This window comes from Flavobacterium melibiosi (assembly GCF_048158545.1).
Lineage (GTDB): Bacteria > Bacteroidota > Bacteroidia > Flavobacteriales > Flavobacteriaceae > Flavobacterium > Flavobacterium melibiosi.
On the sequence record NZ_JBLNKU010000008.1, the window covers coordinates 115,343 to 173,013 of the forward strand.

Below are 57,671 nucleotides of genomic sequence, written 5' to 3' on the forward strand. Positions count from 1 at the left end.
TTATCATTTGATTTTTATCACAAACAATAGATATTTGCGTTACTTTTATTAAAAACTGATACTCATTTGAAATCTTCTTTTCTTTTACTGTTCTTTCTGAATTTTTGCCTTAATTGTTCTGCGCAAAATTTTCGATTATTAATAACCGGAAGTAATTCATTAGAAACAAAAACTATAGATTCCCTAAAATACAACACTGAACACAAAAACACAAAATCAATAAGTGACGAAATAATAATAATCTCCAAAAAACTATCTAAAGCAGGATTTATTGAAAACAAGTTACTTAATAACATTAAAACAAAAGACTCCAGCTATACAGCTAAATTAAGCCTAGGAAACAGAATTAAATATATATATATATATATAGGTAGAACTATTTCGCTTTCTAATTTACTCCCCTCAAAAAAAACGAAAGACACAATCATCATCCGATATGAAGAAACAGAAGCTTTTTTAAACAACACTTTACAAAAATTAGAACAACAAGGGTATGCTTTAGCAAAATTAAAACTGACAAATATCCAAAATAGAAATCAAATGCTTTACGCTGATTTAGAATTCACCTCTGACGAAAAAAGAAAATTAAATACAATCGAAATCAGATTTTCCGAAAAAAACAGCAAAACAAACTTTCCGAAAGGACACATCTCCCAAATTAACCGTAAATACCGCAATAAAACTTTTAACCAGGGCATCATCGAACAGGTTCATAACGAATTCGAAAAATTCAGATTCATAAGCCAAGTAAAATATCCTGAAATTTTATTTACAACAGACAGCACAAAAATATATGTCTATCTAGAAAAGAAAAAATCAAATACTTTTGACGGCTTTATAGGCTTTTCCAACAATGAAAACAAAAAAATATCACTGAATGGTTATTTAGACGTAAACCTGGAAAACACTTTAGGAGTCGGAGAACAATTTTCGCTCTATTGGAAGAGCGATGGAAATAAACAAAAAACATTTAAAACCAGCATCGAATTACCTTATCTATTCAAAAGTCCAATTGGAATTAAAGCAAACCTAACAATTTTCAAACAGGACAGCACCTTTCAAAACACTAAAACAGGAATTGATTTAGGCTACTTCATTACTTACAACACACGCATTTACTTAGGCTATCAATCAACCGAATCAAGCGACATACAAAACACAAATAACTACCAATTAGTCGATTACAGAAATACATTTCTAACTTCGAATTTTGAATACACAAAAAATGATAATGGTAATTTCACATTCCCAAAAAAGTCAGCACTATCTCTTACAACAGGATTTGGGAAAAGAGATATAAATAATCCGTCCGAAACAGCAGAAGCAAGCAAACAATTTTACATCAATCTCGAAGCTGCCCATAATTTCTATCTAAATAAAAAAAACAGCGTCAATATAAAAAGCCAAAATTATTTTTTACGAAGCGACACCTACATAATAAATGAACTATTTCGTTTTGGAGGAATCAATTCGATAAGAGGATTTGAAGAAAACAGCTTACAAGCAAACTTTTTAACATCAATTTTAACAGAATATCGGTACGCACTTTCTCCAAGTTTATACCTTCATTCCATAATGGATTACGGCATATACAAAGACCAAACAATTGCCAAAGAAAACAATCAAAAAACAAGCCTAATAGGGCTAGGACTGGGACTGGGCGTACAAACAAAAAACGGATTATTAAAATTAGCACTCGCAAATGGAAGTACAAAAAAACAAAATTTAAATTTTTATAACACTATTATTCACATATGTTATAATGTTAAATTTTGAATGCGTGCATAAAAAATCATTTCAAATGTTAGGAAAGTTAACAAATTATTAAGATTTTTGTCTCACTAATTCAAAATATTTAAAAATGAAACTAAAGTTCAATGGATTCTTAGTACTATTAGTAGTACTTGTGGCGCAACTATCTTTTGCGCAAGAAAGAGCTGTTTCGGGAACTGTTTCTGATAATGCAGGATTGCCTTTACCAGGCGTGAGTGTATTAGTGAAAGGAACTAAATCTGGAACACAAACTGATTTTGATGGAAAATATTCTATCAGAGCAACGTCAAGCCAAGTCTTGATTTTTAGCTACATTGGGATGAAAACCCAAGAAATTACAGCTAGCTCAGCTAATGTTAATGTGAGACTACAAGATGCTTCACTACAACTACAAGAAGTTGTAATCACTGGAGCAGTAGGTATCAAGAAAAAGAAAGCTGCTATTACCTCTTCTTATTCGACCGTTTCCAATCAAGAATTGAAAGCAGCATCTAATCCTGATGTTGTAAGATCTTTAGTTGGTAAGGTTTCTGGGTTAACTATCAACGGTACCAGTAATGGTGTTAGCGGTACCAACTCTATCAGAATTCGTTCAATGTTATCATTCACTGGTAATACTGAAGCGCTTGTCGTGATTGACAATGTAATCTCTACTGCAGACGTACTTGCAACTTTGCCATCTGACATAATCGAAAGCGTTACTGTATTGAAAGGTGCCCAAGGTGCTGCTCTATATGGTTCACAAGGAAAACAAGGTGTGGTTTTAGTACAAACTAAAAAAGGCACTAGAGAAGAAAAAATGAGCGTTACTTTTAGCTCTGGAATTGATGTAGAAGACATTCTTTTCGTTCCTGAAAGACAACAAAAATATGGTCAAGGATGGTATGCATTCCGTGATCCACAAGAAAATGGTGGATGGGGTCCGTTATTAGATGGTACTGTTGGACCAGTTGGTATTCCTGGAAACCCAGATGGAGATATTACAGCCCCTTACTCTTCAAGAGGAAATGATAACATTAAAGAATTTTACCAAACAGGTACAATTTATCAAAACAATTTAAACATTAATGTTGGAGGAGCAGATTCTTATTTGAACTTCAATATGGGTAATGTAAGTCGTGATTTCATTCTTGAAGGAGATCATCTAAACAGAAACAATTTCGTTTTAAGTGCCGGAAAAAAATTAAATAAACTTACTATAGGTGGAACAGTTACCTTCACTAACCAAAGAACTAAACAAGCAAACGTAAATGCAGCTACATCTCGTGCTGATTACACGCTTTTAACAAACTTACTACAAGCAGCTTCTAATATTCCAATTGGTGAATTTAAAAACAGAGGTTTGTACGGGTGGAATGGTTACTACCAAAATCCTTACTGGGCAAAAGACAACAATAGATTAGAAGAAACTAGAAATTATATTAATTTCGGAGCTAATGCTGACTATGAAATTAACAAAAACATTGGAATCACTTACAATGGTGCTGTTCAGTTAAGAAATAACAATCAAATTTCTTATTCTAATGCAGGAACTGCTCCATCGACTTCTGATGCAGATTTTTCAACTGGATCTGAATTTTTTCAATCTAACTTTGGATCTACATTTTATTATGGAGATTTATTGCTGAATTTCAACTATGATTTATCAGAAAACATAGGAATGAAATTCAACATTGGTCAGAATATGCAATATAACTATACTAAAAGACTTTCTCAAGGGGGTACTAATTTAGAAATTGCGGGTTTATACAATATTGCTAATATTTTAAATCCTGCCAACGCTTCTACACTGAATAATGGGACTTTTGAAACTAGATCAACGGCTACATTTGCCAATGTTGATTTTAATTATGAAGATTATTTATTCTTAAATGCAACTGGAAGATACGAAGGTAATAGTGTTGCTAAGAAAGGTAATCAGTTTTATTTTTACCCATCTGTTGGAGCATCATTTGTCGCTACTAAAGCATTTGAAGGGTTAAAAGGCCAATCTACATTAAGTAATTTAAAACTATACGCTAACTATTCAAAAATTGGATCTTTAGACCCCGTAGGAGCTTATGAAATTTTAGATTTAGCAAACCCTGCTACTGGTTTCCCATTCCCAGGTACTGGAAACTCCTTTAACAACACAGCTACCTTTACTGATCCTAATATTAAACCAGAAAACTATACTACCTTAGAAGGTGGTGTCAATTTTGGTTTCTTTAATGACAGATTAACATTAGATGTTGCAGGTTATATGACTACTACAACTGATTTAATTACTGACGCATCACTTAGTACTGCAACTGGATTGTTAACTAAAAAAACAAACTCAGGTGAGTTAAAAGGTAAGGGTATTGAAATTGATTTAGGTTTTATGCCAGTAAGCACACCAAACTTCAAGTGGAATGGTAGACTATCCTACACGGCTAATGAAACAAAAGTTATTGACGCAGGCGAGTCTACAAAAGTTGTTATAACAGACAGTGGAAATTCACAAGTAAATGCTGATATATCTGCAGTACAAAATCTACCTTTCCCTTTCATTACAGGTACTGACTGGACTAGAGATGCAGAGGGTCATGTAATAGTAGATGCTCAAGGAAGACCTACTGCGGATGCAAATTTTAAAAATTTAGGTCAAGTTACTCCAAAATACACTGTAGGTCTTACAAATAGTTTTGATTATAAAGGTATTGGCTTATCATTTACTATGGACTACAGAACAGGTCATCATTTTATCTCTCAGACAAAATATAACCTTACATGGAATGGACATTTAGTAGAATCTGCTGATTTCGACAGAAATGTTGGATTCCTTTATCCAGGTTCAGTAATTGACAATCCAGCAACAGCTACTGTAGGAGATTATATCCCTAACACAAGTGTTTTGACAGGTGGTTTTTTCGATTTGACTGGTGCAGCTAACAGAACTCAAGCTTTTTACGGAACAGCTTCTAATTTAGGTGCTCACAATTTAATTGACGCTACAGCGTTTAAAATTAGAGAAATCGCTTTAAGCTATTCACTTCCAAAAAGTATGTTAGAAAAAGCTGGAATAGAATCATTTAAATTAAGCATCAATGCAAGAAATCCATTTATAATTCTTGCTGATGGCAACAGAGGATATGCTGATCCTGAAGCTTCTAACCAAGTGAATGGCTCTACCTCTTCAGCAGCAAAAACCCCTGCTGGTACTCTTACTAACACTTCAAGAAACGGTCTTGGTTTTATTGGCGATGCGCAATACCCATCAACACGTACTTTTGGTTTTAGCATAAACACTACTTTTTAATAATTAAATAAATATATTATGAAAAAAATACTTTATAGTAGCATGATGATGTTACTCTTATTTACATCTTGTGAATCTTATCTCGATGTAAATGAAGACCAAACAAACAAACCATTTTTTACTGATCTTTCGCCAAAACAAATGCTTGCGGGAGCAGTAAATAACTATACCAATCATCAGATTATTACATTAGGAAACTATGGTAATAGAGTAGCTTATGTATGGGGATTAAATAGTGGTTTTACATCTACAGATCCAGCTTGGACTTACATCTTTGATAGTAGTAGTTACGAGACAAATTTTGAAAACTCTTATCTTTTCGCAGATAATTTTCAAGACATTTTAGATAAAGAAGCTCAGTTTCCTGAATATTCTTATCATTATGGAATTGCAAAAGTAATGAAAGTGATGTCTATGGATTATGTTACAGCCCTATATGGAGATGCTCCATATTCCGAAGCATTTAGTCCTACTATTACAGCACCAAAGTACGATGATGACAAAACAATTATTCCAGCTTTGTTCCTTGAATTAGACAAAGCAAGAGCCTATTTTGAAAGTCCAAGTGCAGATGTTATAGATTTAGGATCTGAGGATATTGTTTTTGGTGGAAACACTGCTGAATGGTTGAAATTTATCAACACAGTTGAATTAAGATTATTGTTGAGATTATCTAAAACTACTGACGCAGCTCTTGTTACATTAAGAACTTCTCGTTTTGCAGTATTAAATGCAAATCAAAATTTCGTAACTTCAGACGTCACTGTAAACCCAGGATACAATACTAGTACTCTTAATTCAAGAACTCCAGTATTTAGAGCCTATGGTCAAAACGAATCTTTCAGTGCTGCTACATCAGCTAATGCAGCTAATGCAGCTGGAGATTTTGCAGCAAGACTAGTAAATGGTACATTGAATGATGCTAACATAACAACTGGAATTGTAGACCCTAGAAGATCTAGAATATTTACTCTTGTTGGAGGTACTGTTGTTGGTAATGTTCAGGGTATTTTCCCTCTTACGGCAATATCAAAAATTGCATCTTTCTACCATGGCCGTACAGGTGCAAATGCTGCAATTGCTAATAAAAATGGAGCTGAAAGAGATGCTTATTTAATGCAGGCAGCTGAAAGTCATTTTCTTCAAGCTGAAGCGAGACAAAGAGGTTTCTTAACTGGAAGTGCTAAAGCTGAATTTGATGCAGGTGTAACTGCTTCTTTCAATTTTTACAGCACTGGATTTGGTACTATTGCATTAGCCGCACTTGACCCAGTAGCTTATTTAGCTTCTATTGATGCTAAAAATGGTTTAGGTTGGACAGGATCTACAAATAAGATCAGTGCAATTATGACTCAAAAATATATTGCGTTAGCAGAATGGAATGGTATCGAACTATACATCGATCATATGAGAACTGGTTTCCCAGTTTTACCACTACCTTTCGGTGTTAATGCTACAACCAGACCAAATAGATTAATATACCCTACTTCAGAGTATTCTTCAAATAGTGCGAATGTTCCAACTGTTACTAACGCTGAACTATTCACTGTAAATGCAAAAACTCCTTATTATCTTCAATAATAGAGAATTTTATTTATAGTTCGCTATTCTAATAAATTCAGGTATATAAATTTATACCAACAATCAAAACCACCAGCTAAAACTGGTGGTTTTTTTTATATATTTGCACCATGGAAAAAGAACACCAAATATTCGGGATTAGAGCAATAATCGAAGCCATACAAGCGGGCGCAACTGTAGATAAAGTATATATTCAAAAGGAAGCTAGCAGCGAACTGATGAAAGACTTGATGAAAGTGATGAAGCGAGGTAATATTAACTTCTCGTATGTTCCTGTTGAAAAACTAAACAGACTTACGCCAAATAACCATCAAGGTGCAGTGGCGACAATTTCTCCTATCTCTTTTTTTGATTTGGAATCTCTTATAGAATCTGTAATTGAGAATGGAAAAAAACCATTATTTTTAATATTAGATCAAATATCGGATGCACGTAATTTTGGTGCTATCATAAGAACTGCCGAATGTACTGGAGTAAATGGAATAATCGTTCAAAAAGCAGGCTCTGCTCCTGTAAATGGCGACACAGTAAAAACTTCTGCCGGAGCGGTTTTTAACATTCCTATTTGTAAAGTAGAACACATTAAAGATGCTATTTTTCTTTTACAGGCCAGTGGTATTAAAACAGTAGCTGCTACAGAAAAAACAGATCAAAACATCTATGATATTTCTTTAAACGAACCTGTAGCTATCATTATGGGATCAGAAGATCGTGGTGTAAACCCTTCCGTTCTAAAAATTGTCGATGAAAAAGCAAAGCTACCTATGTTTGGAACAATTGGTTCATTAAATGTTTCTGTTGCTTGTGGGGCTTTTTTATATGAAGCGGTAAGACAAAGAAGTTAATCCCATCCCAACCCTTCACAAAAGGAAGGAAGCCTAGATAAACAAATAAAAATGAATTAAGACTCTGGTTTTGGTTCATTTTTTTCATTTAAGACGATTTTATAATCTACCGGAAAATCTGAAGAATAATAAGTTGCTACTTCCTCCGTTATTTCAGGTAGTGGAAGGTTAACAAAATTTCCATTCGCATCAAAACGTTTCATGAATTTATCTTCATCAGCATTATAATCTGGTTTTTCCCAATCGTATTTGATTAGCTTTTTATATTCCGGTGTCTTATAAATTAAAGATAGAGTAAAACCTGTTATCAATCCTGCCAAGTGACCTTCCCAAGAAATTTTTTTGTCTCCCGAGGTCTCGGGACTAGGAAAAGCATACCAAACCAAACCACCATAGATAACAATAACAGCAAGTGATAAAGCTACCAAGCGATAATATTTTATTTGTATCCCTTTGAAAAAAATAAAGCTCACCAAGACATATACCAAACCACTGGCACCAATATGGTAATTACCCCTCCCAATTACCCAAGTAATGATTCCCGAAATTAAAATTCCAAATCCAATGACTTTGACAGATTGTTTCGCATAAAAAAATTGCAAAGCTGCCAATAAAATAACTAATGGAATTGAATTATTATACAGATGCTCAATATCCCCATGAATAAAAGGGCTAAATAAAATTCCTTGTAAACCAGAAAATTCTCTTGGATAAATTCCATTTTCAACAAAATCAAAATCAAATCGTATTTCAAGCCAAAATACAAACCATAAGAATAGTACAAAAAAAAGCGGAAGTCCAATAACTGTATTAGTAAACTTGAAATGATTGTCCATTATTAGCTTTAGGTTTAATATTCTTGCTTAAAATTAAAATCAAAAATTTATCCAAAAGCAATTTAATGCTATTTTGTCATACTAAAACTAAAAGTACATCATAAATGTAGTCCCCTAGCCTAGATGATCCCGAAGTTTCGGGAGGCATCCTTTTTATCTCTTTTTTTAACGAGATAAAAAGATATAGTGAACAGCTGGAAATGGTTCCAAAAAAAATTACAAACTGAAACAAGTTAAGTTTGAAAAATAGTAATTTTACAAAATGGAAGCACCACTTGCAGAACGCATTCGACCACAAAAACTAGAAGACTATATCAGTCAATCCCATTTGGTAGGACCAACTGGCTCCTTGACACAACAAATCACAAAAGGAATAATTCCTTCTTTAATTTTCTGGGGGCCACCAGGAACAGGAAAAACGACTTTGGCTCAAATTATTGCACAAGAATCTAAACGACCGTTTTATATTTTGAGTGCCATAAATTCAGGCGTGAAGGATATTCGTGATGTTATTGAAAAGGCAAAACAAAGTGGCGGATTATTTACAGCAAAAAATCCTATCCTATTTATTGATGAGATTCACCGGTTTAGCAAATCACAACAAGATTCTCTGTTAGCAGCGGTAGAAAAAGGCTGGATTACATTAATAGGTGCCACTACAGAAAACCCAAGTTTTGAAGTTATTCCTGCTTTACTTTCCCGTTGCCAAGTTTATGTTTTAAATGCTTTTACCAAAGCTGATTTGGAAGCTCTGTTGGAACGTGCCATGAAAACGGATGAATCTTTAACAACGAAAAACATTGTTTTAAAAGAAACAGAGGCCCTTTTACGTCTTTCTGGAGGTGATGGACGGAAACTATTAAATATTTTTGAACTTGTCGTAAACGCCTCGAATGAAGCTGATATTATAATCACAAATGATCGCGTTTTTGAATTGGTGCAACAAAATACCGTTTTGTATGACAAAAGTGGGGAACAGCATTATGACATTGTTTCGGCTTTTATAAAATCAATTCGTGGAAGTGATCCTAACGGAGCTGTATATTGGCTTGCAAGAATGATTGAAGGTGGTGAAGATGTAAAGTTCATAGCCAGACGTATGCTCATTCTTTCCAGTGAAGATATAGGAAATGCAAATCCGACAGCTTTTATTATGGCCAATAATGCATTTCAGGCAGTTTCAACGATTGGCTATCCTGAAAGCAGAATTATATTAAGCCAATGTGCCATTTACTTAGCCACATCCCCAAAAAGTAATGCATCCTATCTTGCCATAGGAACAGCCCAACAACTGGTGAAACAAACAGGCGATTTGCCCGTTCCGATTCATTTGCGCAATGCCCCTACCAAATTAATGAAAGAACTGGGTTATGGTGAGGAATATAAATACTCGCATGATTTTGCCAATAACTTTGCAGAACAAGAATTTTTACCCAATGAGATAAGCAATAAGGCTATATATGTCCCAGGAACTAATTCCAGAGAAAACACGATACGTGAATTCTTAAAAAACCGTTGGAAAGATAAATATGGGTATTAGATTTCAGATTCTTGATTAGCAATTTTTGATTGCAGATTTCAACCACATAATATATTCAACAATCTTAATCAAAATCTAAAATTTAACGTCTACTTTTTCAGAAATTAATTTGTCGTTTAGGTAATACTCAAAAAACCACTGATTCTGTATTGCAATTAAAACACCCTGAGTATTTCCCTTTGTTGCAATGAAACACTCTTTTCTAGAAGTAGTATATAACCTCATAATAACTTTTGGTGCACTATCAATTAGTTGAAAACCTGTAGCTGTAGGCTGCGCGTACAGCATTTTCGAATTATCAGCTTCGCCTATAGGTATAGCCACAGGAGCCACTTGAGAAACTGGTAATGCATTTTGATTAGAAATTAAAGCTGAATTGCTATTACCAGCGTCATTATATTTATATTTCAAAGCATAAACAGATGTAAAAGCCTTATTTAATGCTTCGGTATACGCCAATTGAAAGTCTTTCTCTTTGCTTATACCAATATCAGATTTGAAAATGATTTTCCCATTACAATCCTTGAAAGTGACATACAGTTTAGTTGTTAAAAATGATTTTTCTTTCACAACATCAAAATACAACAAACTACACCTATCATTATTTTCTTTTGGCAATGGCTCATTATCATAAAACCCTTGAAAACCAGCTTTGCTTAAATTAAACTTAGACAAAGTGGCAAGTCGATATTGATTATCACTTTTTACAAAATCAAATTTTAAAGGTATAAGTACGGCTTTATAATCATTCACGGATTGCGAGAAACAGTAACTTGAAATTAATACTACTAGAAATAGGAATCTTGTTTTCATATGTATATAATATTTGTTTTTTAATGGAATATGGTATCGCCATTCTTCATTTATGATTGTGTGTTTTTGAATCATGGCGATTTCATAATTTATAAATATTTTTTTAATTCTAACAAATGATTGACTTGCTTAATATTCTGTTCTACAGGAACATTACTTTCGTTAAAAAAAATTGCATCTAATCCTGCATCAAGAGCTCCTTGAACATCCGCCTCAATACAATCTCCAATCATAACACTATTTTCCTTATTGGCTTTGGCCAAATCAAGAGCATATTCAAAAATAATAGGATTTGGTTTTTTCACTCCTGCCATTTCAGAATTGGTTATCGTTTGAAAATAACTTCCAATATTAGAATTATTCAATTTTTTAAATTGCACTTCAGCAAAACCATTCGTAATAATATGGAGTTTATATTTTTGATTTAAATAATCCAACACCTCAAAAGTCCCGTCAAAAAGATGGTTATTTTCAGGTAACAACTGAATGTATTCTTGAGCAATACTTTCAATCTCTTCATCGGAAATAGTGTAGTTTAAGGCATCGAAAGAATGTTTCAATCTCTTGTAACGCAATTCCTCATGTGAAATTTTGTCATATTGATATAATTTCCAACACGCTTGATTTATGGGAACATATTTTTCAATGAATTCTTTGGTTTCAATTGCGGGGTGATTTCTATTAAAAATAGTCTCAAATGTCAACTCTGAATTTTTATCAAAATCCCAAAGTGTATGATCTAAATCAAAGAAAACGTCTTTTATAATGCTATGTTTCATTTTTAATTTCTAAAATATGCCTTCGTCAACAAAGCTAAAATAATTAGCTTCAGTCACAATAAGATGATCCAACACTTTAATTTCTAAACTATCACCAGCTAATTTTAGTTTCCGTGTAATTTGTTTGTCTGCATCACTAGGTATCAATGTTCCTGATGGATGATTGTGGCACAATATTAATCCCGTTGCCCCTATTTCAAGTGCGGTTTTAAAAACTAATCGCACATCAACCAAGGTTCCTGTTATTCCACCTTTACTCAATTGTGATTTTGAAATAACCTTATTTGAATTATTTAAATACACAATCCAAAATTCTTCGTGTGGCAATTCACCAATAATAGGCTGCATGATTTCGAAAATTGTTTTACTGGAAGTAATTTTTGTTAATTCAACTGCATCCTCCGCCCTTCTTCGTCTTCCTAGTTCTAAAGCAGCAATAATCGAAATTGCTTTGGCCTCCCCGATTCCTTTAAAATTTATTAATTGCGAAATGGATAATTTCCCCAACGCATTCAAATTATTATTGACACTCCCTAATATCCTTTTGCTCAAATCCACAGCTGATTCGTTTCGACTTCCTGAACCAATCAAAATAGCAATCAATTCTGTATCACTCAAAACGCTTTTGCCTTTGAGCATTAGTTTTTCACGTGGCTTATCGTCTTCGGACCAATTGGTTATTGGAAAAAAAGAATTTTCAGGCATAGACTTACTCTCTTAAATTTGTTTTTTCATACAAATACTATTTTCTAAACCTACATAAGGTTCATAATTATCAACAATAGTATAGCCAACTTTTTGATACAAACCGATAGCTTCCTTTTGTTTATATAACGTTTCTAAAATCGAGAAAGAAAACCCTACCTCATGCGCCCAAAGCTCCAGTTCTCTCAATATTTTTTGGGCGAGCCCCATTCCTCGTGCTTCAGGAGAAACAAACATACGCTTTAATTCAATTGTATTTTTATCGTATTTCTTGAAACAACCACAGGCTACAGCTTTATTATCGAGATAAATAACAATAACATTAGAATTTAATTCTATGACATTATTCCCCCAATAATTTGTTTTTAATTCTGGATAGCGCTCCCATAAACTGGCATCTAATGCTGTAATGAGAGTCCCAAAATCTGGATTCTCACTGGTCGTTTTAATAATTTCTATTTTTTTATTATTCATCCCATTTTCTATTTTATCAACTCTTTAACTTCATCAAAATTCAATCCACCATAATTACCGGAACTCATCAATAACAAAGCAGAATCATCAAGATCTAAATTAAATAGATACTCTTTAAAATCTTTTGGATTTGTATAAATGATTAAATCTTTTCTGTTGAATGCATTTGCTATTTGCTCATAAGTCACTTCTTCCAATTGCTTAATTTTTACTGCATCTGGCGAATAAAAAACAACCGCTTTATCCGCATATTCTAATGCGCCTTCGTATTCTTTTAAAAATTCAGCATTCAAGCTGCTATAAGTATGCAATTCTAAACAAGCCACCAGAGTTCTATTAGGATATTGTTCTTTCACCGCTTTTGTTGTTGCCGCCACCTTACTTGGGGAATGTGCAAAATCTTTGTACGCCACTTTAGTTTTACTTTCGGCAATTTTTTCCAATCGTTTTGAAGCACCTTTAAAACTGGCAATAGCTTCGTAAAAATCGGCTTCATCCACTCCCATATTCTGGCAAATCCATTTGGCTCCAGCCAAATTATTGAGATTATGCGCTCCAAAAACTTCAATTGGCATATCGCCTTCTGGAGTTTCGAGAAGCGTAACACCATCACTTACCGTATATTTTGGTGTATGATACGCTAATTTTCGGATTGGATTTGTAGCGGCTTCTGCAACACGCTGCACTTCAGAGTCTTCTTCATTGTAAACTAAAATTCCACCGTTGGTTATTTTGCCAATAAAGATTTCAAACTGTTCCACATAATTTTCATACGTTGGAAAAACATTAATATGATCCCAAGCTATTCCGGAAATTAAAGCAATATTGGGTTGATACAAATGAAATTTAGGTCTTCTGTCTATTGGCGAAGATAAATACTCATCCCCTTCTAAAACGATAAAATCATTTTCTTCCGTTAGATGCACCATCGTATCAAATCCTTCCAATTGAGCACCAACCATGTAATCTACCGCTATATCATGGTAATGCATCACATGCAAAATCATAGAAGTAATGGTTGTTTTTCCATGAGAACCACCTATAACTACACGTGTTTTATTTTTGGATTGCTCGTAAAGAAATTCAGGATAGGAATATATTTTCAAACCTAATTCCTGTGCTTTCAACAATTCTGGATTGTCTGCTTTGGCGTGCATTCCTAAAATTACTGCTTCAATATCAGAGGTTATTTTTTCAGGAAACCAACCTAATTCAGCAGGCAAAATTCCTTTTTTATCTAATCTTGATTTTGACGGTTCAAAAATGGCATCATCACTTCCAGTAACTTGATATCCTTTGTTGTGTAATGCTAAAGCGAGGTTGTGCATGGCACTACCACCGATAGCTATAAAATGTGTACGCATTTTAGTGTATGGTTTATAGTTGTTGTATTCGAAATAAGTCAAAAATCCATTGACTCCTTTATCCTTTTTTATTTTTATATTCTTCTAAAACTGATTTGGCTTTTTCAGGTTCGTTCATTTTATTTCTGTACAAACTCGCTAACTTTAGATAACTTATTTTTGATCCACCTACAGTTATTGCCCTCTTATAGTTTTGTTCAGCAACTTTATATCTTTTAAAATATTCGTCAATATGCCCTCTTGACAAATAGCCGTCAACGGGTGACAATCGCAATAATTCATTTGAATATTTTATAGCTCTAGACTCACTGCCCCCCACGATTCCTGGCAACTGAATATACAATTCTATTAATGCCCAGCGCGCTTCAATGTGCTTAGGGTTGAAAACTATTGCCTTTTCAAAAGACCCTCTAACTTCGTCAATCATCCCAAGAGCTTTGAATTTATTGACCTGAGTAGCCTTCATCCCTAGAGCACCTCCGTATTTATAATGATAATTAGCTTCTGAAGGTTTCGATTGTTTTAGCTTTTTATAATAACCAATCGCTTTATCCCATGATTTACTTCGTCCGGCTATGTCCCCCAAATATTCAATGGTTTTCAAATCTGAAGGATTAAACTTTAAAATTGATTCGAAAATAGGTTGTGCCTGGTCATACTTTTCTTCTTTGAAAAATTTCTCTGCTTTATCGAAATTGGATTGGGACCAAACCATCAAAGGAAGTAATAAAAAGAAGTACACCATTTTTTTCATCTTTCAAAAATAAGGAAATTTTAAAGTAATAAACAGATTTTTAATCTTAAAAAAAGTTAACAAACCAAATCATCCGGAGAGAAATAATAATAAATAAGAAACATTACCATAACATAGAGTCCCTAATTTCGTCAAAACAAATTATGAAAAGAAAGCGAAAAATCCCTTTAGTGGTATTAAGTGATGTACACTTAGGAACATATGGCTGCCAAGCCAAAGAATTACTCCAATATTTAAAATCAATTCAACCAAAAATGTTGGTTTTAAACGGGGACATTATAGATATGTGGAGCTTTAGCAAAAGCTATTTCCCAGCGGCACACATGAACGTATTGAGACAAATTATAAAAATGTCAAATCAAGGAACTCGTGTTATTTATATTACCGGAAATCATGATGAAGCTTTGAGAAAATACTCCGATTTTATTTTAGGGAATTTTGAATTGGCAGATAAATTAATTCTGGAATTAGACGGAAAAAAAACTTGGATTTTTCACGGGGATGTATTTGATTCCTCTACAAAAGGATATGCAAAAATAGTAGCCAAACTTGGCGGAAAAGGATATGATTTATTGATTTTAATCAATAGTTTTATCAATTGGGTTTTAGTGCTTTTAGGGAAAGAGAAAAGAAGCTATTCGAAAATAATTAAAGATAGCGTCAAGAAAGCGGTCTCTTTTGTATCCAATTTTGAAACCACTGCAGCAGAAATTGCCATTCAAAAAAAATACAGTTATGTAGTTTGCGGGCACATACACAAACCCCAAATGAAGGAAGTCGAAAATGAACATGGGAAAGTAATGTATTTAAACAGTGGCGACTGGGTTGAAAACCTTACCGCATTGGAATACAAAAAAGAAAAATGGAGTATTTACAAATACAACAAAGCCGACTATTTACACCATGACAACAATGAAGACAAAATTGTCAATGATATTATCACCAAAATTTTATCATAGCTATTCCATACAATTACTTTAAAAATCAAACTAGTATAAAATGACTTATCCTATCGGATTTTTTGAAATAGAAAATGGTATTGCTATAATCTAAATAAACGCACATGAAAATATTTTATGCTATTCAAGCAACTGGTAATGGGCATATCAGCAGAGCTATACAATTATATCCGTATCTGCAAAAATTTGGTGAAGTTGATTTTTTCATGAGTGGCAACAATGCCAGCTTGGATGTCAATTTACCTGTAAAATTTAAAAGCGAAGGTTGTAGCTTGCATTACAGTAAATGCGGAGGCTTGAATTATTGGGATATTGCCAAAAACATAAAACCAAGACAAATATATAAAGACGCAAATTCTTTACCCTTAAAAAACTACGATGTGGTCATCAATGATTTTGATTCTATTACTTCTTTGGCTTGTAAATTGCAAAAAGTACATTCGATACAATTTGGACATCAAGCCAGTTTTATTTCCCCTTTGGCTCCAAGACCCGAAAAAAAGAGTATTATAGGAGAAATGATTCTGAAACATTATGCGCCTTCTCCTCAATATATTGGCTTGCATTTTGACAAATACGACTCCTTTATACGTCCTCCCATTATCAAAGATGAGATCATAAATGCCGAACCCAAAAATAAGGGTCATATTACTGTTTATTTACCTTCTTTTCAAAAAGACTGTTTAGAGAAAGCATTCAATAAACTTCCTAACTTCTCTTTTCATTGGTTTTTGAATGATGTACAAACCAAACACACGATAAAAAACGTTACTTATTTTCCCGTTAATCAAGAATACTTCAATAAAAGTCTCATCAATTGTGAAGGAATCATTACTGGAGGAGGATTTGAAACGCCTGCTGAGGCATTATATTTAGAAAAAAAAATACTCTCAATTCCTATTCGGAAGCACTATGAACAAGAATGCAATGCAGCGGCTCTTAAAAAAATGGGAGTTCCTGTTCTTTATGATGTTGGGGATGATTTCTATTTAACAATAGAAAACTGGCTTGATTCCCATATAAAATACCCGAAGATACAGGCTAATAATATCCCGGAAACCTTGCAGTTTTTATTTGATACTTATAATCACAACGGCATCAAATAAACGATATAAACGAGAAAAGGTGCTCTTCTCAGAACACCTTTTCTATAAAATTTTTAAATTTTAGTCATTCAACATTTTCCACAATTTGTCTTTCAACTCTGTCAAGCCCTGTTGCGCCACAGAAGAAATAAACATATAAGGAATATCCTTAAAAGCGACATCTAATTCCACTTTAAGTTCTGCTTTCAACTCATCATCCAGCATATCACATTTTGAAATCACCAATAAACGCTCTTTGTCAAGCATCTCCGGATTGTACTTCGTCAATTCATTTACTAAGATATCATATTCGGCTTTAATATCCGGCGTATCCACAGGAACCAAAAATAACAAAGTCGAATTACGTTCAATATGACGTAAAAAATAATGTCCTAATCCTTTTCCTTCAGCAGCACCTTCAATAATACCAGGAATATCCGCAATTACAAAAGATTGAAAATCTCTGTATGCTACAATTCCAAGATTTGGTTTTAAAGTAGTAAATGGGTAATCTGCAATTTTTGGCTTGGCTGAAGTCAATACTGACAGCAATGTCGATTTTCCTGCATTAGGGAAACCTACCAAACCAACGTCTGCAAGAACTTTTAATTCTAAAATCACATCCATTTCTGCACCAGGTAAACCGGGTTGTGAGTATCTCGGTGTTTGATTGGTTGAACTTCTAAAATGCCAGTTTCCTAACCCTCCTTTTCCACCACGAGAAAGTACTTGTTTTTCACCATCTTCGGTAATTTCAAATAATATTTCTCCGGTTTCTTTATCTTTTACAACTGTTCCTAACGGAACTTCAATGAATTTATCATCACCATCAGCACCTGTACTTCTGTCACCACTACCATCTCCACCATTACCAGCTTTGATATGTCGGGCAAATTTAAGGTGAAACAATGTCCAAAGACCTTTGTTCCCAACCAAAAAAACATGACCACCACGACCACCGTCACCACCATCAGGACCACCTTTTTCAATAAATTTTTCTCTATGCAAATGCGTAGATCCTTTTCCTCCTTTTCCGGAAGAAACATATATTTTAACATAATCTACAAAATTCCCTTCAGTCATTTTTTTTTAAATTTAAGGTTATGAGTTTAGAAGGTTATGAGTTTAGTTGATTTTCTAAACTCATAACCCTCTAAACTTCTAAACACTTTATTATTTACTCAAACTCTTCACCATCACTTTATCAATCTTCACGCCATCCATATCAATGACTTCCAACTCAAATTTTTGCCAAATTAATTTCTCCCCTTGTTTAGGAATATGGGAGAGTTCCGTCATTATTAATCCACTCACCGTGGTTACTTCGTAATCATTGATTAATTCATCTAATTCAAAGTACGTCAAAAAATCATGCAGTGAATAATGCCCGTCAACCAACCAAGTCCCATCTTCTCTTTCAATCAGCTGAAAATCATCTTTATAAAAATCAGAAGCGTCTCCTACCAAAGCTTCCAGAATATCATTTAAAGTAATTATGCCTTGAAAAACACCGTATTCATCAGAGACAAATGCATAATGAATGCCTGTTTTTTTGAAGTTTTCTAAGGCTATATAAGCAGTAGTTTGCTCCATCATAAAAGGAGCTTCAGTCATTATTTCTGCTAAATTGAAGTTCTCATTTTCAAAATGAGCAAAAATATTTTTTAAGTTAACGACCCCAACAATATCATCATAATTTTCACCAAAGACAGGATAAATAGAATGCAACTCTTTAAGCATAAATTCCTTAACCTGTTCTTTATCAGAATGCAAAGGTAAAAAAACTACCGACTTCCTGTGCGTCATCAATGAATTAATTTTTCGATCACCAATATGAAAAACACGTTCCACAATATCCTGCTCTATTTCCTGCACTTCTCCTCCTTCAGTTCCTTCTTTGATAATCGCTTTTATTTCTTCTTCGGTTACTTTACCGTCAGCAGTTGGTTTTATTTGCAAAACATTCAATAAGAAATCAGTTGAGTGTGTTAACAACCAAATAAATGGTGCTGTAACAATCGAAACAATTTTCATAGGTAATGCCACGGCTTTGGCTATAGATTCCGGATGATTCAAGCCTATTCTTTTAGGCAACAACTCCCCCAATACTAAGGAGAAAAAAGTCAAAGTCACAACAACTAAACCTACAGCAACAGAATGTGCATACGGTGTAATCATTTCGAATCCTATTATAAATGCCTCTACATCTTTGGTTATTTTATCACCACTATAGATACCAGTAAGAATTCCGATCAGGGTGATTCCTATTTGTACTGTTGACAAAAACTTATTTGGCGAATTCGCTAAATCCAATGCGATTTTAGCACTTTTATTTCCTTTTTTTGCCGCAGTCTCTAATCTATTCTTTCGTGCTGAAATCAATGCGATTTCTGACATCGAGAACACCCCATTTAATAGTATTAGAAAAAATATTATTAGTATTTCCAATTTTTTAGTTGATTCGTTTTTTATTTAAAATCTGATTTCTGAATTTTTGCTTTCTGAAATCTCCAATCTGGATTTTTAGCCCAGATGGCAATGAAAAGCCCGGAGTTAAAAAAGCTAATTTTTCTTGTCAAAAAAGAGCGACCAAAGGAAGCTCCTTTTATGACTTAGAAAAATAGTTTTTTAACGAGGACTTGTAATGTACAGCTGGAATTGCTCCTATAAATTATCAATCACGCTACTTACTCTTTCGGTAATTTCAGCAATCGAACCTATTCCATTTACTGCGTGAAATTTCCCTTGCACCTGATAATAATCCATTAAAGGAGCTGTTTTCTCATTGTATTCCTGATACCGGTTTCTGATTTTTTCTTCGTCTTGATCATCAATTCTGCCACTTGTTTTTCCTCTTTCAAGTAATCTTGCAATCAAGATCTCATCATCGGCCTCCAGTGCAATTGTCGCAGCAACTTGAGAACCTATTGAAGTAAGAAATACATCTAAATCTTTGGCTTGTGAAATTGTTCTTGGGTAACCGTCAAACAAAATTCCATTAGTGTCCGGGTGTTTATTTACCTCATCAATTAGCATTTTAGTAGTCAATTCATCTGGCACTAAATCCCCAGCATCCATATATACTCTGGCTTGTTTCCCAAGTTCGGTATCGTTTTTTAAATTAAAACGAAATACATCACCCGTGGAGATATGCGTTAATTTGTATTTTTCTTTTAAAAATTCTGCTTGAGTTCCTTTACCTGCTCCTGGTTTTCCAAATAAAACAATGTTAGTCATGTTGTTGTGTAGTTATTCTTTTAATTTATATACTTCGGGTAAATTTCTTCCTAAACCATCATAATCTAGGCCAAAACCTACAATAAATTTATTTGGAATTCGAATTCCAACGTAATCTATTTTCACCTCCTTTGTGTATGCTTCCGGTTTGAAAAAAAGTGTTGCTATTTTAAAATGTTTTACATTTTGTTTTTTGAATAATTCTTTCAGCTCCACTAAAGTATTTCCAGTATCTACGATATCTTCTATTATAATAACGGTGCGTCCAGTCAAATCCTGATTCAGTCCTATTAATTGTTTCACTTCGTTTGTGGAAGAAGTTCCCTCGTAAGAGGCCATTTTTATGAAAGATACCTCACATGGTTTTTTATACAGTTTCATAAAATCAGAAACTACCATAAAAGAACCATTCAGGACACCTACAAATACTGGTATTTCATCAGCAAAATCATCTTCTATTTGTGCAACCATTTTTGCGATTGCAAAGTCAATTTCCTTGGCAGAAATAAACGGAACAAATTGTTTATCGTGAAGTTGTATCATTATTTTCGTGTTTAAAATAATGCGCAAAGATACTGAATTCGGATTTGACAAATGATAATTGAACAGTATTTTGTAACTAACGAATCGAATGCGCTAATTATCTTAATAATACAACTTTAAAATTTTCATCTAAAATCTTTAAAAAAACATATAATTTTCTAAAAAACAGGTAGTTAGACGACTATTAAGATCTGTTTATCGAAAAAAAATTGTATTAAATTTATTTATTCCTAAATTTAAGTAAGGATATTGTAAATCGTAAAATTATGGCTTCATTAAATCCAAATACAGCAGTTTTAGGCGTCAAAAATGCTAAACATTTATTGCGAAGAGCAACTTTTGTTTATACCAAAACCTTAATAGACCAGTACTCTAAATTAACTCCAAACCAAGCGTTGGATTTATTGTTGGTTGACAATCCGCTCACATTAAACCTCCCTTACGACCCTTTACCAACTGCCGCACCAGATGGTTATTGGACTGAATCTACAAATTTACCCACTTTATTTCCAAATCAATATGGCAAAGGCACAATTGTAGCTGGTTGGTGGTGGTATAATGCGATAAATAGTCCAACATTAAAATTCAAACTTTCGCATTTTCTTTCCACGCGTTTCACTGTTATAAAAAACACCGATGTATTTGGATCAGCAACCGAATTTTATGATTACATCCGATTGCTTTTATTTTATTCTTTAGGAAATTATAAAAAATTAGCAAAAAAAATGACACTCAATAATTCGATGCTCAGTTTTTTGAATAATACCTCTAATGTAAAAAGTTCTCCAAATGAAAATTATGCCCGCGAATTTTTAGAATTATTTACCATTGGAAAAGGAGCTCAAATTGGACCCGGAAATTATACAAATTATACAGAATCAGACATTGTGCAGACAGCAAGAATATTAACCGGGTTTAAAAGAAAGCATGAGAGATCACTAATTGATTCTGAAACTGGAATTCCAAAAGGATTCAATCAATTTTCAGATCACAATACCAGCTCCAAAACATTTAGTGGCGCTTTTAACAACAAAATAATCACTGCTGCGAGTGATGCTGCTTCGATGGATACCGAATTAGATAATTATATTGAAATGGTTTTTGACCAACCAGCTACAGCTAAAAATATTTGCAGAAAAATATATACTTATTTTGTAAAAAGTATTATTTCGACCGAAGCAGAAAATGACATTATAAATCCTTTAGCACAAGACCTTTATAACAACGACTATGAAATTATTCCTATAATTCGAAAATTATTAGAAAGTCAACATTTTTACGATTTAGATGATAGTAATGCAACCGACGAAACTATAGGTGGGATAATAAAATCTCCCCTTCAGCAACTATCGGAAATATGCACCTATTTAAAAGCTACTATCCCAGACCCTTCTTCAAATCCATTGAATTTCTATAATGTTTTTTGGTGGAATTTCATAAACAACAACTTTTTTATGCGTTCAAATATGATTTTATTTGAGCCCGAAAATGTTGCCGGACATGCCGCCTATTATCAGGCTCCTAATTTTGATAAAACCTGGATATCTTCCTCCACTTTAATTGCAAGATATCGTTTAGGAGAATCATTAGTTGACGGAGTAAACAGAATTAGTGGCAATAGCAATATCATTGTCAAAATATACATTTCAGAAGTAATAAAAAACGGTGGTATTGTATCCAATCCTTCTGATCCATTTGTATTAACCTCTGAATTATGCAACGCTCTTTTTGCTCAGCAAGCAGATACCGATCGTATTAACTATTTCATGAATTCTTTTCTCCTGCAAGGTCTTACCAATTATTATTGGACTGAAGCATGGAATAGTTTTATTAGCACCAATAATAGCTCAGTAGTCGAGTCCCGACTGAAGCTATTAATAACAAAAATTGTAAGAGCCCCCGAATCTCAAATGTTTTAGTATTATTTCAAAAATTTATTTAACAACCAAGACATTTAAGGGAACTTAAGTCACAAGTGATTTTGTATTATTTCAAAAATTCATTTACCGTCAAAGATATTATGAGACCCCAAATCTCACCTGTTTTAGTATTATTCCAATAATTAATAACAAAACAACAAATATCATGAAAAGAAGAAATTTTATTAAATTGACTTCTACAGCTAGTGCATTTTCATTATTGCCTACAGAAGTTTTTGCTCTTTTTAAATCGGCAGGCATGACGAGCTGTCCTGATCCCAGCACAAAAAAAATAGTATTAATCCAATTAGCGGGGGCTAATGATGGATTAAACACTATTGTACCCCTCAATCAATATGATACTTATGCCACATTGCGCCCCAACATAAAGCTTAATAACGTTGGATCTTCAAATGCCATTATCAATCTGGATTCAACTTTAGCATTAACGAACCAAGTAGGATTACACCCGTCATTGATTGGATTTAAAAACCTGTATGACAAAGGTTTTATGAGAATCATTCAAGGTGTTGGCTATCCTTCCCAAGACAAATCCCATTTTAAATCAACTGATTTATGGCTAAGCGGAGGAGATGGTACCATGGCCAATAATTATCTTGATAATGGATGGGTCGGACGCTTCTTAGAGAATTATTATGCCAATTTTTTAAATTCAAACTTTCCTTTAGGAATTCAATTGGGAAGCAATGACAATTCTCTCGGTTTTCACGGAGAAGTGGAACACGGCATGTCTCTAAATATTAGCGGCCAGGATTTATCCGGATTTTATTCTGTGGTAAATGGTTTAGGTGGAACTCCTCCAACAAACATTCCGGATTCAGAATATAGTAGCTTAATCCAATACATCATTAACAATGATGCCGCTACAAATTCGTATGCACAAACTATTTCCAGCTCTTTTAATTCAGGCTCTAATTCTTTAACATATCCTAATACCAGCTTATCCAACCAATTAAAAACTGTAGCACGTTTTATTTCAGGGGGCCTCCAAACCAAAGTCTATTTAGTTAAAATAGGCGGATTTGACACTCATGACATGCAAGTAGCAGCAAATAATACGGCACATTTGGGTGCACATGCAAACCTTTTAACACATATATCTGAAGCAATCAATACTTTCATTACAGATTTGAATAATCAGAATATGGGAAATGATGTTATAACGGTAACTTTTTCGGAATTCGGAAGAAAAGCGGGAGAAAATGCAAGTCTAGGCACTGATCATGGTGAGATTGCTCCGATGTTTGTTTTTGGAAGTGCAATAAATCCTGGAATCTCTGGAACAAATATTAATTTAGCAGAAGCAGTTTTGGCAAATAATTATCAAGTTAGAACTGTCCAGCATGATTACAGGAGAATTTTTAGTACTGTATTGCAAGATTGGTTCGGGACAAGTAACCAAACATTAGATATGACTTTCTATAATCATACTACCAATACTGGATTTTCAAACAACAAAATTGCCAATTTAATAAAAGATCAAAACGTCGTTAATACCACCTGCTATGCTGACAAACTACTTTCCATCAACGAATTCCAAAATGCTTACGAAGTTGTTGTTTATCCAAATCCAACATCAGAACTCATTACGATTAACTCCCCAAACAATAATGATGTTTATGCTGTTTCTATATATTCAATTGACGGAAAATTTATTGGAAGATATAAAAATCCTTTAATGACTAGCCAGTTTTCTATAAATGTTGAAAATCTATCAACCGGATTTTACACTTTAAAAATCGAGACTACCAATGGGAATTTTTCCAAAAAAGTAATTGTGAGAAGATAATATCTTCGGTATTGAAATACCTATAAAACTATTTTACAAGTCGTATCTTTTTATTATTAATCATTTAAAAGTATCTTTGTAAAATCAATTTTACAGATAAATTTCTATACAACGATGAATTATTTTTCTTCTGATTTTAAACTGGGAATTCTCGGCGGCGGACAACTCGGCAAAATGCTGTTGTTTGATACGCGAAAATTCGACATACAAACTTATGTTCTTGACCCAAGTAATCAAGCGCCATGTAAAATAGCTTGCAATAAATTCTTTAAAGGAGATTTAATGAATTTTGAGACCGTTTATAACTTTGGCAAAAAAGTTGACGTTTTGACTTTCGAAATCGAATTGGTTAATCTTGAGGCTTTAGAAAAACTTGAAGAGGAAGGAATAAAAGTATATCCTTCTCCTAAAACATTGAAACTTATTCAAAATAAAGGAATTCAGAAAGATTTTTATATAAAACATGCCATTCCGACTGCAAATTACAAGCGATTTGGCAATCTAAAAAGTGTAATTGTTGACATTCTCGATTCCAAATTAAAATTACCATTTGTATGGAAATGCACTGAATTTGGTTACGACGGAAATGGAGTAAAAGTCATCAGACAAATTTCAGATTTAGATAATTTAGCCAATGTTGAATGCATCGCTGAAGAAATGGTTCCTTTCAAAAATGAATTGGCAGTTATCGTTTGTCGCAATCCATCGGGTCAAATAAAAACCTATCCTGTAGTGGAAATGGAATTTCATCCGGAAGCAAACCAAGTAGAATACGTAATTTGCCCTGCTCGAATTGATCCTAAAGTTGCTGAAAAAGCAATCGCAATAGCATTAAATGTTTCTGAAAAATTCAATCATGTTGGCCTTTTGGCAGTCGAAATGTTTCAAACTGAAGACGACGAAATCTTAGTTAATGAAGTTGCTCCTCGTCCGCACAATTCCGGACATTATTCCATTGAGGCCAGTTACACTTCTCAATTCGAAAATCACATACGCGCCATTCTTAATTTACCTTTGGGAAATACAGCTAGTAAAGTGGCCGGTATCATGGTAAATCTATCTGGCGAAGAAGGTTATTCTGGAGATGTAGTTTACGAAAATATTGAAAAAATATTAAGTTGGGAAGGAGTTACACCTCACATTTATGGCAAGAAAGAAACACGCCCCTTTAGAAAAATGGGACATGTTACCATTGTAAATAAAAATATTGATGAAGCCAGAAAAATTGCTGAAAAAGTAAAAAATATGATTCGAGTAATTAGTAATCGATAATCTATTTTCAGTCGCAGTCATACACTCACTTTAAAACACAAAATTAAAAAACATGAAAGTAGCCGTTATAATGGGAAGCATTTCTGATATGCCCGTAATGCAAGAAGCGATAGACATCCTAAAAGCATTTGATATAGAAACAGAAGTTGACATTGTTTCTGCACACAGAACACCAGAAAAATTATTTGATTTTAGTAAAAATGCACATCATCGTGGGATTACGGTAATTATTGCCGGTGCTGGCGGTGCTGCACATTTACCCGGAATGGTCGCTTCGATGTCGCCACTTCCAGTAATTGGCGTTCCTGTGAAATCCAGTAATTCTATCGATGGTTGGGATAGTATATTGTCTATTCTTCAAATGCCGGGTGGCGTTCCTGTAGCAACTGTTGCACTGAATGGAGCAAAAAATGCCGGAATTCTTGCCGCTCAAATCATAGGAAGTCACAACAAAAGTGTCCTTGACAGAATAATACTATATAAGACAGGATTGAAAGAAGCAGTAAATATTGCCTCTGAAACACTCCATAAATAACAAAGAAAGCTCCATTACGGAGCTTTTTTCATTTCAAATCGCAAATCATTTATTCTGCACTTACTGATTCTTCCAGAACCCCTTCAAATTCCGAAGCAATTATATCTTCTTTGTTTAACCAATATTCTGAGGTAGTCAAAGTGTAATTTACGTTATCTGAAGTTGTCAAATCCCACAAAATATCTTCGGCTTCCGGAAAAGGTGCATTTTCATTCATGGCATGATCAAACAATCTTTTGATAAGAGTACTATCAGACAAACCGTTGCTTAACAATTTTAAAACATTTTCTTTCGTTAACTCACTTGCTCCTTCTGATGCCATCATACTGCACTCAAGAATGGTGGCTTTTGCATTAGGAAATTTACCGTTGTACGCTTTAAAAAGCAATTGATTGACATGAAACAAAGTCGAATGCAAACCTATTTCAGGATATTCTTCACAGACTTTGTCTAAAAACATATCGTTAGAAATTTGCTGAATTTGACCTTCATTTAAATCTTCGGATAATTTGTATTCCAATACAATTACGGCAGCATCTTTGGGTTCAAAATCAGAAATTGCCATAAATAACAATTCTCTTAAACTGGCTGTATCAGCATCAGAAGCATCCGGATAATCGAATTTTTCAAGCAGTTTAATATAATCATCATTGGTCCAATATTCCTCGATTTGGTCTACAGTATTGGCGCTTTTTATTATAATTTGATAGTTCATATTTTATTTATTTTTTTGATTCGTTTCTTCTAAAACCAATCTTTTTTTTACAATTTAAGGCTTTATTACTGCCAAACGAAATAAATAACATTTAAATAACACAATCCATTCTAGCATTTTAGGACAAATCAATTCCTTTAGCAACCTCATTTTTTTCAATAAATCCCTACCTTTGTTATCTTAAAACATCTAATTATTTTTATTAAAAAAAATACAAATGAGCATCCTAACACACCATTTCAATACAAAATATAACACTGCCCCTTTTTCGAAAATAAAGAACGAAGATTTCCTTCCTGCTTTTCAAAAAGGTATCGAATTGGCAAAAGCTGAAATCGATGCTATTGTAAGAAATCCTATAAAACCAACTTTCGAAAATACTATTGAAGCATTAGCATTCAGCGGAGATGTTTTGGATAGAATTTCAAGTATCTTTTTCAACTTAAATTCAGCAGAAACGAATGATGAAATTCAGAAAATCGCTCAGGAAGTTTCTCCTTTATTGTCTGAATTTGGAAATGATGTTCGCCTTAACCCTGATTTATTCGCCCGGGTAAAGACGGTTTACGAGCAAAGAGACAAGCTGAATCTAAATCCGGAACAAACCACCCTTTTAGATAAAAAATACAAAAGCTTCTCCAGAAACGGAGCTAATTTGCCGGAAGACAAAAAGAATCAATTGCGAGAAATCGACAAAGAATTATCGAAATTGAGTTTACAGTTTGGCGAAAATGTATTGGCCGAAACCCAAGCCTACCAATTGCATATTATTAACAAAGAAGATTTAGCCGGCTTACCTGATGGCACTATCGAAGCCGCTCGTTCTTTGGCTAAAAGCCAAGAAAAAGAAGGATGGATTTTCACATTGGATTACCCAAGTTATGTTCCGTTTGTGACGTATGCTGACAATCGCGAATTACGCAAAAAAATGGCAATCGCTTTTGGCGCCAAAGGTTTTCAAAATAACGAATTTGACAATCAGGAAATTGTTCTGAAAATCACAAAATTGCGTTTTGATAGAGCACAAGTTTTAGGTTATGCCACACACGCTCATTTTGTGCTTGAAGAAAGAATGGCAGAAAGTCCGGAGAAAGTAAAAACATTTTCGAATGACTTATTGGAAAAAGCCAAACCGGCAGCTTTGAAAGAATTTGCACAATTGACTGCTTTCTCAAAAGAGCTTGACGGTATTGAACAACTGGAAAAATGGGATGGTGCCTATTATTCGGAGAAATTGAAACAGCAGTTATTCAATTTGGATGATGAAATATTAAAACCGTATTTTCAATTAGAAAAAGTCTTGGACGGTGCTTTTGCAGTAGCACAAAAATTATACGGAATCACTTTCGAAGAAATTTTCGAAGTGGATAAATACCATGAAGAAGTAAAAACATACGAAGTAAAAGATGATGAAGACCAATTAGTTGCCGTATTTTATGCTGATTTCTTTCCAAGAAAAGGCAAACGCAACGGAGCCTGGATGACCTCTTTTAAATCGCAATACATAAAAAAAGGAATCAACGAAAGACCACACATTTCCATTGTGTGCAATTTCACGAAACCGACTGAGACGAAACCATCACTATTAACTTTTAACGAAGTAACGACTTTGTTTCATGAATTTGGTCACGCATTACACGGGATGTTAGCCAACACCACTTATCCAAGTTTATCAGGAACTTCTGTGTATTGGGATTTTGTGGAATTACCAAGTCAGATTCTGGAAAACTGGTGTTACGAGCCGGAAGCATTAGCTTTGTTTGCGTATCATTATGAAACTGGCGAGATGATTCCGATGGAATTAGTGCACAAAATTAAAGAAAGTGCCAGTTTTCAAGAAGGAATTGCAACGATGCGTCAATTGAGTTTTGGATTATTGGACATGGGATGGCATGCACAAGACCCTTCGAACATCAAAGACATTAAAGCTTTTGAAACCGAACAATTTGCAGCTACACAATTGTATCCTGAAGTAAAAGAAAATGCGATGAGCACCTCTTTTTCCCATATTTTTCAAGGTGGTTATTCTTCTGGATATTACAGCTACAAATGGGCTGAAGTTCTGGATGCTGATGCTTTCGAATATTTCCAAGAAAAAGGGATTTTCAATAAAGAAGTAGCAACCAAGTTCAAGGAAAACGTGCTTTCTAAAGGCGGAACGGAACATCCGATGATTTTGTACAAACGCTTTAGAGGACAGGAACCAAAACCAGAAGCGTTGTTAAAAAGAGCGGGATTATTATAAACATCATAAAAAAAGTGCTTCATGAAGCACTTTTTTTATGATTATTTTTATTACTTAGAATTCGCTTATTTTTTTGTCAAACGAGTAGAAAAATCAGAAATTACGTTTTTATATTTTCTTAAAATTCTATCCCATTCCCTAAATTGTTCATCTGCTTTTACACTTGTGCCATTTGTACCAGAAGATTCACTATTGAGTTTTACTTTAAATGTTAAAGGATTGGATTTGGCCAGTTTAATGATCAATCGGGTTCTGATCGTATTTTGCTGGAAAGACTGAACACTCCATGCAGTCCTAAGATAGGAAGTTTCCTTATCACTTACCTCAATTGCGTCAAAATAATCAGTTACAATTTGCGTGGTGAGTCTCCAAGCTTCAAGCATATCCAAATCTTTGTTAACTTCTATTTCAAAATCAACATTTGCCTGATCGGTTTTTACTGAAGCTTCTTCAGCATCATCTTTTTTCATTTCAAAATATATGCTTTTGGGTGCTTCCGGACCTGCTTTTTTCCCACAAACTGTCGCGTCATAATTTAAGAAGCCTGGTTTTGTTACTTTTACTTTGTAACATTCTTTACTTTCTATTTTCAATTTATAGTTTCCCGAACCTACATTTTGTCCGTTAACAACAATATTTGCATCACTCTCGGAAGCACTAATTTTAACGGTCTGTGCTTTGAGCATAGAACAAATTAACATAACGACTAAAACAATTAATTTTGATTTCATAAAGCATTAAGTTTTTAGATTAAAGGTAGTTTAAAACACATAAAAAAGACATTGCCTACCTGATTAGCATACCCAAAGTTAACGAAAAATACTAATAAATCTTTATTAAAATTAAATTTTATAGTATTAAAAAGCAACCACCATCAGCCACCAAAAAATTGGCACGCTTTCCACCCAAAATGAAGTATAGTATTTCGAGCGCTTTTCATTGGCAAAAAACAGAACCAAAGAAATCATAATCACTATTATCAAGTTAACAATTAATTGATTTGCATCAAAATTACTTTTTAGCAATTCCAGAAAATAAAACGGAATTAAAAGTAACAATCCCAATATTTTCGTTCGCTTCACTCCTATTTGTTGTGGCACGGTTTGCAAATGTGGATCATCATTTGCCAAATCAATAATTTCAAAAATAAGCACCAATACAAAAATCAGGATAAATCGCTGTATGCATTTCAGATAGAAATCAAGTGTTATCGAAACATCGGCATTCAAAACAGGCAAAGCCAAAGTCACTCCTACCCAACACAACGCCACAATATAGATTTTCACACCAGCCCAGTTTCTGGCATTTTTTTTATTTGGAAAAAAGGGCAGCGTATACAACAAAGTGATACTCAAAAAAGCGATTGCTACGATTTGGGTAATCCGTTGCAGCTGAAAAAAATAAAAACCAACCAAAAGAAGCGCAAAAAAACTAAATACAGCAATGATTTTCAACTCCTTGCGCATCTTTAATTTTTTAGCTCTGGCCAAAGCATCATATTTTACGAAATTATATCCTACAATTGTTCCAAAAAAAACAAAATTAGCTATTGGTTCGTCCGCAGCAATGTGGAACATGTGTTGCGTCATTCGCACTAAGGCATAACACGACAATCCCACGTGAATACTGCTATTGATATAAAAATTGAATAGTTGTTTAAAAATCTTCATTAGACAAAATTAATCAATTGTGAACAAATACATCATTTAGTTGAAAAATCAATAAAAAAGGAGACCCAAAATACCTTTTAGATTATTAATAATACTTAATTTTGCACCACTAAAAAAACAACACCTACATTTTTATATGAAAACAGATGCTTTTGCTTTAAGACACATTGGTCCAAGAGAAAACGACCTACAACATATGTTGAAAACGATTGGAGCGGAAACGCTTGACCAATTGATTTTCGAGACAATTCCTAGTGATATTCGTCTAAAAGCTGATTTAGATTTAGATCCGGCAATGACCGAATATGAATTTGCAAATCACATTCAAAAATTAGGGAATAAAAATAAAGTTTTTCAATCTTATATTGGTTTGGGTTACAATGCAGCCATTATTCCTGCAGTTATTCAAAGAAACGTTTTTGAAAACCCGGGATGGTACACTGCTTACACACCTTATCAAGCTGAGATTGCTCAAGGCCGTTTAGAAGCAATTTTGAATTTCCAAACTATGGTTATCGAATTAACCGGAATGGAAATCGCTAACGCTTCTTTATTGGACGAAGGAACTGCTGCTGCTGAAGCAATGGCATTACTTTTTGATGTTCGTTCTCGTGACCAAAAGAAAAATAATGTTTGTAAATTCTTCGTTTCCGAAGAAATATTACCTCAAACTTTATCGGTTTTACAAACGCGTTCTACACCAGTTGGTGTTGAATTAGTAATTGGAAACCATGAAGATTTCGACTTTTCAACGGAATATTTTGGGGCTATACTTCAATATCCGGGAAAATTTGGACAAGTTCATGATTATGCTGATTTTATCGCTAAAGCTGCTGCAAACGAAATAAAAGTAGCTGTTGCTGCTGATATTTTGAGTTTGGCAAAATTGACTCCTCCGGGAGAAATGGGCGCTGCAGTAGTTCTTGGAACGACACAACGTTTCGGAATCCCGTTAGGTTATGGTGGCCCACACGCTGCTTATTTCGCTACAAAAGACGAATATAAAAGAAGCATGCCGGGAAGAATCATCGGTGTAACTGTTGATACGAATGGCAATCGTGCGTTGCGTATGGCATTACAAACACGTGAACAACACATTAAACGTGACAAAGCCACTTCAAATATATGCACTGCACAAGTTTTATTGTCCGTTATGGCTGGAATGTATGCCGTTTATCACGGACCAAAAGGCTTGCAATATATCGCTAATAAAGTACATGCTTCGGCAGCTACTTTGGCAAACGCATTAGAAAAATTAGGTTTGCAACAAACCAATACTGCTTTCTTTGACACAATCGTTGTTAAGGCTGACGCCAAAAAAGTGAAAGCTATTGCTGAACAAAACGAAATCAACTTCTACTATATCGACGAAAATACCGTTTCAATTTCTTTGAATGAAACAACAAGTATTGCTGATTTAAATACTATTATTGCTGTTTTCGCTTCCGCAAAAGATAGTCAGGCTACAGTAATTGAAAGTTTATCGGAAACCAATCATTTTCCAGAAAGCGTAAGCAGAACATCTACTTTCTTGCAACATGATGTTTTCAACAAATTCCATTCGGAAACCGCTTTGATGCGCTACATCAAAATGTTGGAGCGAAAAGATTTGGCTTTGAATCATTCCATGATTTCATTGGGTTCTTGTACCATGAAACTGAATGCAGCTTCGGAAATGTTACCTTTAAGCATGCCACAATGGAATAATATTCACCCATTTGCACCATTAGACCAAGCGCAAGGATACCAAGAAATGTTGGCTAAACTAGAGCAACAGTTAAATGTTATTACAGGTTTTGCAGGAACAACGCTACAACCTAACTCTGGTGCGCAAGGCGAATATGCAGGATTAATGGTTATTCGTGCCTACCACCAGTCAAGAGGAGATCACCATAGAAATATTGCTTTAATCCCATCATCAGCTCACGGAACAAATCCGGCTTCAGCAGCTATGGCAGGAATGAAAGTTATTGTAACCAAAACATTGGAGAACGGAAATATTGACGTAGAAGATTTACGTGAAAAAGCAATTTTACACAAAGATAATCTTTCTTGTTTGATGGTAACGTATCCGTCAACTCACGGTGTTTTTGAAAGCGCCATTAAAGAAATTACACAATTGATCCACGATAATGGTGGACAAGTTTATATGGATGGTGCCAATATGAATGCGCAAGTAGGATTAACAAATCCTGCAACTATTGGTGCTGACGTTTGTCACTTGAACTTACACAAAACGTTCGCTATCCCTCACGGTGGTGGTGGACCAGGTGTTGGACCAATATGTGTTGCTCCGCAATTAGTTCCATTTTTACCATCAAACCCTGTAATTCCAACTGGAGGTTCAACTGCAATTACAGCTATTTCTGCAGCTCCTTGGGGTTCTGCTTTAGTTTGTTTGATTTCTTACGGTTACATTTCAATGTTGGGTGCTGAAGGTTTGAAACAATCTACTCAATATGCGATTTTAAATGCAAACTACATTAAAGAGAAATTAAACGGTCATTATGATACGTTGTATTCTGGAGAAATGGGTCGTGCAGCTCACGAAATGATTTTAGAATGTCGTCCTTTCAAACAAAAAGGAATTGAAGTTACTGATATCGCAAAACGTTTGATGGATTATGGTTTCCATGCTCCTACTGTTTCTTTCCCAGTTGCCGGAACTTTAATGATTGAACCAACGGAGAGTGAAAACTTAGAAGAGTTAGACCGTTTTTGTGATGCGATGATTTCAATCCGTAAAGAAATTGAAGCTTCTACTCTGGAGGATAAAAACAATGTTTTGAAAAATTCTCCACATACATTAGCCATGCTAACGGCAGATACTTGGGATTTCCCATACACCCGTGAACAAGCAGCCTTCCCATTGGATTATATTGCTGAAAATAAATTCTGGCCAACTGTTCGCCGAGCAGATGATGCTTATGGCGATAGAAATTTAGTTTGTTCTTGTGCGCCAATTGAAGCGTATAAGGAAAACTAATTTTAACCATTAAAAAAAAAACAAAAATGCCTCGTTATATCGGGGCATTTTCATTATACTTGTATTGGCAAAACAATTCTTACAAGTATATATGAAAACAAATCTATTATGCTTTCTGTTTCTACTGTATTTTGGCTTCTCCCAAGCCCAGAATAACGAATTTAGTTATTATCCTCACAGTATCGATTCTCTGGAAAATTACCTCACTAAAATAACCTCTGCTAAAATAAATGAGTTTTCCACGATTCAACAAAAAAAAGCAAAAGAAATACTTCTGGAGCGAAAAGTATCCTTTTTTAAAAATGTAAAGGACAGTACGTTTATTTTTGACAAAACAATTAATAGATTTCTTCAAAAAACACTTGCTGAAATATACCATTCAAATCCCCAAATTGAAACAAAAGATTTTTATTTTCTGATTAACAAATCCCTAATCCCTAATGCTGCATGCTACGGGAACGGCCTATTCTCGGTTAATTTAGGTCTATTCACACTTATTGAAAACAATGATGAAATGGCTTTTATTATTTGCCATGAAATAGCACATTATATTTTAAAGCACAATGACAAAGCGCTCGAAGAATACATCACAACATTCAGCTCTAAGGATACTAAACAGCAGCTAAGTACCGCTTCAAATAAAAAATATGGCCGAAGATCCGCTGTAACTTTATTATTAAAGGACCTGCAATTTAATTTCATGAAGCGAAGTCGAAGTGCAGAAACCCAAGCAGACTCACTCGGTTTTATTTTGTTTAACAATACAAAATACAACAAACAGGCTTCGATAAATATTCTAAAAAAACTCGATACGACTGACGGTATACTTTTCAATAATCCAACAAATTTAAAACAAAATTTCACATTCGAAGAGTACCCGTTTAAAGAAGCATGGGTTGTCGAAGAAGGCAAAATGTTTGACATTACCGAAAGAGTAAATGATTTGGAATTTGACAAAGATTCCACAAAAACACATCCTGACATTCCCCTTCGTATAAAAAATATAATTCAAAATCATACCATCGCCCCAACAAATCCAACCAGAAATGAAATAGATCTGGTACAGAAAAAAACAGCTGAAAACAGTATTAAAATCTTTTTTGACGACTCTAAATTAGACTTTGCGCTATACCAATTATTGTCCCTTTATGAAAAAGAGGAATTAAATAAAAAAGCCTTTACAAGTCATGTCGCTTACTTATTAAAAAAAGTATACGTTTTAAAAGAAAAACATGTCTTTGGAAAATATGTAGAACCAGTAAACTCTTTTTCCGAAGAAAAATATATTAATGAGATACGGTTGTTTTTAAACAATATTGAACTAAAAGACCTCCGGAAAATTGGTTATTATTTTTGTCTAAAAAACGAATTAATATCACAAGAGGATACTGAATTTCAAAATGCATATGCTTTCTTCAAAAGCTTAAATAAAAATTAATACAATCAAACAACAAACCAATTATGAAAAAAATCAGTACACTACTATTAATCTCATTTGTGGCAAATTTATCATTTGCACAAACAAAAAAAATTAATGAAGTTAATACTTTTAAAGTAAAGAATTCAGGAGCAATCCTGAACAAAGAGAAGGATGTTGACGGCTATTACTTTTTCTATGAAATAGACAAGTTAAAAAAAGGAAATCGTGAATTTGCAATTCAGGTTCTAGACAAAAATCTAGTTGAAGTAGCCCAGAAAACATACGTTGATAATAAAAATACTTTTTTAATGAAAAGTAGCTTTAACAATCAAGGAATAATGTTTGCAATGGCTAATTTTAAAGAAAAAAAGATCAGCCTATTAAGCTATGATAGGAAAGTAAATCAATTACCAATTATTGACATTCCTCTGGAAAGCAAAGAAATCCGTTATATCCAATACATGCAACAAACAGGTGATTTTAATATTTTATTTCCTGTTGAAAACAAAGGATTCATTTTCAACAAGTTTGAAGACAATAAAAAAATAGGATACTCTTTAAAATATTACCCAACTGATGGTGGGACCTCATGGGAATATAATTCTCCTGATGATTCAAAAGAAATGTTGGCAATAAATCCTATTGAAGTAAATGATAAAGTAATTGTTGCTTTAGAAACATCAAAATCAAGTCTTTTATCAAGGAAAATCGCCTTAAAGACAAAAATTATTGATGTAAATACAGGAGTGCTATTGTATGAAAAAGAATATAGTAAAAACAGTAAACCCCGATTAATTAATAATGCATTCCTTGACAAAGACAGTAATGTTGTTTTAATGGGGGAATATTTTAAAGAAGGGGATAATATTATTGATGATAAAAGTCTAGGCCTGTTTACAGAAGTAATCGATTTATCTGGAAAAACTTTAAAAGAAAACTTTACCAGTTGGAAAGAAGACGTTGCAAAAATTGCAAAAGTAAGCGGTAATTACATTGAAGACAAAGGATACATTTATTTTCATAATATTGCCAGAACAAAGAACAATGAGTATTATGCCATTGGAGAGTTTTATAAAAGGACAGCAAATGCCGGAGGCATAGCACTAAATACCTTATCGCTATTAGCCGGAGGTGGCGGAGGTGCAAGTGTCACACAACTTACAATTACAAATTCTGTAGTGTTCAAATTTAATTCTGATTTCAAACTTACAGAAATTCAAGAATTTGAAAAAGGAAAATCAAGAGCTCCAAGCTTATCTGATTTTGGAAGCCCACAATTAAATGCACACGCTTTGAAAGCCTATGGTGCGTTTGATTATGAATATACCCAACTCGACAAAACAAATGATCGTTTCTATGCTTGTTTCATCGATTATGAAAGACTAAAAGGAGAAAAAAACAAAAATGCGTTTAAAACTATCATTTGTGATAACGGTCAACTAACCGAAGATAAAATCTATCTGAAAAGCGACAATAACAATAATGATTTCCGAGTTTTACCAGCAAAAGTTGGAAATGTACTGTTACTGGAATATGACAAGAAATTAAAAGAAATAAACATACACTTAGAAAAATTAAATATAAAATAATCCCTCAAGAGCCACTACCAAGTGGCTCTTTTTATTCCTTCCCTAAAATCCAATTCAAATTACTCCGTAATGACTGCTATAAATAATTTCCAATTTAGAAACAATAAGCAGCAATGCAACATTTAATCTCAAACCGATTTCCAATCCTTCTGAAAACATCAGTTTTACCAATTGCAACATTTCGGAAATCATTATCATATCATTTTTTTGTAATTCGTAATAAAATAATCAATATTTTTGCCAATAAATTATTATTCCACAATTATATGCATGCATAATAAATTTTGTGAGTGTACTAATTTATTTATGATTAAATTAGCCTGAATTTTTGGAAAAACAACCCGATGAAAATAAAAATAACTGGAATAGGAAGTTATATTCCTGAAAAAAAAGTAAGCAATACTGACTTTAGCGAACATATTTTTTTGAATGAAGACGGAACAGCTTTTGGCTACACGAATGAAGTAGTCATTAGTAAATTTAAAGGAATAACCGGTATAGAACACAGACGCTATGCCGAAGACCAATACACCTCATCTGATTTAGCTTTTTTTGCTTCTCAAAAAGCAATAGAAAATGCCGGAATAGATCCCGAGACAATTGACTATATCATCTTTGCACACAACTTTGGCGATGTAAAATGTGGAACAAATCAATCTGATATGATTCCAAGTTTGGCCACACGTGTGAAACACAAACTACAAATAAAGAACCCAAAATGTGTTGCCTACGATATCCTTTTTGGATGTCCAGGCTGGATAGAAGGGGTTATGCAGGCCAATGCTTTCATCAAATCAGGAATGGCGAAACGTTGTCTTGTAATTGGAGCCGAAACCCTATCCAGAGTGGTTGATGCCCACGATAGGGATTCCATGATCTATTCTGATGGCGCAGGTGCTTCTATAATTGAAGCTTCAGATGATGAAACAGGAATGTTGGCTTATGAAAGTGCTACTTATGCTAATGACGAAGCCAATTATTTATTTTTTGGAAAATCCTATAACCCTGATTTAGATCCAGATATTCGCTACATAAAAATGTATGGACGTAAAATCTATGAATTTGCATTAAGCCAGGTTCCGGCAGCTATGAAAAGTTGCTTGGACAAAAGTGGATTAGGCATTGACGACGTAAAAAAAATCCTTATCCATCAAGCCAATGAAAAAATGGACGAAGCGATAATCCAACGTTTTTACAAATTATACGACAGACCCGTACCCAAAGACATCATGCCAATGAGCATTCATGAACTGGGAAATAGCAGCGTCGCAACCGTGCCTACGCTATATGACCTGTTAATTCGCGGAGAAATAGAAAACCAATCCATACAAAAAGGCGATATTCTCATTTTTGCATCCGTTGGAGCAGGAATGAACATCAACGCATTTGTTTACAGATATTAATCACTAAGAGGAATGTGTCAATCTGGAGCTAATCCGGCTGTACATTACAATTCCTCACTATAAAACTTGTTTTTCTAAGGTGTAAAAAAGCTTCTTTTAGTCGCTTTTTGCACCTTGAAAAACTACATTTTGAAGCTCCGGGATTTTCATTTCCATCCGGGCTAAAAAACAATGCCCAAAAACACATTTATTACTATATTTGTGCCTTCGTGCCTTCGCGGCAAAATCAAAAAAACATGTACGAGAAAACGTTTCCCAATAAAAGATTCAAACATACTTTAGAATTTCTAAAAAAACACATCTCCACGGATGAAACCATATTAGATTTAGGCGTAGAAAACCCCTTTTCTAAAATCATGAAATCGGAAGGATTTGAAGTTACAAATACAACAGGAGAAGACTTAGATACTGACCAAGCTGTACTTTCGAATGAAAAACAGGATGTGGTAACCGCTTTCGAAATCTTTGAACATTTATTAAATCCTTACACGATTTTAAGCGAAATAAAATCGGATAAACTTTTTATATCTATCCCAATGCGTTTGTGGTTTTCACCAGCCTATAGAAGCAAAACTGATATGTGGGACAGACATTACCATGAATTTGAAGATTGGCAATTGGACTGGCTATTGGAAAAAACGGGTTGGAAAATAATCGACAGAGAAAAATGGACCAATCCGGTTAAGAAATTTGGCCTTCGTCCATTATTGCGAAAATTCACCAATCGCTATTATATTGTTTACGCTGAAAAAATAAAATAATGAATTATTACATTGTTATTCCGGCTCATAACGAGGAAGCATTTATTGCTTTAACTTTGGAATCTTTGATTTCTCAAACCGTTTTACCCAAAAAAGTAGTCGTAGTCAATGACAATTCCACTGATAAAACTGCCGAAATTGTAACAGCTTTCGCCAAAGAAAATCCTTTTATCACTTTGGTAAACAAAACTTCAAGTGCCATACATCTTCCGGGAAGTAAAGTCATTCAGGCTTTTCACAAAGGTTTTGAAACATTGGACGAAGATTACGACGTTATCGTAAAACTGGACGCCGACTTAATTCTTCCCAACAACTATTTTGAAACTATTCTAAACATTTTCGAAAAAGATGCTACAATTGGAATGGCTGGCGGATTTGCTTATATCGAAAAAAACGGTAAATGGATTCTGGAAAACCTAACAGATAAAGACCATATTCGTGGTGCATTCAAAGCGTACAGAAAAGAATGCTTTCAACAAATAGGTAATTTAAAACCGGCTATGGGTTGGGACACCGTTGATGAATTACTGTCAAAATTTTACGGATGGAAAGTAGTTACTAATGCCTCACTAATCGTAAAACACCTAAAACCAACTGGAGCTAATTATAACAAAACAGCACGATACAAACAAGGCGAAGCATTTTACACCCTTGGTTACGGATTTTTAATCACGTCGATTGCTTCTGCAAAACTGGCGATGATGAAGAAAAAGCCTATCCTTTTTTTGGATTACATCAAAGGATTTTGGAAAGCTAAAGCTGCTAAAACCCCTTTATTGGTAACTGAAGAACAAGCAAAATTCATTAGAAAGTATCGCTTAAAGAAAATGAAAGAAAAGATTTTATAGCTTCAGAAATCAAAAAAGCACAAACTGTAAAGTATAAACTGCTAACTAATCCTTAATTTAGCCCATAATCGCAAAAATATGATGCTCATTCGATATATAACGCAGATAGGAAGGTACTTCTTAATGCTGAAAGAAATTTTCAATAAACAGACGAAATGGTCCGTGATGAGAAATCTAATTTTCAAGGAAATAGACGATTTAATTATTGGTTCCCTTGGTATTGTAGCATTCATTTCTTTCTTTGTTGGAGGTGTTGTTGCCATACAAACTGCATTGAATTTGACAAATCCATTAATTCCAAAATACCTTATTGGGTTTGCCACTCGACAATCTGTAATATTAGAATTTGCACCTACGTTCATCTCGGTGATTATGGCTGGAAAAATGGGTTCTTTTATTACGTCAAGCATTGGAACAATGAGAGTGACCGAACAAATTGATGCACTGGAAGTGATGGGAGTGAATTCGTTAAACTATTTGGTTTTTCCAAAAATAATTGCCTTACTGCTCTATCCATTCGTTATTGGAATTAGTATGTTTCTAGGGGTATTAGGTGGCTGGATGGCTGGTGTTTATGGTGGCTTTACGTCAAGCTCCGAATTTATAAATGGCGCTCAAATGGATTTTATTCCATTTCATATCGTTTATGCTTTTCTAAAAACATTGATTTTTGCGATGTTATTAGCAACTATTCCATCCTTTCACGGATATTACATGAAGGGTGGCGCACTTGAAGTAGGTAGAGCAAGTACCGTTTCATTTGTTTGGACATCGGTGTCAATAATTTCTTTTAATTATATATTAACACAATTGTTACTTGGCTCATGATAGAAGTAAAAAACATAGAAAAATCATTTGGCGGTATCAAAATCCTTAAAGGCGTTTCCACGATTTTTGAAACAGGAAAAACGAATTTAATTATTGGACAAAGTGGATCCGGAAAAACCGTTCTGCTCAAAAGTCTTTTAGGAATTCACACTCCGGAATCTGGAACAATTTCATTTGACGGAAGAATTTATTCTGAATTAAATCCAGATGAGAAACGAGATTTACGAACGGAAATAGGAATGGTTTTTCAAGGAAGTGCCTTGTTTGACTCCATGACAGTTGCCGAGAATGTTGGATTTCCACTGAAAATGTTCACCAAAGACAATAATTCAAAAATTCAGGAGCGTGTTGACTTTGTATTAAAAAGAGTCAACCTTACTGATGCCCATAAAAAATTGCCTTCGGAAATTTCAGGAGGAATGCAAAAACGGGTAGCTATTGCGCGCGCTATTGTAAATAATCCAAAATACCTGTTTTGCGATGAACCAAACTCTGGTTTAGATCCAAATACAGCTATTTTGATTGATAATCTTATCAAAGAAATCACCGAAGAATACAATATCACAACGGTTATAAACACCCATGATATGAACTCCGTTATGGAAATTGGAGAGAAAATTCTATTCTTAAAAGATGGCTTAAAAGCTTGGGAAGGAACCAAAGAAGAAATTTTCAGAACCGATAATGAGGCTGTTGTGGCCTTTGTTTATTCTTCTAATTTATTCAAAAAAGTACGAGAAGCGTATTTGAAAGAGTAAAAGGCTAACTTGATTTCAACAACTCCACCTCAGCGTTTGGATTGAATAAATACGTTTTTCCAGAACTCATTTCGAGGCATTCAAAACGCTTCGTTCTGATTGCTATTTTCTTGAAAATCTTTCCGTTTTGGATCCTAAAAACACTGCCGTAAGGTATTTCGAACACATAGTTTTTATCATTTTCTTGGTCAAATTGTTTCAATGCCAATGCCAAAGTCGCATCGGTATCACTGCTGGCTGTTGGGTTTTTAAAATGTCGCGCCAACAAAGGCAACAAGTGATTCGGGAAAATTTCTGGACGAATATAAGGAATCATCAACCGTTGAAAAGAATATTTCCACTCGTTACCATGAGGTTTTATATTTCTACCAAATTTTTCAAAAGCGACCAAATGCGAGATTTCATGAATCAACGTAATCAAAAACTTGTATTTATTCAGATTTGAATTTACTGTGATTTCATGCTTTCCGTTCAAACCTTTTCGATAATCTCCATGACGCGTCTGACGCTCGTTTACAATCTTAAGATGCACTTGATTGGCAACAATAAGTTCGAAAACGGGTTTTACCGCATGCTCTGGAATGTATCTTGCTAAGGTTTCGCTCAAAATAGTTATGAGTTAGGAATTAAGGATTTGTAGAAGACACTTGCAATACTTTTCCGTTGAAATATTTATTTCCTGTCAGCGTAAAATTAAAAATATAATCTGCCATTTCGCTTGCCGTAATTGGTGCTTGATATCCTGGAAAAGCTTCCGCCAACATTTCTGTTTGAACCGAACCTAATGCCAAAACATTAAAAGAAATACCGCGCTCTTTATATTCCTCTGCTAACAACTCTGACAGCGTAATAACGGCACCTTTACTGGAACTATACGCTGCAAGTCCGGCAAACTTTAAACTTCCCTGAATTCCGCCCATAGAACTTATCGTTACAACGTGGCTTCCTTTTTGTAAATAAGGCAAGCAAATTCGGGTCAAGTTAGCAACTCCAAAAACATTGACTTTATAGATATTTTCAAAATCTTCCTGTGACGTTTCTGAAAAGGGTTTCAACAATAAACTTCCTGCGTTGTGGATGATTATATCTACTTTTTTCCAAGAATGGGAAAGAAAACTTTCTACTTTCTGCATTTCGTTTTCGTCGGATAAATCGATGGAAAGACAAGTAATATTTTGGTTTTCGATAAGGTCTTGGGGCGTTTTTCTGGAAATGGCCAATACATTGTGTCCGGCATTGGCAAACTGCAAAGCCAATTCGTAACCAATTCCTCTTGAAGTTCCCGTGATGATGATGTTTTTCATTTAGCGAAAATAAGCAAAATCTTTAAAAAAGTTAGCCACAGATTCACAGATTACAAAAAATGATTTATTTATAAAAACAGCAACTGATTTATTTTACGAATTCTAAAATATTTATTGTAAACTTGACACACTTGGTAAGCAGCCAGAAATCAATAAAAAAACAATGGCTCGAGATAAAAAATACTGGAAACGTCGCTTAGGAAAGGTGGAATATGCGTCACCTTATCAAGACCATATTGATTTTCGTGGAATTCCCGATTTAAACGATGAAGGCTTGGCATATTTTTTAACAGGTATTAAAGGCATAAATATGCTCGACTTAAACGAAACAGAAATCACAAACGATTCCATTGCGTTTCTATGCAATCTTGAATACGTTAACGAATTACGATTAAAAGGTTGCCTGGAAATAGATGATGATTGTATTTTTCATTTAAATAAAATGACCAGTTTACAATTTTTGCATATTAAAGATACTGCAATTACCATTGACGGTATTTTACAATTAAATGCACTTAAAAACCTTAGAGAACTATTGTTTTCTGTTGAGGATATAGAAACTGTAAAAGATGATATGTTGTTGTTAAAGATAATGTTACCCAATTGCAATTTCACTATAAACTCAGTACCTTATGTTTTTAAAAATGAAATATAATATCCAATTATCTCGTTATTCAATCCAATGGACTGGTTTTATACTACTCCTTTTTAGTTTCATTTTTTCTTGTAAAAATTATGAAAACAAGAAGCAAGAAGTGGAAACATTACCAACAGGAAAGTGGAAAATTATTCAATTAAAAAATCCTCAAGTAAATATTGTATTTGACACCACACGCACCTATTTTTTAGAACATTATGCAAAAGATACTATTACAATTACTGCAGAAGACAATAGTTTATCGGGTGAATTGATAGTTTTAAATAAGGATAGTTTCAAAATGGGAACCTTAGCAGTTACAGATGTTTGTTGCAATAGCGAAGATGCTAAATTGTTGTTTAGTTTTTTTTATGACACCCTAAAACAGGAACAACTTGGAAATAAACTAATTTTATCTTCTAATAAAACGGTGGTAACGCTTGAAAAATAAATTAATCAAATGAACTTAACTGAACTATATAACTCATCATTAGACGATTATTTGTTGATCGATGGCAACTGGCAAAAGGCAGATTTTTATACTTTAGCCACAAGCAGTTCTTTTTGGAATACTGCAATGGTTATTGTTTTGTCTAAGGAATTTGCCCCAACTATTGATAAAGCACTGATTTATTTACTACAAAAACAAGCCAAAGCATTACAAATTTGGGAAAAGGAGTGGAATACAACCACACCAACACTACAAAGTTTCATACACTTTTTTATAGCCGAAAAAGGGTTTACTAATAGCCGAGGTAATCCAATAAGTATTGAAGATTTTTGGGACAAATACAGCGCAACAATAGAAGGAATAACTGCCGAACCTAGTTTTGAATTTACCAAGAATGACGAACCAGAAACCTTTTCTGAATTGCTAAATAAAGAAGAGATAACACAAGTTATTTGCTTTGATGACAGTTGGGAAGAAGAAAATTATTTAATTGAAACAGAAACTCATTGGATACTTTATCATTGGAGCTCGATGGTGTAAACAAAAGTTTAATGAATTATTTTTTACTTGGTTTGCCGCCGTATTCAATAACCATAATCCTAAGGTCATCCCAATATTTTATGTTATCGTTGGTATTATTTGGACTTTTCATTTCTTTAACAATCCAATCCAGCAAATTAAGACCGTCTTGTGGATCAATAAAATTAATATCCAGTGCATAAGTATCCGCCAGATTCACAATTACTTCAGGCATTTTTTGAGAAATAGAATACTTAAGAAAATTTCCATTAGGAAGCGAAAAATCAAGACAATCACATTTACACTTTGTTTTGTATTTATTCCAGAATAATTGTAGTTTCTTTTTTGCCATTTCTTCGTCATCAACCCCAATGTTTACGCAAGCCATCTGTAATAAATGCTTTTCATACCAATATTCAGTGAAGAATTTTGTTTCAGTATAATCTCGTCCCTGTGTAGCTACGTGCGCACACAACTCTTTGTAATCACTTTCTTTTGGTGGTGGGCAATCATTATTTAAATAATTGGTATTTTTTGGAGCAGGTATTTGGGCATTAGTTAGTATCCAAATAATAGAAAAAATAAAAAGGAATAGTATTTGAAATTCATATTATATACTGATTTTAATTTTTATAATACTTCAACAACTCATTTAATAACTTCTGCAAGTTTTCTTTATGCCTTATGTCTTCTGGCCAAGGCACTCCAATATGAAGGTAACTTGAGGTGCTTTTATCAGTAAATTCTGAACTGTTTATAGCTGTTTTGTGCCAAGTTATAGCATCATCATCAAACTCCAATATCAGATACAAGTCATAAGACAACCCTTGAATTTTATTTATTGGTGCTTCCATCCTAGATTTATAGAAAGTGCCATCTCTGTTATTGTAACGAATTATTAATGACAAAATACCTTGCTCATTTATAGCAAACTCTTGTTCAATAATCTTTTCGCCATCAAATTTAAAACCTTCATTTTCTTCTTTGGTGTTTTTGAGGATGTTGTTGAGCTCTGCTACAAAGGCTTTTTCAGATTGTTGTTTGGGTTGGGCGTAAGTATTTATTTGAAAAAGAGCTATTAAAGTAATTATGAAGAAATTTTTCATTTAATTTTCTTAAAATGTTAATTTTTTATTTCTAATAGCCTTATTCCATTCTTGCCTCTTGCTAGTGCTACAGCATATTTATTTGTTTTAGCAATTTTCATCTCCATACCATCAAAATCGCCACTTATTTTTTTGGTTTCAAAGGTATTATAATCTAAAGTGTAAATCCCATCGTAACAATTGTAAATCATTTTATTAGTACCATTTACTAAACAAAGCGGTGTTGCATAATCGCCGGACTTTGTCATTTCTACTAAATTTTTTATTTCGCCATTGTCCAAATTTACTATTTTTATAATGGTAGTTTCTTTATATCCTTCTTGAACACCAACAATCATCATACTTTTATCGGGTGTAACTACAACGTTAATAGCATTTTTTTTAACGCTCACAAATTTTGTTGTTTCTGCATTTGATGTATTTGTAATACTCATTTCACTTTTACCCATATTGTAAAGCAATTTGCTGTCACTGCTAAAAAAAGCATCAAATGACGAAGCGTAACCATTTTTTCCGATAATACTAAGACCTAATACATTTACTAATTTACAATCGCCATTTGTTTGTATATATGCAATTTCTGAATTTGGAGCAATTGTAATTTTTTGTATGTTGTTAAATCCATCTAGTTGTTTTACTACTTCAAAACTTTCGGCGTTGCATAAATACAAAGTACCCGAAAGCCCACCAATAAGAATGTATTTTCCATCTGACGATAAAGCGACTGCATATAGTGGTTTGTCGCTAATTTCTTTTTGTTTTACAGGAAATTCAGATTTTAAGCTCCATTTATTTAAAGTGCCGTCATTTCCTGCGGCAAAAACAAAATTACCATCATTTGAAAATATTGGAGCGTAAAAAGTTTCTTCCGTTTTTGTGTGAAAATTTTCGATGTATTTTAATGAACTTTGTGCTGCAATTTCCGATGATAGCAAAATTAAAGTGTAAGAAAATAAAAAATATTTAAGGTGTTTTTTCATTTTTATTTTTAAATTAATATTAAATTTTATAATTACCCTCGAACGCCACCAATGTTAGACAGTTTTCCAATTGAACCGTCAGGCTTCCTGACATAGCTTTTGATAATTTGTTTGACTTTATCTATTAAGCCTTGCTCTTCTGGAGTGGCTGCTTTTTGAATAATTCGTATTTCAAAACCACTGGCTTTATCAAAGCTGTTTTGCGATTTTGATCCGGGTTCTAACGTAATGGTGGTTTCGCCAGTTTTAATCATTTTACTCAGGTCGGTTTCATTTCCTTTAGTAATATTCGCACCTTGTTTATATTGCACAATGGTTACTTGTAATGCTACATCCTTGCGGGTATTTGTCATTTGTAAGAACTGTTTTTTGTCTAAAGTCTTCCATTGTACATCCAAATCGTTTTCGCCTATTGCAGCAGGAGTTGAGTTGGCAGATTTGCCCCAGCGAAATACTTCTTTAAACTCGCTATTTTTATACTCGGCTTGATATGCGGCAAATGCTTTTTCGGCAGCCAACATATCTTTTGCTTTTATACAACCATAAAATGTATTGGTACAATCCCAACCGTCTTTTTTTTGTGTGTACACTCTTTTACCTTCATAGAATATAACGGCAGTGGTTTCGGGCACCAATTCTACATAAACATTGGTGTAACCTTTGCCCAAGCTAGTTCTCATTTCTGTTTGTAATTTATTGCGGTAGGCAAATGTTTCGGCTGGCATCATCGCTATTTCTTCTTTTTTTAACATCAGTTTTTCACCACAAACATCGTTGATGCTTTTTTGCCCATAGGCAAAGAGAAGGTAGGTTTGTTTTTGGGCGGAAGCTGTTACTATTATTAAAAAAAAGAATAAAATGGTTTGGAGTTTTTTCATCATTGTAAGTTTATTTATAATATATCGTTTTATATTTGAAAAAATAAAAGCTGCAGATTCCATACAAGATTTTACAATGTAATTTGCATTTTTTTTCTCTTTTATTTCAAATACTAATCTATAATTTGACTATTACAATAGTAAGTGCTTGAATAAAACTTAATAATAAATGATGCAAAAGAAAATCTGATTTTATTTGAATTACAGTAAGCTACAAGCTACCTATATTAAATGATATATAGCCCAAGACTGAACCGGAAATAACATCTCTATTTCCATTTTCATAACCATAAGGCCTAAAAAAATAATTTAAATTGTAATAAAAACTATTTGTTTTAACAGTATAAGTATAACTATACTGAAGATATTTGGCATAGTTTCTCTCCTGTTCGGTTTTATCAATCTTTACAGTCATCGAACCATATTTTTTTTCTAATTCGTTATTAATCAAATTAACATTTTTAAGATTAAGACCACTTGAATTTGTAAAATCTTTAATATCGCTTGAAATACTAACAATCCCGCCAAAATAGGCCAATTTCCCGTTTTGAGTATAAATATAGTACGGATCTACTTCTCCGCTCTTTTCATCAGCGAATGGAGCAGCATCTTTTAAATTGCAATCTAATTTTGCATTATAAAGATAAATTAAGTATTTATCATTTATCATGTTGCCCATTCGATTTCTTTTTTCGTTATAAGAACCAATAGATTCAATTCTAAAAAAACCACGCAAATCTTCTTTTAAACCATTTAGATATTTATAATAATCAGCATCAATCTTAAATTTTATTTTTCTCTCTTTCTTAATTTGAGCTCTCAAAGTTTCATCTGTTTGCAATTGATTCAATATCTTATCATAAACTGCATCAACAATAACATTTTCATCTTGCCCAATGTATAGTATATCTGAAAATTTTAAAACGGCAATTTTTAAAGTTTTCACATTAAGGCCTTCAGCAGTTTTTGTTTTTATATTTTCTTTGATAGTAATAATTTCATCAGCTGTAAAATCGGTTTTTGTGTTGTTAATTTTATTATCATAAAATTCGTCAAAAGCTTTTTGTTTTTCTTTTGAAGCACTTCGTTTTTTTGTTTCCTTACTATTAATTATTGTGTTTGACATTTTATTACGCTCATTGATAATTTGCTCTTGTTTTTGTCTCAACTCATTTTCAAGGGTAATTTTTAACTCAGTTTTCAGGCTTTCCATAGTGCTGTTTTCTGAACTATTCCTGTTATTTATAGCCAATTCAAAATATCGAAGAATACTACTGTAAGCTTTCACGACATCACCCATTTGATGGTAAGTTAGCGAACGTAAACTTTCTATTTTTGGGTTTGCGCCAACATTTGCTTCTATTTGAGATAGAATACTTAATGCTTTTTCATTGTCGTTATTTTCAAAAGCAGTGGCGGCATTTACGAACTCTGTTTGCGCGCTAACTTGCATACAGAATATTGACAAGAATATAATAAATACAAAATTTTTCATAATTTAATCGTTTTTTTCTGCAATATCAATATATTTCTTTTCTGTTTTAATAACTCTAAAATTAACATCAGTAGTTATTTGATCTACTTCATAAATATAAAAGTAACGGAGAAGTTTAAGCAATGAAGAATCAATATTTGGTGGGCCTTTGTATTCATTATAATTATCTTTATCATATCGTTTAGCGCTTTCGATCCTTTCGGCTGTAAAAACTTCTTCTGTCCACCAATAACTTCTAATGAAATAATTATATTTTATGAGGGATTTATATACCGGTGGCCTGTTTTTATTTATATCACAAACTAATGTATAGCCATTATCTTCCTTAGATTTACTTACAAAAAGAAATTTACTAACACCTCCAATGGTTTGCTTTTGCCCTTTTGCATTAAATACCTCGCACAGAGGAAAAATACCTGAATTTATATCCTTATTGTTTATAGAAAACAAAAAATATTTTGATGAACCTGACAAAGAATCCGCCCTTGAATATTGATCGGAAACAAACACAATTTTGTCGCCAGATTTTAAACCGGCTTTCCCGTATTCATTAAAAGCTCGTGCAGTTTTTATTTCTGGTTCGTATGGCTTACTCCAACTATCTGCTTTAGTATAAGGTAGTGTAGCCTTAGCAGGTTTATACTCAGGTTCAATAATTTTATATTTGTCTTTTAAAATTTTATCTTCTTTTTCGTATTCTTTGTAAAGGTTTGCTATGGTAATGAGTTCGTCTACAGGAATTGAAATTTTGTTTATAACTAATGAAACATTATTTTTTATTTCCACCAAATTAGCCCATCTTTTTTTATTGTCAATCTCATTATCTTTTATATAATTTCCTATAATAAGCCTATCATTCCATTTAGAAGGGGCTCCTGCAACCATATAAGGCATTTCATTTTCTGGAGGAATTAAAAGATCAATATCTTTTACCATCAATTCAATTCCACTAACACTTCTATCGTTAGCTATAGCATCAAAGCGCAATGTGTAATCAAAAGAGGTTGGAGATGCATATTTTAAACGTTTCAATAATGCTGGATATTTTGATAATAGTTTTTTATTAATATTATACTTAACTCCATTTTTAACAAATGAAAAATCATTTTTATATTCATACATCAATCCAGGATTAGAGGCAAATTCTCCCATCAAGTTAAACCATTTACCCAAAAGTGTAAAAGATTTAAATATTTCAATTCCTTTACTTAAATCATCAGGACAATCACAATTTAAAACCTGTATGTCAGACGAATATAAAAATGCATCTTTCCCAGTATCTGGATTTAACCATTTATAATTTTCTCTGTTTGTTTGATCGCCTGAAATATAGTGAACCCTCAAATTTAAATAAGATTTTTGTTGAAATGTTATTTGTGCGTTCAATAAATTAAATGTTGTGCTTAATAATAATATTACTATATATTTCTTCATAATATTCATTTGTAATTAGAAATTTTGTCTCGTACATTTTTAGTCAAATTGTATGTCAATGCTACAAAAAATCCTAATTTGTAATTATCTGTTATCACTGCGCTAATATCATTTGCTTGATCCAAGACGGTATCATTTATCGTAATTCCATTTTTCAATTGGCCAACATTTCTTAAAGCTACTCCAGGCGTAAACATCAGCCTATCGTATTTTCCTAAAACGAGGGTTGGTCCAATAAAAAAATTGCCAATCTGAATTTTACCATTATTAATATCAATTCCTAAACCTGCACTTCCGCCTATTGCTAAATATTTACTAGACCTATTGGTCATTGAAATCATAGCAATAATCGATGGTACCGTTAGATTCTCACTTTTTAATCCTACTTTGTTTTGACCATTAATGGTATAAATTTCATACACTTTAGCATTACTAAAATAGCTTCCTGCTAAACCCATACTAAAATCAATTCGAGAGCCTCGTCTAACAAATTCGGAATGTTTAAAAGTTCTAGAATTGTTGACTTCAACATCTTTGTTTTTTGCTGTTATTTCTACTTCAAAAGTGGCTAAGTCATTTTTTGGTTGCACCGGTGCTGATATATATTCGTAGGTTTCCTCTTTTTCTAACAAATTAATAATTCGTTTCACTTGATTTGATAATTTTTCAAAATCAATAAGTTCTTCTTTAAATTTAATTTTTTGGGCATTTTCAAATACTAAATCAATTTCACTAAAATATTTTTTTAGTGAACTTTTATCGATAAAGGTTTCAAGACCATCGATATCTTTAAGTTTGTTATAACTTACAACTACATCAGTATATTGGGTGTTTATTGTGTTTACTGAAACATCATTTAACATCAAATCGACAAACAACATTCCAAATTGCACTTTATATTTTGCTTTGTACTCTTCTAAATTTAAAAAAGATTGATGGGCTACTGGTAGTACTTTATTATAAGCTTGAACAATAGCATTTACTTTATTATATGATTGAATAAACTCTTCGTAGGCTTTATAAAAATTATTTCTAGCAAATTCAAATTCAATTAATTTTTCAGTTTTAATTTTTTCTTTTTGCTTAATTATATTTTCAATACTATCAATTTGTTTTGTAATTGCTTGAATTTGTTCATTGGTTTTTTCTGTATCTTTAGTACCTACAACAATAGTTTCACTACTATTTAAACTTTCACTAAAAAATATTTTAAGGTTTTCTTTTGTCTTTTTGTCATTATTCTTGTTAACTAGTTCTCTCGTTTTTTGTTGAACTTGTAATTTTAAAGCACTTAAATCATTTAAAATTTTTACATCCTTTGCTATTTCGTTTGGTACTTCTTTTTCTTTTGAATCATCCTTTTTTTTAATTGCGGCTAGTTCAGCATTTTCTATTGTATTTTCTATCTTAACTTGATTTACTGCATTGGCTTCGTTCAATAATACAGTGATTTTTTTTAAATCCTCTGAACTAGTAAACCAGTCGGTTTCTGCTACAACTTCGTCTTTTGTATTAACTTTGACATCAAAAGCAAGTCTATTGATATTAGTTATTTTATATACAATTGGCCGATCTACTTTGGGTTTAACCAAACCTTTTTCGTATTCGCCTTTTTTGAAATCATAAATTACAAAATAGGTTTTGGTAGTATCACAATTATTTTTTAATAATTTTGATTTTGAAACATTAATAGTTTCATCTTCTAAAATACTTTCTCCATTGTTAGTAGATTTTTTTTCGGTTGTCAAGCTAATTTTGTTGCTTTTTTGAGCATATATTTCTGTTGTGAAAAATTGTATAAAACATATAAATAATATTTTTTTCATAATTTTGTTTTTTATGCTTACTCTATTCAGTTTTCAGCTTTACCCGTTTTAATGTTATTTACCTTCTAATAAAATTATTCTGTCAAAAAAATTAATATGAATCCTTTTTACAAGTTTTGTGTAAAAATGATCTGTTAATTAAAGTTTGGTGTATAAAAGTGCTTCAACTGTTCCTTTACCATCCCCTAAATCTCCATATGTTTTAAAAAAAGTTAATGGATAAGTCAAACTTTCGTTTGGTAAATTAGTTCCTATTTTTCTAAATTGGTTGAATCCAGGATGATTAAAACCATCTTCAAATAAATAATATTTATTATCTTTTTTTGTTATCCTCCAAGTAATAGCGTAACCGCCATTAGTGAAAAGCACACCATTCTGGCTTATATATTTACCCGTGCCACCAGCATATAATTCCGCAACACTATACGTTCCAGGATAATCCTTATTTTCTACTTTCCAACTTCCTACCACTTTTTCATTATAAAATGAAGTTAAATCTACCATTTCTTTTAAATTAACAAATTCAGAAGATAATCCAGAATTTTTAAATGCTGGTTTGATTTCAAATTTTGATTCTTGTGTCCCCATTACAAAAGTTGCCGCTAACTGTCCTTCAATGCTGGTAGGAATAATTTTGTTTCCTTTTAGTGTGGCATCGCCAGAATTCGTTTTATTTACTTCAAATGGTAAGCCAATAGCATATTCCTTGCTTGTATCTGAAGTTATCGAGGTTGTTAGTATATTATCTCTATTTATTGAATATTTAAATGCTGTTTCATTAACACTTGCAGTATAAGGATGCTCACTTTTTGCCTGACCAGAAAACTCAGTTCCAGTTGGAGTAATGTATTGAAGACCCGTAGTATTTGTTAATTGCAATTCCCCAAAAGAAACGCCATCGTAAAAATATCTGGTTTCTTTTCCTTTGATATCTGAAAACAGATAATCCTTTAGCAAAAGATATAGGGTTCCCAGTTCATTAGCAGCATTTAATTTTTTTGCAATAAAATTAATATGTTGCGCAAAATTCTTTTTGGGTTTAGATTCAAGGCAATCTGTTGCAACAAAAAAAAGATCGTTATAAAGATTTATTATAAACTCTGCCATTGCTGATTTATCTGTAATCACCAATGTAGTCGTTGAAAGTCTCATATTTTTAATAAGGTCAACTGTTGCATCTCTGCATTTATTATCCTCCAAAATTTCTGTAATCCCTATAGGAAAAGCAATCGAAAGAACGCTAATTCCTATATTAAACCGGTTATTAAAGTCAACTTCTTGCTCTAATACTTTTGTTCCAAAATTATCTACCCCATTTGTAAATCTAATTTCATATTTGCCTTCTTTTGGTAATTTAAAGGTTCCACTTTTTTCAAATTTTACTCCAACATATCTATCCCATAACCACTCTAAACCTGAACCTGGGGAAAGCACTAGACCTCTATTGTCAAACATTTTAGGTCCAGAAACAGAAACTCCAGTTGATACATCAACAACTTCCATACCTACCGTTGCGAATAAAGGAAACTTATTATTCCATACTATAGTACCATCGCGTGAATAGGTATATCTGAAGTCAAAAGATTGCGACTTGCTGATTTTACTTAGTTTGGCTTGCCGTTTTGCAACACCTATAGTAAATCCAGTCTTATTCAACAAACTAACAAAGGATGCGTTTTTAAATGGGGATAAATTTGCATCTAATGAGGCTTTAATAAGACTTGTCAATTCATCATAATTTGAATTTTGTTTAATTTTATCTAACAGCTCTGAATTTTGAAAACCTTGTAATGCTATTTCTGGATGAAGTGTGAAATAAAACAATAATAAATCAGTAGTCGATATCGAATTATTCAAACCCGTTTTTGAATAATAACCAAACATTATTTCATTATCTTTTATAAATAATAAAGGAAGATTTTTAGCAACGGTATTGGTTGTGTTTGCACTAAAATTGCCCCTTGCATCTACTTTAGCTTCTCCATCTATGGTCACTACTGTTAAGTCCGCAAAATTAATTTTTAAGTCATCTTCAATTTTGATTGTTTCTGATGGTACATCAGAACTGTTTTCGTCTTTAGAACAGGAAACAATCAACAATAGAAACGTAGTAAATAACACTAATTTTCGTAGACAATTTTTCATAATTTGATAATTTAAAGGTTATTAATTTTCTTACGCATAACAATTAACTGCTTTCTGGTTTATTTCACAAGCCCTTCCCTCACTGCCCACCCAACTAATTGCTGCGTGTTTTTAAAACCTGTTTTCCGTAACATATTACGGCGGTGTGTTTGAACGGTACTTTTTGTAATACCCAGTTTTACTCCAATATTTTCACTAGTGTAACCGTTGCAGATTAATGTCAAGACTTTCAATTCGGATTTACTCAATACATCATTTTCTTTCGCCATCGAATTTAAGATCTATAGAAAATTAACATAACTATTCTAAACCAAACTTAATTGGAATAAGTTTAAAAAAAAATACCTCCTTTTAGGTATTTTTAATACAAATTTTTATTTTATTGTAAGTAAATAATTATGTTTTGTGTTTTTTAAAATAAGAGATGAAAAAATTAGGATTAAAAGATCTTTTTTTTATAAAATTAATTCGAAAATCACAACAAAAACTCCTGAAAACGAATTAATTTATATTAAAAAAAATACGATCGTTGAATAAAACTATTTTTATTAAGAAAAAATGATAAATTAGCACTATTAATAATACAAGAATTTGTAATTCTTATTTGTATTTTACTGTTTGAAATAATAGCCTTTTTTTAATTAACTCTTAAAAAATATTTATAATATGAATAAAGAGGATGGAGCCAAGGTTTTTAGTGTTTGGAGTAGGGAAAATTCCATTAACCTACCTAACAAAAAAGAACTTCTTTTAGAAATAATAGATCAAGTTGCTTCACTATTTGCTGTAGGAAGTTTTTATTATTTCATCTTAAATTTTGAGAATATTACAATGGATTATGTTCATGAGGGAATTAGAAATGTTTTAGGAATTGAACCCGAAGAATTTTCTATGGAAAAAGGTTTTGAAATAATGCATTCGGAAGATCTTGCTACTATGAACGAAAAAGAAGCTGTTGTCTTTGACTTTTTCTTTAATAAAATTTCTTCTGAAGATTTATTCAATTACAAAAGTGTATACGTAATGAGAATGAGACATACTGACGGGACTTATAAAACTTTACTACACCAAGCATCAGTTTTTAGTGTTTCTGATGATGGTAAAATTCAACAAACATTGTGCGTTCATACTGATATTAGCTATTTGAACATTCCGATTAATCATACTGTTTCCTTTATCAGTTCAAAAAAACAATGCTATCATTACTCAAAAAAATCAGGGAATTACGCTATAATTCATAAAAACAATTCTTCTTTAGAAAAAAAGTCTTTTAAAGATATTTTTACTAAACGGGAACAAGAGATTGTTGAAAAATTAGCTCAAGGAATGAAATTTAATGAAATTGCTAAAGAATTATTTATATCTCCACATACCATCAATACGCATAAGAAAAATATGTTAAAAAAGGCGGATTGTAAAAATACTCCAGAATTAATTGCAAGATATTATATAGATAGTCTTTTTTAAACACTTTAGATGAGTCGTTGTAAAGTACAATCTTTTAAAATCATAATATGACCCTTGTTGTTTTAAATTAACTTGCAAAAGCTACTTAAGATATTCTGGAAAAGGCTTCAACATCAAACTGCACAAATTAGCAAACTGCAAAACCTATTCCTCGACTTGTACCTGTGATGATGATGTTTTTCATAAAGCAAAAATAAACAAAAACGCCAAAAAATATCATTTTACACTAAGGATTCTTTCCAATATAAAAATAAGGTTTTCTATAATTTTGCTTAATTTTGCCGAAACAAAATACGATTTGAATTCGCATAAAATGATAGCAAACATACAATTTGAAGTAGCAAAATTGAGTGATATTGATGGCGTATTAGCCTTACAGGAATTATACCTTGTCTCTAATTTATCTGAAGAGGAAAAAGAATTTGGTTTTGTTACCACACCGTTTACAATTCCTCAATTAACAGAAGTAATCACACAAGAGGGATTGTTTTTAGCTAAAGACAATAACAAAACTATTGCTTACATCTTTTCTGGAAGCTGGGATTTTTTCAATCAATGGCCTATATTCAATTACATGATTACGCTATTACCTGATCTTAACTTTTTAGATTTCAATATTACTACAACCAACAGCTTTCAATATGGACCTATTTGTATCGATAAAAAATACAGAGGAAAAGGATTAATAACTCCACTTTTTGAATTCATGCGAATCCATATTGTAAAACGATATCCACTAGCGTTGACCTTCATTAACAAAACAAATATTCCATCGACAAAAGCGCATACCGAAAAACTAAAATGGACTATTATTGGCGATTTTCAATTCAACAATAATAACTATTTTATTTTGGCTTACGATATGAATCAGCCTGTCTCTTAATATTCACTAATTCATATGAATTTCATGTGTTGGCGTATTAGCCATTTGTGTTACGGCAGGCAATAATTCCTGAATAAACGAAGTCATGTGCGGAATATCCATCGCTTTGAATTCATCCGAAACATGATGGTAGAATTCGAAATTTTCAAAATCGAAAGTACTTATAGACTGGCACGGAACCTTGAAAACATTATAAAAAGAATAATTATCTGATCTGTAAAACAATTGATATTCGGCTTCTTTGGGTAAAAACCCAATCGTATTTTTTCCTGTATATTCATTGATTTTACCCGCCATATTCGACTTGTCAAAACCGGTAATATACGCCAGATAATCTCTTTTCATTGGCACTCCAATCATCTCAATATTGAACTGGGCATACAATTTAAAATCTTGGTCTTTCAGCTTTTTGGCTAAATGCTTAGAACCTAACAACCCTTTTTCCTCTCCTGCAAAAAACACAAAAAGAATGCTTCTTTTATTATTTTGAGCAATACTGAAATATTTCGCCATTTCAGCAACTGCAGTTGTTCCCGAGGCATCATCATTCGCTCCATTATTTATAAAATCTCCATTCACTCCTTTTTTATCAATTCCAATGTGATCATAATGTCCGCTAATAATAACAAATTCATTTTTTAGCACTGGATCGTTTCCTTCAACAAAACCTACGATATTAAAAGCTGGCTCTTTGAAATTAGACAACGTATCGCGATAACTGGAAAAATAAGGTTTGACGTTATTGTCTTTGAAAAACTGCTCCAAATAATCTGCCGCTTTCACCATTCCTCTTGTCCCGGTTTCTCTGCCTTCCAATTCGTCCGAAGTCAAGTATTTCAATGTTTCTGCAACATCACTTTCTTTGACTTTATATTCCGTTTCTGCTAATTTTAATCGGGTATCGTTTGTAGCTTGCGCCGTGATAGGAGAATTTCGTACACATCCAAATAGAACGAACGTAAGAAGTAAAAATGTGTTTTTCATAGTTAATAATTCTTTGGTTAAAAGGAGCAATCTTATTTTAATTGATAGGATCAAAATCTTATTTCTTATAATACTTTTTGTAGACTTTATACATTTGAATCAGAGCTAAAACTACAAAAAATAACGGAATAATTACAGGCACTATATATCTTGAAAAACTAGCCGTATTTTGGGAAAACAAATTTAGAATAATTACTAAAGCAAGCATTCCAAAAAACGTCCCAACTAAAGTCCC

Annotated in this window: 53 protein-coding genes (1 of these 53 cut by a window edge); 25 read left to right on the forward strand and 28 right to left on the reverse strand. The window is 33.1% G+C overall.

Features of this window, described 5'->3' with window-relative positions; all coding sequences use genetic code 11:
• The first annotated feature begins 66 nt into the window (after positions 1-66).
• The 4 genes from ACM55F_RS11405 to rlmB all read left to right on the forward strand — a co-directional run bounded on the left by ACM55F_RS11405 (position 67) and on the right by rlmB (position 7,479).
• On the forward strand, positions 67-1,776 hold the full coding sequence (locus tag ACM55F_RS11405) for a BamA/TamA family outer membrane protein (protein WP_416853917.1): 1,710 nt from the start codon (positions 67-69) through the stop codon (positions 1,774-1,776).
• An 85-nt stretch (positions 1,777-1,861) separates the two neighbouring features.
• Positions 1,862-5,053: a SusC/RagA family TonB-linked outer membrane protein gene (locus ACM55F_RS11410; protein ID WP_416853918.1), complete on the forward strand. Its 3,192-nt coding sequence runs from the start codon at positions 1,862-1,864 to the stop codon at positions 5,051-5,053.
• Between the two features lie 18 nt (positions 5,054-5,071).
• Entirely contained in the window at positions 5,072-6,634 is a 1,563-nt protein-coding gene (locus tag ACM55F_RS11415) for a SusD/RagB family nutrient-binding outer membrane lipoprotein (RefSeq protein WP_416853919.1), read from the forward strand.
• A gap of 110 nt (positions 6,635-6,744) precedes the next feature.
• A complete protein-coding gene (gene rlmB / locus ACM55F_RS11420) occupies positions 6,745-7,479 on the forward strand; it encodes a 23S rRNA (guanosine(2251)-2'-O)-methyltransferase RlmB (protein ID WP_035668140.1) in 735 nt (244 codons plus the stop codon).
• Between the two features lie 56 nt (positions 7,480-7,535).
• Here the strand turns inward: rlmB and ACM55F_RS11425 are convergent, their stop codons facing one another.
• A complete protein-coding gene (locus tag ACM55F_RS11425; protein WP_416853920.1) occupies positions 7,536-8,315 on the reverse strand; it encodes a rhomboid family intramembrane serine protease in 780 nt (259 codons plus the stop codon).
• Positions 8,316-8,577: 262 nt separating this feature from the next.
• On the opposite strand from ACM55F_RS11425, the gene ACM55F_RS11430 reads away from it, so the two are divergent.
• Complete coding sequence (locus ACM55F_RS11430; RefSeq protein WP_416853921.1) at positions 8,578-9,855, forward strand: replication-associated recombination protein A; 1,278 nt, start codon at positions 8,578-8,580, stop codon at positions 9,853-9,855.
• Positions 9,856-9,930: 75 nt separating this feature from the next.
• Here ACM55F_RS11430 and ACM55F_RS11435 read toward each other — a convergent pair whose 3' ends face one another.
• The 6 genes from ACM55F_RS11435 to ACM55F_RS11460 form a co-directional block, all read right to left on the reverse strand.
• Positions 9,931-10,668: a hypothetical protein gene (locus ACM55F_RS11435; protein ID WP_416853923.1), complete on the reverse strand. Its 738-nt coding sequence runs from the start codon at positions 10,666-10,668 to the stop codon at positions 9,931-9,933.
• Between the two features lie 89 nt (positions 10,669-10,757).
• Positions 10,758-11,447, reverse strand: coding sequence for a YjjG family noncanonical pyrimidine nucleotidase (locus ACM55F_RS11440; RefSeq protein ID WP_416853924.1), 690 nt, complete (start codon positions 11,445-11,447; stop codon positions 10,758-10,760).
• A gap of 9 nt (positions 11,448-11,456) precedes the next feature.
• The gene (gene radC / locus ACM55F_RS11445; RefSeq protein ID WP_416853925.1) at positions 11,457-12,152 is read right to left on the reverse strand and encodes a RadC family protein; all 696 of its coding nucleotides are present in this window, start codon (positions 12,150-12,152) and stop codon (positions 11,457-11,459) included.
• Positions 12,153-12,164: 12 nt separating this feature from the next.
• Positions 12,165-12,626, reverse strand: a complete 462-nt coding sequence (locus ACM55F_RS11450) for a GNAT family N-acetyltransferase (protein WP_416853926.1) — start codon at positions 12,624-12,626, stop codon at positions 12,165-12,167.
• Between the two features lie 8 nt (positions 12,627-12,634).
• Complete coding sequence (locus tag ACM55F_RS11455; RefSeq protein WP_416853927.1) at positions 12,635-13,990, reverse strand: UDP-N-acetylmuramate--L-alanine ligase; 1,356 nt, start codon at positions 13,988-13,990, stop codon at positions 12,635-12,637.
• 58 nt (positions 13,991-14,048) lie between these two features.
• Positions 14,049-14,744 carry a tetratricopeptide repeat protein gene (locus ACM55F_RS11460; RefSeq protein ID WP_416853928.1) on the reverse strand — a complete coding sequence of 232 codons (696 nt, stop codon included), beginning with the start codon at positions 14,742-14,744 and terminating at the stop codon, positions 14,049-14,051.
• Between the two features lie 143 nt (positions 14,745-14,887).
• On the opposite strand from ACM55F_RS11460, the gene ACM55F_RS11465 reads away from it, so the two are divergent.
• A complete protein-coding gene (locus tag ACM55F_RS11465; protein ID WP_416853929.1) occupies positions 14,888-15,703 on the forward strand; it encodes a UDP-2,3-diacylglucosamine diphosphatase in 816 nt (271 codons plus the stop codon).
• A 104-nt stretch (positions 15,704-15,807) separates the two neighbouring features.
• Positions 15,808-16,809, forward strand: coding sequence for a glycosyltransferase family protein (locus ACM55F_RS11470; RefSeq protein ID WP_416853930.1), 1,002 nt, complete (start codon positions 15,808-15,810; stop codon positions 16,807-16,809).
• Positions 16,810-16,869: 60 nt separating this feature from the next.
• Here ACM55F_RS11470 and obgE read toward each other — a convergent pair whose 3' ends face one another.
• The 4 genes from obgE to hpt form a co-directional block, all read right to left on the reverse strand.
• Positions 16,870-17,871 carry a GTPase ObgE gene (gene obgE / locus ACM55F_RS11475; protein WP_416853931.1) on the reverse strand — a complete coding sequence of 334 codons (1,002 nt, stop codon included), beginning with the start codon at positions 17,869-17,871 and terminating at the stop codon, positions 16,870-16,872.
• Positions 17,872-17,961: 90 nt separating this feature from the next.
• On the reverse strand, positions 17,962-19,236 hold the full coding sequence (locus ACM55F_RS11480) for a hemolysin family protein (protein WP_416853932.1): 1,275 nt from the start codon (positions 19,234-19,236) through the stop codon (positions 17,962-17,964).
• Between the two features lie 216 nt (positions 19,237-19,452).
• Positions 19,453-20,025 carry an adenylate kinase gene (locus ACM55F_RS11485; RefSeq protein ID WP_416853933.1) on the reverse strand — a complete coding sequence of 191 codons (573 nt, stop codon included), beginning with the start codon at positions 20,023-20,025 and terminating at the stop codon, positions 19,453-19,455.
• Positions 20,026-20,037: 12 nt separating this feature from the next.
• Positions 20,038-20,568, reverse strand: coding sequence for a hypoxanthine phosphoribosyltransferase (gene hpt / locus ACM55F_RS11490; protein WP_039110242.1), 531 nt, complete (start codon positions 20,566-20,568; stop codon positions 20,038-20,040).
• A 266-nt stretch (positions 20,569-20,834) separates the two neighbouring features.
• Here hpt and ACM55F_RS11495 point away from each other — a divergent pair, with 266 nt between their 5' ends.
• The 4 genes from ACM55F_RS11495 to purE all read left to right on the forward strand — a co-directional run bounded on the left by ACM55F_RS11495 (position 20,835) and on the right by purE (position 26,104).
• Entirely contained in the window at positions 20,835-22,487 is a 1,653-nt protein-coding gene (locus ACM55F_RS11495; RefSeq protein ID WP_416853934.1) for a DUF1800 domain-containing protein, read from the forward strand.
• A 166-nt stretch (positions 22,488-22,653) separates the two neighbouring features.
• Positions 22,654-24,297 carry a DUF1501 domain-containing protein gene (locus ACM55F_RS11500; RefSeq protein WP_416853935.1) on the forward strand — a complete coding sequence of 548 codons (1,644 nt, stop codon included), beginning with the start codon at positions 22,654-22,656 and terminating at the stop codon, positions 24,295-24,297.
• 114 nt (positions 24,298-24,411) lie between these two features.
• On the forward strand, positions 24,412-25,569 hold the full coding sequence (locus ACM55F_RS11505) for a 5-(carboxyamino)imidazole ribonucleotide synthase (RefSeq protein ID WP_416853936.1): 1,158 nt from the start codon (positions 24,412-24,414) through the stop codon (positions 25,567-25,569).
• Between the two features lie 52 nt (positions 25,570-25,621).
• A complete protein-coding gene (gene purE, locus ACM55F_RS11510) occupies positions 25,622-26,104 on the forward strand; it encodes a 5-(carboxyamino)imidazole ribonucleotide mutase (RefSeq protein ID WP_416853937.1) in 483 nt (160 codons plus the stop codon).
• A gap of 49 nt (positions 26,105-26,153) precedes the next feature.
• Here purE and ACM55F_RS11515 read toward each other — a convergent pair whose 3' ends face one another.
• Complete coding sequence (locus ACM55F_RS11515) at positions 26,154-26,819, reverse strand: hypothetical protein (RefSeq protein ID WP_416853938.1); 666 nt, start codon at positions 26,817-26,819, stop codon at positions 26,154-26,156.
• A gap of 217 nt (positions 26,820-27,036) precedes the next feature.
• On the opposite strand from ACM55F_RS11515, the gene ACM55F_RS11520 reads away from it, so the two are divergent.
• Positions 27,037-29,064 (forward strand): M3 family metallopeptidase, encoded by a 2,028-nt coding sequence (locus ACM55F_RS11520; protein WP_416853939.1) that lies wholly within the window; start codon positions 27,037-27,039, stop codon positions 29,062-29,064.
• Positions 29,065-29,129: 65 nt separating this feature from the next.
• On the opposite strand, the gene ACM55F_RS11525 is transcribed toward ACM55F_RS11520, so the two are convergent.
• Both ACM55F_RS11525 and ACM55F_RS11530 read right to left on the reverse strand, forming a co-directional pair.
• A complete protein-coding gene (locus ACM55F_RS11525; protein WP_416853940.1) occupies positions 29,130-29,795 on the reverse strand; it encodes a PEGA domain-containing protein in 666 nt (221 codons plus the stop codon).
• A 126-nt stretch (positions 29,796-29,921) separates the two neighbouring features.
• Positions 29,922-30,734, reverse strand: coding sequence for a UbiA prenyltransferase family protein (locus ACM55F_RS11530; protein WP_416853941.1), 813 nt, complete (start codon positions 30,732-30,734; stop codon positions 29,922-29,924).
• A gap of 136 nt (positions 30,735-30,870) precedes the next feature.
• Between ACM55F_RS11530 and gcvP the strand changes: the two genes are divergently transcribed.
• The 3 genes from gcvP (at position 30,871) to ACM55F_RS11545 (ending at position 36,729) form a co-directional block, all read left to right on the forward strand.
• The gene (gene gcvP / locus ACM55F_RS11535; RefSeq protein ID WP_416853942.1) at positions 30,871-33,720 is read left to right on the forward strand and encodes an aminomethyl-transferring glycine dehydrogenase; all 2,850 of its coding nucleotides are present in this window, start codon (positions 30,871-30,873) and stop codon (positions 33,718-33,720) included.
• 91 nt (positions 33,721-33,811) lie between these two features.
• Positions 33,812-35,158, forward strand: coding sequence for a M48 family metallopeptidase (locus ACM55F_RS11540; protein WP_416853943.1), 1,347 nt, complete (start codon positions 33,812-33,814; stop codon positions 35,156-35,158).
• 23 nt (positions 35,159-35,181) lie between these two features.
• Complete coding sequence (locus ACM55F_RS11545; RefSeq protein ID WP_416853944.1) at positions 35,182-36,729, forward strand: DUF6770 family protein; 1,548 nt, start codon at positions 35,182-35,184, stop codon at positions 36,727-36,729.
• A gap of 54 nt (positions 36,730-36,783) precedes the next feature.
• On the opposite strand, the gene ACM55F_RS11550 is transcribed toward ACM55F_RS11545, so the two are convergent.
• A complete protein-coding gene (locus ACM55F_RS11550) occupies positions 36,784-36,927 on the reverse strand; it encodes a hypothetical protein (RefSeq protein WP_416853945.1) in 144 nt (47 codons plus the stop codon).
• Between the two features lie 146 nt (positions 36,928-37,073).
• Here ACM55F_RS11550 and ACM55F_RS11555 point away from each other — a divergent pair, with 146 nt between their 5' ends.
• From ACM55F_RS11555 to ACM55F_RS11575, 5 genes are all read left to right on the forward strand, one after another.
• On the forward strand, positions 37,074-38,132 hold the full coding sequence (locus ACM55F_RS11555) for a 3-oxoacyl-ACP synthase III family protein (protein ID WP_416853946.1): 1,059 nt from the start codon (positions 37,074-37,076) through the stop codon (positions 38,130-38,132).
• 236 nt (positions 38,133-38,368) lie between these two features.
• Positions 38,369-38,893 carry a methyltransferase domain-containing protein gene (locus tag ACM55F_RS11560; protein ID WP_416853948.1) on the forward strand — a complete coding sequence of 175 codons (525 nt, stop codon included), beginning with the start codon at positions 38,369-38,371 and terminating at the stop codon, positions 38,891-38,893.
• The gene (locus ACM55F_RS11565; RefSeq protein WP_416853949.1) at positions 38,893-39,741 is read left to right on the forward strand and encodes a glycosyltransferase family 2 protein; all 849 of its coding nucleotides are present in this window, start codon (positions 38,893-38,895) and stop codon (positions 39,739-39,741) included. The genes ACM55F_RS11560 and ACM55F_RS11565 overlap by 1 nt, the downstream gene beginning before the upstream one ends.
• A 78-nt stretch (positions 39,742-39,819) precedes the next feature.
• Positions 39,820-40,569, forward strand: a complete 750-nt coding sequence (locus ACM55F_RS11570; RefSeq protein WP_416853950.1) for an MlaE family ABC transporter permease — start codon at positions 39,820-39,822, stop codon at positions 40,567-40,569.
• Complete coding sequence (locus tag ACM55F_RS11575) at positions 40,566-41,327, forward strand: ABC transporter ATP-binding protein (protein WP_099713472.1); 762 nt, start codon at positions 40,566-40,568, stop codon at positions 41,325-41,327. The genes ACM55F_RS11570 and ACM55F_RS11575 overlap by 4 nt, the downstream gene beginning before the upstream one ends.
• Before the next feature lie 4 nt (positions 41,328-41,331).
• Here the strand turns inward: ACM55F_RS11575 and ACM55F_RS11580 are convergent, their stop codons facing one another.
• Positions 41,332-41,934: a SprT-like domain-containing protein gene (locus ACM55F_RS11580; protein ID WP_416853952.1), complete on the reverse strand. Its 603-nt coding sequence runs from the start codon at positions 41,932-41,934 to the stop codon at positions 41,332-41,334.
• A 19-nt stretch (positions 41,935-41,953) separates the two neighbouring features.
• Entirely contained in the window at positions 41,954-42,631 is a 678-nt protein-coding gene (locus ACM55F_RS11585; protein WP_416853954.1) for an SDR family NAD(P)-dependent oxidoreductase, read from the reverse strand.
• A 163-nt stretch (positions 42,632-42,794) separates the two neighbouring features.
• On the opposite strand from ACM55F_RS11585, the gene ACM55F_RS11590 reads away from it, so the two are divergent.
• Genes ACM55F_RS11590 through ACM55F_RS11600 form a run of 3 tightly spaced genes read left to right on the forward strand, consistent with a single transcriptional unit; the run spans position 42,795 to position 44,259 of the window.
• Positions 42,795-43,286, forward strand: a complete 492-nt coding sequence (locus ACM55F_RS11590) for a hypothetical protein (protein ID WP_416853955.1) — start codon at positions 42,795-42,797, stop codon at positions 43,284-43,286.
• Positions 43,276-43,719 carry a hypothetical protein gene (locus ACM55F_RS11595; protein WP_416853957.1) on the forward strand — a complete coding sequence of 148 codons (444 nt, stop codon included), beginning with the start codon at positions 43,276-43,278 and terminating at the stop codon, positions 43,717-43,719. The genes ACM55F_RS11590 and ACM55F_RS11595 overlap by 11 nt, the downstream gene beginning before the upstream one ends.
• 9 nt (positions 43,720-43,728) lie before the next feature.
• Positions 43,729-44,259, forward strand: a complete 531-nt coding sequence (locus tag ACM55F_RS11600; protein ID WP_416853958.1) for a hypothetical protein — start codon at positions 43,729-43,731, stop codon at positions 44,257-44,259.
• A gap of 16 nt (positions 44,260-44,275) precedes the next feature.
• Here the strand turns inward: ACM55F_RS11600 and ACM55F_RS11605 are convergent, their stop codons facing one another.
• From ACM55F_RS11605 to ACM55F_RS11645, 9 genes are all read right to left on the reverse strand, one after another.
• Positions 44,276-44,626 (reverse strand): hypothetical protein, encoded by a 351-nt coding sequence (locus tag ACM55F_RS11605; RefSeq protein WP_416853959.1) that lies wholly within the window; start codon positions 44,624-44,626, stop codon positions 44,276-44,278.
• 235 nt (positions 44,627-44,861) lie between these two features.
• Positions 44,862-45,344 (reverse strand): hypothetical protein, encoded by a 483-nt coding sequence (locus tag ACM55F_RS11610; protein WP_416853960.1) that lies wholly within the window; start codon positions 45,342-45,344, stop codon positions 44,862-44,864.
• 17 nt (positions 45,345-45,361) lie between these two features.
• The gene (locus ACM55F_RS11615; RefSeq protein WP_416853961.1) at positions 45,362-46,324 is read right to left on the reverse strand and encodes a WD40 repeat domain-containing protein; all 963 of its coding nucleotides are present in this window, start codon (positions 46,322-46,324) and stop codon (positions 45,362-45,364) included.
• 32 nt (positions 46,325-46,356) lie between these two features.
• Complete coding sequence (locus ACM55F_RS11620; protein ID WP_416853962.1) at positions 46,357-47,205, reverse strand: hypothetical protein; 849 nt, start codon at positions 47,203-47,205, stop codon at positions 46,357-46,359.
• 208 nt (positions 47,206-47,413) lie between these two features.
• A complete protein-coding gene (locus tag ACM55F_RS11625; protein WP_416853963.1) occupies positions 47,414-48,697 on the reverse strand; it encodes a hypothetical protein in 1,284 nt (427 codons plus the stop codon).
• A 3-nt stretch (positions 48,698-48,700) separates the two neighbouring features.
• Positions 48,701-50,131 (reverse strand): hypothetical protein, encoded by a 1,431-nt coding sequence (locus ACM55F_RS11630; protein ID WP_416853965.1) that lies wholly within the window; start codon positions 50,129-50,131, stop codon positions 48,701-48,703.
• 5 nt (positions 50,132-50,136) lie between these two features.
• Positions 50,137-51,957: a hypothetical protein gene (locus ACM55F_RS11635; protein WP_416853966.1), complete on the reverse strand. Its 1,821-nt coding sequence runs from the start codon at positions 51,955-51,957 to the stop codon at positions 50,137-50,139.
• A gap of 138 nt (positions 51,958-52,095) precedes the next feature.
• Positions 52,096-54,102 carry a hypothetical protein gene (locus tag ACM55F_RS11640; RefSeq protein ID WP_416853967.1) on the reverse strand — a complete coding sequence of 669 codons (2,007 nt, stop codon included), beginning with the start codon at positions 54,100-54,102 and terminating at the stop codon, positions 52,096-52,098.
• A gap of 59 nt (positions 54,103-54,161) precedes the next feature.
• Positions 54,162-54,371 carry a response regulator transcription factor gene (locus tag ACM55F_RS11645; RefSeq protein WP_416853968.1) on the reverse strand — a complete coding sequence of 70 codons (210 nt, stop codon included), beginning with the start codon at positions 54,369-54,371 and terminating at the stop codon, positions 54,162-54,164.
• 397 nt (positions 54,372-54,768) lie between these two features.
• Here ACM55F_RS11645 and ACM55F_RS11650 point away from each other — a divergent pair, with 397 nt between their 5' ends.
• Together ACM55F_RS11650 and ACM55F_RS11655 are read left to right on the forward strand one after the other, a co-directional pair.
• Positions 54,769-55,569, forward strand: coding sequence for a LuxR C-terminal-related transcriptional regulator (locus tag ACM55F_RS11650; RefSeq protein ID WP_416853969.1), 801 nt, complete (start codon positions 54,769-54,771; stop codon positions 55,567-55,569).
• Positions 55,570-55,882: 313 nt separating this feature from the next.
• Positions 55,883-56,452 (forward strand): GNAT family acetyltransferase, encoded by a 570-nt coding sequence (locus ACM55F_RS11655; protein ID WP_416853970.1) that lies wholly within the window; start codon positions 55,883-55,885, stop codon positions 56,450-56,452.
• A gap of 6 nt (positions 56,453-56,458) precedes the next feature.
• On the opposite strand, the gene ACM55F_RS11660 is transcribed toward ACM55F_RS11655, so the two are convergent.
• Both ACM55F_RS11660 and ACM55F_RS11665 read right to left on the reverse strand, forming a co-directional pair.
• Positions 56,459-57,436, reverse strand: coding sequence for a M28 family peptidase (locus ACM55F_RS11660; protein ID WP_416853972.1), 978 nt, complete (start codon positions 57,434-57,436; stop codon positions 56,459-56,461).
• Positions 57,437-57,494: 58 nt separating this feature from the next.
• On the reverse strand, positions 57,495-57,671 hold the 3' end of the coding sequence (locus ACM55F_RS11665) for a LysE family transporter (RefSeq protein ID WP_416853973.1). The gene runs 465 nt beyond the window's last position; only the last 177 of its 642 coding nucleotides appear in the window; its start codon lies off the right edge, out of view; its stop codon occupies positions 57,495-57,497.

Coding starts and splice junctions, on each gene's coding strand:
- ACM55F_RS11410 (WP_416853918.1), top strand. CDS start 1,862: ATGAAACTAAAGTTCAATGGATTCTTAGTACTATTAGTAGTACTTGTG.
- ACM55F_RS11415 (WP_416853919.1), top strand. CDS start 5,072: ATGAAAAAAATACTTTATAGTAGCATGATGATGTTACTCTTATTTACA.
- rlmB (WP_035668140.1), top strand. CDS start 6,745: ATGGAAAAAGAACACCAAATATTCGGGATTAGAGCAATAATCGAAGCC.
- ACM55F_RS11425 (WP_416853920.1), bottom strand. CDS start 8,315: ATGGACAATCATTTCAAGTTTACTAATACAGTTATTGGACTTCCGCTT.
- ACM55F_RS11430 (WP_416853921.1), top strand. CDS start 8,578: ATGGAAGCACCACTTGCAGAACGCATTCGACCACAAAAACTAGAAGAC.
- ACM55F_RS11435 (WP_416853923.1), bottom strand. CDS start 10,668: ATGAAAACAAGATTCCTATTTCTAGTAGTATTAATTTCAAGTTACTGT.
- ACM55F_RS11440 (WP_416853924.1), bottom strand. CDS start 11,447: ATGAAACATAGCATTATAAAAGACGTTTTCTTTGATTTAGATCATACA.
- radC (WP_416853925.1), bottom strand. CDS start 12,152: ATGCCTGAAAATTCTTTTTTTCCAATAACCAATTGGTCCGAAGACGAT.
- ACM55F_RS11450 (WP_416853926.1), bottom strand. CDS start 12,626: ATGAATAATAAAAAAATAGAAATTATTAAAACGACCAGTGAGAATCCA.
- ACM55F_RS11455 (WP_416853927.1), bottom strand. CDS start 13,990: ATGCGTACACATTTTATAGCTATCGGTGGTAGTGCCATGCACAACCTC.
- ACM55F_RS11460 (WP_416853928.1), bottom strand. CDS start 14,744: ATGAAAAAAATGGTGTACTTCTTTTTATTACTTCCTTTGATGGTTTGG.
- ACM55F_RS11465 (WP_416853929.1), top strand. CDS start 14,888: ATGAAAAGAAAGCGAAAAATCCCTTTAGTGGTATTAAGTGATGTACAC.
- ACM55F_RS11470 (WP_416853930.1), top strand. CDS start 15,808: ATGAAAATATTTTATGCTATTCAAGCAACTGGTAATGGGCATATCAGC.
- obgE (WP_416853931.1), bottom strand. CDS start 17,871: ATGACTGAAGGGAATTTTGTAGATTATGTTAAAATATATGTTTCTTCC.
- ACM55F_RS11485 (WP_416853933.1), bottom strand. CDS start 20,025: ATGACTAACATTGTTTTATTTGGAAAACCAGGAGCAGGTAAAGGAACT.
- hpt (WP_039110242.1), bottom strand. CDS start 20,568: ATGATACAACTTCACGATAAACAATTTGTTCCGTTTATTTCTGCCAAG.
- ACM55F_RS11495 (WP_416853934.1), top strand. CDS start 20,835: ATGGCTTCATTAAATCCAAATACAGCAGTTTTAGGCGTCAAAAATGCT.
- ACM55F_RS11500 (WP_416853935.1), top strand. CDS start 22,654: ATGAAAAGAAGAAATTTTATTAAATTGACTTCTACAGCTAGTGCATTT.
- ACM55F_RS11505 (WP_416853936.1), top strand. CDS start 24,412: ATGAATTATTTTTCTTCTGATTTTAAACTGGGAATTCTCGGCGGCGGA.
- purE (WP_416853937.1), top strand. CDS start 25,622: ATGAAAGTAGCCGTTATAATGGGAAGCATTTCTGATATGCCCGTAATG.
- ACM55F_RS11515 (WP_416853938.1), bottom strand. CDS start 26,819: ATGAACTATCAAATTATAATAAAAAGCGCCAATACTGTAGACCAAATC.
- ACM55F_RS11520 (WP_416853939.1), top strand. CDS start 27,037: ATGAGCATCCTAACACACCATTTCAATACAAAATATAACACTGCCCCT.
- ACM55F_RS11525 (WP_416853940.1), bottom strand. CDS start 29,795: ATGAAATCAAAATTAATTGTTTTAGTCGTTATGTTAATTTGTTCTATG.
- ACM55F_RS11530 (WP_416853941.1), bottom strand. CDS start 30,734: ATGAAGATTTTTAAACAACTATTCAATTTTTATATCAATAGCAGTATT.
- gcvP (WP_416853942.1), top strand. CDS start 30,871: ATGAAAACAGATGCTTTTGCTTTAAGACACATTGGTCCAAGAGAAAAC.
- ACM55F_RS11540 (WP_416853943.1), top strand. CDS start 33,812: ATGAAAACAAATCTATTATGCTTTCTGTTTCTACTGTATTTTGGCTTC.
- ACM55F_RS11545 (WP_416853944.1), top strand. CDS start 35,182: ATGAAAAAAATCAGTACACTACTATTAATCTCATTTGTGGCAAATTTA.
- ACM55F_RS11550 (WP_416853945.1), bottom strand. CDS start 36,927: ATGATAATGATTTCCGAAATGTTGCAATTGGTAAAACTGATGTTTTCA.
- ACM55F_RS11555 (WP_416853946.1), top strand. CDS start 37,074: ATGAAAATAAAAATAACTGGAATAGGAAGTTATATTCCTGAAAAAAAA.
- ACM55F_RS11560 (WP_416853948.1), top strand. CDS start 38,369: ATGTACGAGAAAACGTTTCCCAATAAAAGATTCAAACATACTTTAGAA.
- ACM55F_RS11565 (WP_416853949.1), top strand. CDS start 38,893: ATGAATTATTACATTGTTATTCCGGCTCATAACGAGGAAGCATTTATT.
- ACM55F_RS11570 (WP_416853950.1), top strand. CDS start 39,820: ATGATGCTCATTCGATATATAACGCAGATAGGAAGGTACTTCTTAATG.
- ACM55F_RS11575 (WP_099713472.1), top strand. CDS start 40,566: ATGATAGAAGTAAAAAACATAGAAAAATCATTTGGCGGTATCAAAATC.
- ACM55F_RS11585 (WP_416853954.1), bottom strand. CDS start 42,631: ATGAAAAACATCATCATCACGGGAACTTCAAGAGGAATTGGTTACGAA.
- ACM55F_RS11590 (WP_416853955.1), top strand. CDS start 42,795: ATGGCTCGAGATAAAAAATACTGGAAACGTCGCTTAGGAAAGGTGGAA.
- ACM55F_RS11595 (WP_416853957.1), top strand. CDS start 43,276: ATGAAATATAATATCCAATTATCTCGTTATTCAATCCAATGGACTGGT.
- ACM55F_RS11600 (WP_416853958.1), top strand. CDS start 43,729: ATGAACTTAACTGAACTATATAACTCATCATTAGACGATTATTTGTTG.
- ACM55F_RS11605 (WP_416853959.1), bottom strand. CDS start 44,626: ATGGCTTGCGTAAACATTGGGGTTGATGACGAAGAAATGGCAAAAAAG.
- ACM55F_RS11610 (WP_416853960.1), bottom strand. CDS start 45,344: ATGAAAAATTTCTTCATAATTACTTTAATAGCTCTTTTTCAAATAAAT.
- ACM55F_RS11615 (WP_416853961.1), bottom strand. CDS start 46,324: ATGAAAAAACACCTTAAATATTTTTTATTTTCTTACACTTTAATTTTG.
- ACM55F_RS11620 (WP_416853962.1), bottom strand. CDS start 47,205: ATGATGAAAAAACTCCAAACCATTTTATTCTTTTTTTTAATAATAGTA.
- ACM55F_RS11625 (WP_416853963.1), bottom strand. CDS start 48,697: ATGAAAAATTTTGTATTTATTATATTCTTGTCAATATTCTGTATGCAA.
- ACM55F_RS11630 (WP_416853965.1), bottom strand. CDS start 50,131: ATGAAGAAATATATAGTAATATTATTATTAAGCACAACATTTAATTTA.
- ACM55F_RS11635 (WP_416853966.1), bottom strand. CDS start 51,957: ATGAAAAAAATATTATTTATATGTTTTATACAATTTTTCACAACAGAA.
- ACM55F_RS11640 (WP_416853967.1), bottom strand. CDS start 54,102: ATGAAAAATTGTCTACGAAAATTAGTGTTATTTACTACGTTTCTATTG.
- ACM55F_RS11645 (WP_416853968.1), bottom strand. CDS start 54,371: ATGGCGAAAGAAAATGATGTATTGAGTAAATCCGAATTGAAAGTCTTG.
- ACM55F_RS11650 (WP_416853969.1), top strand. CDS start 54,769: ATGAATAAAGAGGATGGAGCCAAGGTTTTTAGTGTTTGGAGTAGGGAA.
- ACM55F_RS11655 (WP_416853970.1), top strand. CDS start 55,883: ATGATAGCAAACATACAATTTGAAGTAGCAAAATTGAGTGATATTGAT.
- ACM55F_RS11660 (WP_416853972.1), bottom strand. CDS start 57,436: ATGAAAAACACATTTTTACTTCTTACGTTCGTTCTATTTGGATGTGTA.